Annotated in this window: 66 protein-coding genes, 1 tRNA gene, 5 pseudogenes and 1 riboswitch (2 of these 73 only partly in view); of the genes and pseudogenes, 31 read left to right on the top strand and 41 right to left on the bottom strand. The window is 43.5% G+C overall.

Annotation, left to right across the window (positions count from 1 at the left end; genetic code table 11):
* The 7 genes from GNE05_RS06630 to GNE05_RS06600 form a co-directional block, all read right to left on the bottom strand.
* Positions 1–31: the beginning of a tagaturonate reductase gene (locus GNE05_RS06630; RefSeq protein ID WP_160182595.1), read on the bottom strand. The gene continues 1,391 nt to the left of window position 1, outside the view; only the first 31 of its 1,422 coding nucleotides appear in the window; it begins with the start codon at positions 29–31; its stop codon lies beyond the left edge, outside the window.
* Positions 32–106: 75 nt separating this feature from the next.
* Positions 107–1,105 (bottom strand): LacI family DNA-binding transcriptional regulator, encoded by a 999-nt coding sequence (locus tag GNE05_RS06625; protein ID WP_160182594.1) that lies wholly within the window; start codon positions 1,103–1,105, stop codon positions 107–109.
* Positions 1,106–1,175: 70 nt separating this feature from the next.
* Positions 1,176–2,567, bottom strand: coding sequence for an MFS transporter (locus tag GNE05_RS06620; RefSeq protein ID WP_014417510.1), 1,392 nt, complete (start codon positions 2,565–2,567; stop codon positions 1,176–1,178).
* Positions 2,568–2,591: 24 nt separating this feature from the next.
* Entirely contained in the window at positions 2,592–3,989 is a 1,398-nt protein-coding gene (gene uxaC / locus GNE05_RS06615) for a glucuronate isomerase (RefSeq protein WP_160182593.1), read from the bottom strand.
* A 186-nt stretch (positions 3,990–4,175) separates the two neighbouring features.
* Positions 4,176–5,354 (bottom strand): NAD(P)/FAD-dependent oxidoreductase, encoded by a 1,179-nt coding sequence (locus GNE05_RS06610; RefSeq protein WP_014417508.1) that lies wholly within the window; start codon positions 5,352–5,354, stop codon positions 4,176–4,178.
* A gap of 39 nt (positions 5,355–5,393) precedes the next feature.
* Positions 5,394–5,810 carry a DUF1641 domain-containing protein gene (locus tag GNE05_RS06605; protein ID WP_003154908.1) on the bottom strand — a complete coding sequence of 139 codons (417 nt, stop codon included), beginning with the start codon at positions 5,808–5,810 and terminating at the stop codon, positions 5,394–5,396.
* Positions 5,811–6,196: 386 nt separating this feature from the next.
* Positions 6,197–6,694: a cupin domain-containing protein gene (locus GNE05_RS06600; protein WP_160182592.1), complete on the bottom strand. Its 498-nt coding sequence runs from the start codon at positions 6,692–6,694 to the stop codon at positions 6,197–6,199.
* 129 nt (positions 6,695–6,823) lie between these two features.
* On the opposite strand from GNE05_RS06600, the gene GNE05_RS06595 reads away from it, so the two are divergent.
* Genes GNE05_RS06595 through GNE05_RS06585 form a run of 3 tightly spaced genes read left to right on the top strand, consistent with a single transcriptional unit; the run spans position 6,824 to position 9,334 of the window.
* Positions 6,824–7,807, top strand: a complete 984-nt coding sequence (locus GNE05_RS06595; RefSeq protein WP_160182591.1) for a DMT family transporter — start codon at positions 6,824–6,826, stop codon at positions 7,805–7,807.
* A gap of 26 nt (positions 7,808–7,833) precedes the next feature.
* On the top strand, positions 7,834–8,571 hold the full coding sequence (locus GNE05_RS06590) for an ABC transporter ATP-binding protein (protein WP_063095538.1): 738 nt from the start codon (positions 7,834–7,836) through the stop codon (positions 8,569–8,571).
* Between the two features lies 1 nt (position 8,572).
* A complete protein-coding gene (locus GNE05_RS06585) occupies positions 8,573–9,334 on the top strand; it encodes an ABC transporter permease (RefSeq protein WP_060561821.1) in 762 nt (253 codons plus the stop codon).
* Positions 9,335–9,358: 24 nt separating this feature from the next.
* Here GNE05_RS06585 and GNE05_RS06580 read toward each other — a convergent pair whose 3' ends face one another.
* Entirely contained in the window at positions 9,359–10,177 is an 819-nt protein-coding gene (locus GNE05_RS06580; protein ID WP_160182590.1) for a uroporphyrinogen-III synthase, read from the bottom strand.
* 175 nt (positions 10,178–10,352) lie between these two features.
* Between GNE05_RS06580 and GNE05_RS06575 the strand changes: the two genes are divergently transcribed.
* Positions 10,353–10,538, top strand: a complete 186-nt coding sequence (locus GNE05_RS06575) for a DUF8096 family protein (RefSeq protein WP_003154919.1) — start codon at positions 10,353–10,355, stop codon at positions 10,536–10,538.
* Between the two features lie 42 nt (positions 10,539–10,580).
* Here the strand turns inward: GNE05_RS06575 and GNE05_RS06570 are convergent, their stop codons facing one another.
* The 4 genes from GNE05_RS06570 to fdhF form a co-directional block, all read right to left on the bottom strand.
* The gene (locus GNE05_RS06570; protein ID WP_160182589.1) at positions 10,581–11,765 is read right to left on the bottom strand and encodes a macrolide family glycosyltransferase; all 1,185 of its coding nucleotides are present in this window, start codon (positions 11,763–11,765) and stop codon (positions 10,581–10,583) included.
* Positions 11,762–12,982, bottom strand: coding sequence for a cytochrome P450 (locus tag GNE05_RS06565; RefSeq protein WP_160182588.1), 1,221 nt, complete (start codon positions 12,980–12,982; stop codon positions 11,762–11,764). The genes GNE05_RS06570 and GNE05_RS06565 overlap by 4 nt, the downstream gene beginning before the upstream one ends.
* 207 nt (positions 12,983–13,189) lie before the next feature.
* Complete coding sequence (locus tag GNE05_RS06560; protein WP_012117344.1) at positions 13,190–13,732, bottom strand: helical membrane plugin domain-containing protein; 543 nt, start codon at positions 13,730–13,732, stop codon at positions 13,190–13,192.
* Positions 13,725–16,682, bottom strand: a complete 2,958-nt coding sequence (gene fdhF / locus GNE05_RS06555) for a formate dehydrogenase subunit alpha (protein WP_160182587.1) — start codon at positions 16,680–16,682, stop codon at positions 13,725–13,727. Before fdhF ends, GNE05_RS06560 begins: the two co-directional genes overlap by 8 nt.
* A 124-nt stretch (positions 16,683–16,806) precedes the next feature.
* Between fdhF and GNE05_RS06550 the strand changes: the two genes are divergently transcribed.
* The 4 genes from GNE05_RS06550 to GNE05_RS06535 all read left to right on the top strand — a co-directional run bounded on the left by GNE05_RS06550 (position 16,807) and on the right by GNE05_RS06535 (position 18,387).
* The gene (locus GNE05_RS06550) at positions 16,807–17,376 is read left to right on the top strand and encodes a YjgB family protein (protein ID WP_160182586.1); all 570 of its coding nucleotides are present in this window, start codon (positions 16,807–16,809) and stop codon (positions 17,374–17,376) included.
* A gap of 97 nt (positions 17,377–17,473) precedes the next feature.
* Entirely contained in the window at positions 17,474–17,875 is a 402-nt protein-coding gene (locus GNE05_RS06545) for a ribosomal maturation YjgA family protein (RefSeq protein ID WP_020955665.1), read from the top strand.
* Between the two features lie 42 nt (positions 17,876–17,917).
* On the top strand, positions 17,918–18,091 hold the full coding sequence (locus tag GNE05_RS06540; protein ID WP_007407314.1) for a YjfB family protein: 174 nt from the start codon (positions 17,918–17,920) through the stop codon (positions 18,089–18,091).
* 113 nt (positions 18,092–18,204) lie between these two features.
* Positions 18,205–18,387: a hypothetical protein gene (locus GNE05_RS06535; RefSeq protein ID WP_072177299.1), complete on the top strand. Its 183-nt coding sequence runs from the start codon at positions 18,205–18,207 to the stop codon at positions 18,385–18,387.
* Positions 18,388–18,670: 283 nt separating this feature from the next.
* Here GNE05_RS06535 and GNE05_RS21520 read toward each other — a convergent pair.
* Positions 18,671–19,067 (bottom strand): annotated as a pseudogene (locus GNE05_RS21520) (MgtC/SapB family protein); the annotation flags it as partial.
* 101 nt (positions 19,068–19,168) lie between these two features.
* On the opposite strand from GNE05_RS21520, the gene GNE05_RS06525 reads away from it, so the two are divergent.
* On the top strand, positions 19,169–19,501 hold the full coding sequence (locus GNE05_RS06525) for a hypothetical protein (protein WP_160182585.1): 333 nt from the start codon (positions 19,169–19,171) through the stop codon (positions 19,499–19,501).
* A 521-nt stretch (positions 19,502–20,022) separates the two neighbouring features.
* On the opposite strand, the gene GNE05_RS06520 is transcribed toward GNE05_RS06525, so the two are convergent.
* The gene (locus GNE05_RS06520) at positions 20,023–20,706 is read right to left on the bottom strand and encodes an HAD family hydrolase (RefSeq protein WP_015417259.1); all 684 of its coding nucleotides are present in this window, start codon (positions 20,704–20,706) and stop codon (positions 20,023–20,025) included.
* A gap of 17 nt (positions 20,707–20,723) precedes the next feature.
* Positions 20,724–21,485, bottom strand: coding sequence for a DeoR/GlpR family DNA-binding transcription regulator (locus GNE05_RS06515; protein WP_007407321.1), 762 nt, complete (start codon positions 21,483–21,485; stop codon positions 20,724–20,726).
* A 252-nt stretch (positions 21,486–21,737) separates the two neighbouring features.
* Here GNE05_RS06515 and lacG point away from each other — a divergent pair, with 252 nt between their 5' ends.
* The 9 genes from lacG (at position 21,738) to GNE05_RS06470 (ending at position 32,385) form a co-directional block, all read left to right on the top strand.
* The gene (lacG, locus tag GNE05_RS06510; RefSeq protein WP_100261713.1) at positions 21,738–23,138 is read left to right on the top strand and encodes a 6-phospho-beta-galactosidase; all 1,401 of its coding nucleotides are present in this window, start codon (positions 21,738–21,740) and stop codon (positions 23,136–23,138) included.
* 63 nt (positions 23,139–23,201) lie between these two features.
* On the top strand, positions 23,202–23,516 hold the full coding sequence (locus GNE05_RS06505; protein ID WP_007407323.1) for a PTS sugar transporter subunit IIA: 315 nt from the start codon (positions 23,202–23,204) through the stop codon (positions 23,514–23,516).
* Positions 23,517–23,527: 11 nt separating this feature from the next.
* Complete coding sequence (locus GNE05_RS06500) at positions 23,528–25,225, top strand: PTS lactose transporter subunit IIBC (protein WP_015239654.1); 1,698 nt, start codon at positions 23,528–23,530, stop codon at positions 25,223–25,225.
* A 15-nt stretch (positions 25,226–25,240) separates the two neighbouring features.
* Entirely contained in the window at positions 25,241–26,410 is a 1,170-nt protein-coding gene (locus GNE05_RS06495; protein WP_060561830.1) for a galactokinase, read from the top strand.
* 3 nt (positions 26,411–26,413) lie between these two features.
* Positions 26,414–27,406, top strand: a complete 993-nt coding sequence (gene galE / locus GNE05_RS06490) for a UDP-glucose 4-epimerase GalE (protein ID WP_012117333.1) — start codon at positions 26,414–26,416, stop codon at positions 27,404–27,406.
* Position 27,407: 1 nt separating this feature from the next.
* A complete protein-coding gene (galT, locus tag GNE05_RS06485) occupies positions 27,408–28,907 on the top strand; it encodes a UDP-glucose--hexose-1-phosphate uridylyltransferase (RefSeq protein ID WP_160183196.1) in 1,500 nt (499 codons plus the stop codon).
* A 50-nt stretch (positions 28,908–28,957) separates the two neighbouring features.
* Positions 28,958–30,070, top strand: a complete 1,113-nt coding sequence (locus GNE05_RS06480; protein WP_160183195.1) for a glycoside hydrolase family 53 protein — start codon at positions 28,958–28,960, stop codon at positions 30,068–30,070.
* 286 nt (positions 30,071–30,356) lie between these two features.
* Positions 30,357–30,830, top strand: coding sequence for a MarR family transcriptional regulator (locus GNE05_RS06475; RefSeq protein ID WP_007407329.1), 474 nt, complete (start codon positions 30,357–30,359; stop codon positions 30,828–30,830).
* A gap of 142 nt (positions 30,831–30,972) precedes the next feature.
* A complete protein-coding gene (locus GNE05_RS06470) occupies positions 30,973–32,385 on the top strand; it encodes an MDR family MFS transporter (RefSeq protein ID WP_160182584.1) in 1,413 nt (470 codons plus the stop codon).
* A gap of 99 nt (positions 32,386–32,484) precedes the next feature.
* On the opposite strand, the gene GNE05_RS06465 is transcribed toward GNE05_RS06470, so the two are convergent.
* From GNE05_RS06465 to GNE05_RS06425, 11 genes and pseudogenes are all read right to left on the bottom strand, one after another.
* Positions 32,485–32,805: a putative quinol monooxygenase gene (locus GNE05_RS06465; RefSeq protein ID WP_098081975.1), complete on the bottom strand. Its 321-nt coding sequence runs from the start codon at positions 32,803–32,805 to the stop codon at positions 32,485–32,487.
* An 82-nt stretch (positions 32,806–32,887) separates the two neighbouring features.
* Complete coding sequence (gene bla, locus GNE05_RS06460) at positions 32,888–33,808, bottom strand: class A beta-lactamase (RefSeq protein ID WP_160182583.1); 921 nt, start codon at positions 33,806–33,808, stop codon at positions 32,888–32,890.
* A gap of 135 nt (positions 33,809–33,943) precedes the next feature.
* A pseudogene (locus tag GNE05_RS06455) lies at positions 33,944–34,224 on the bottom strand (phage terminase small subunit); the annotation flags it as partial.
* 675 nt (positions 34,225–34,899) lie between these two features.
* Positions 34,900–35,538 (bottom strand): hypothetical protein, encoded by a 639-nt coding sequence (locus GNE05_RS06450; protein ID WP_160182582.1) that lies wholly within the window; start codon positions 35,536–35,538, stop codon positions 34,900–34,902.
* 126 nt (positions 35,539–35,664) lie between these two features.
* Positions 35,665–36,120 (bottom strand): hypothetical protein, encoded by a 456-nt coding sequence (locus tag GNE05_RS06445; protein ID WP_029973113.1) that lies wholly within the window; start codon positions 36,118–36,120, stop codon positions 35,665–35,667.
* A gap of 116 nt (positions 36,121–36,236) precedes the next feature.
* Positions 36,237–36,806 carry a hypothetical protein gene (locus tag GNE05_RS06440; protein ID WP_029973115.1) on the bottom strand — a complete coding sequence of 190 codons (570 nt, stop codon included), beginning with the start codon at positions 36,804–36,806 and terminating at the stop codon, positions 36,237–36,239.
* A gap of 105 nt (positions 36,807–36,911) precedes the next feature.
* A complete protein-coding gene (locus tag GNE05_RS21215; protein WP_029973117.1) occupies positions 36,912–37,127 on the bottom strand; it encodes a transcriptional regulator in 216 nt (71 codons plus the stop codon).
* A 499-nt stretch (positions 37,128–37,626) separates the two neighbouring features.
* On the bottom strand, positions 37,627–37,755 hold the full coding sequence (locus tag GNE05_RS06435; RefSeq protein ID WP_003155870.1) for a hypothetical protein: 129 nt from the start codon (positions 37,753–37,755) through the stop codon (positions 37,627–37,629).
* A gap of 95 nt (positions 37,756–37,850) precedes the next feature.
* Positions 37,851–38,576, bottom strand: coding sequence for a TRADD-N-associated membrane domain-containing protein (locus GNE05_RS06430; RefSeq protein ID WP_160182581.1), 726 nt, complete (start codon positions 38,574–38,576; stop codon positions 37,851–37,853).
* 297 nt (positions 38,577–38,873) lie between these two features.
* Positions 38,874–39,174, bottom strand: a pseudogene (locus GNE05_RS21210) (hypothetical protein).
* Positions 39,171–39,533, bottom strand: a complete 363-nt coding sequence (locus tag GNE05_RS06425) for a hypothetical protein (RefSeq protein ID WP_025649610.1) — start codon at positions 39,531–39,533, stop codon at positions 39,171–39,173. Before GNE05_RS06425 ends, GNE05_RS21210 begins: the two are co-directional and overlap by 4 nt.
* Before the next feature lie 918 nt (positions 39,534–40,451).
* Here GNE05_RS06425 and GNE05_RS06420 point away from each other — a divergent pair.
* Positions 40,452–40,670, top strand: coding sequence for a hypothetical protein (locus GNE05_RS06420; RefSeq protein ID WP_160183194.1), 219 nt, complete (start codon positions 40,452–40,454; stop codon positions 40,668–40,670).
* A gap of 13 nt (positions 40,671–40,683) precedes the next feature.
* On the opposite strand, the pseudogene GNE05_RS06415 reads toward GNE05_RS06420, so the two are convergent.
* From GNE05_RS06415 to GNE05_RS06375, 9 genes and pseudogenes are all read right to left on the bottom strand, one after another.
* A pseudogene (locus GNE05_RS06415) lies at positions 40,684–41,051 on the bottom strand (UPF0715 family protein).
* 58 nt (positions 41,052–41,109) lie between these two features.
* Positions 41,110–41,331, bottom strand: coding sequence for a hypothetical protein (locus GNE05_RS06410; protein ID WP_160182580.1), 222 nt, complete (start codon positions 41,329–41,331; stop codon positions 41,110–41,112).
* Between the two features lie 41 nt (positions 41,332–41,372).
* Positions 41,373–42,608 (bottom strand): hypothetical protein, encoded by a 1,236-nt coding sequence (locus GNE05_RS06405; protein WP_160182579.1) that lies wholly within the window; start codon positions 42,606–42,608, stop codon positions 41,373–41,375.
* Between the two features lie 135 nt (positions 42,609–42,743).
* Positions 42,744–42,947 carry a helix-turn-helix domain-containing protein gene (locus tag GNE05_RS06400; RefSeq protein WP_095272808.1) on the bottom strand — a complete coding sequence of 68 codons (204 nt, stop codon included), beginning with the start codon at positions 42,945–42,947 and terminating at the stop codon, positions 42,744–42,746.
* Between the two features lie 94 nt (positions 42,948–43,041).
* Positions 43,042–43,185, bottom strand: coding sequence for a hypothetical protein (locus GNE05_RS06395; RefSeq protein ID WP_160182578.1), 144 nt, complete (start codon positions 43,183–43,185; stop codon positions 43,042–43,044).
* A gap of 810 nt (positions 43,186–43,995) precedes the next feature.
* Positions 43,996–44,166 (bottom strand): hypothetical protein, encoded by a 171-nt coding sequence (locus tag GNE05_RS20955; RefSeq protein WP_191389662.1) that lies wholly within the window; start codon positions 44,164–44,166, stop codon positions 43,996–43,998.
* Between the two features lie 40 nt (positions 44,167–44,206).
* Positions 44,207–45,034 (bottom strand): DUF3895 domain-containing protein, encoded by an 828-nt coding sequence (locus tag GNE05_RS06385; protein ID WP_160182577.1) that lies wholly within the window; start codon positions 45,032–45,034, stop codon positions 44,207–44,209.
* Positions 45,035–45,180: 146 nt separating this feature from the next.
* A complete protein-coding gene (locus GNE05_RS06380) occupies positions 45,181–45,399 on the bottom strand; it encodes a hypothetical protein (RefSeq protein WP_160182576.1) in 219 nt (72 codons plus the stop codon).
* A 64-nt stretch (positions 45,400–45,463) separates the two neighbouring features.
* Positions 45,464–45,670 (bottom strand): hypothetical protein, encoded by a 207-nt coding sequence (locus GNE05_RS06375; RefSeq protein ID WP_160182575.1) that lies wholly within the window; start codon positions 45,668–45,670, stop codon positions 45,464–45,466.
* Between the two features lie 147 nt (positions 45,671–45,817).
* On the opposite strand from GNE05_RS06375, the gene GNE05_RS06370 reads away from it, so the two are divergent.
* The 4 genes from GNE05_RS06370 (at position 45,818) to GNE05_RS06355 (ending at position 47,634) form a co-directional block, all read left to right on the top strand.
* On the top strand, positions 45,818–45,985 hold the full coding sequence (locus GNE05_RS06370; RefSeq protein WP_160182574.1) for a phage holin: 168 nt from the start codon (positions 45,818–45,820) through the stop codon (positions 45,983–45,985).
* 329 nt (positions 45,986–46,314) lie between these two features.
* Positions 46,315–46,515, top strand: coding sequence for a hypothetical protein (locus GNE05_RS06365; RefSeq protein ID WP_224759933.1), 201 nt, complete (start codon positions 46,315–46,317; stop codon positions 46,513–46,515).
* Positions 46,516–46,739: 224 nt separating this feature from the next.
* Positions 46,740–47,327, top strand: a complete 588-nt coding sequence (locus GNE05_RS06360) for a hypothetical protein (protein ID WP_160182573.1) — start codon at positions 46,740–46,742, stop codon at positions 47,325–47,327.
* Positions 47,328–47,367: 40 nt separating this feature from the next.
* The gene (locus GNE05_RS06355) at positions 47,368–47,634 is read left to right on the top strand and encodes a YgiT-type zinc finger protein (RefSeq protein WP_160182572.1); all 267 of its coding nucleotides are present in this window, start codon (positions 47,368–47,370) and stop codon (positions 47,632–47,634) included.
* Positions 47,635–47,710: 76 nt separating this feature from the next.
* On the opposite strand, the pseudogene GNE05_RS06350 reads toward GNE05_RS06355, so the two are convergent.
* Positions 47,711–47,995, bottom strand: a pseudogene (locus tag GNE05_RS06350) (DinB/UmuC family translesion DNA polymerase); the annotation flags it as partial.
* On the opposite strand from GNE05_RS06350, the gene GNE05_RS06345 reads away from it, so the two are divergent.
* Positions 47,988–48,248 carry a tyrosine-type recombinase/integrase gene (locus tag GNE05_RS06345; RefSeq protein ID WP_224759932.1) on the top strand — a complete coding sequence of 87 codons (261 nt, stop codon included), beginning with the start codon at positions 47,988–47,990 and terminating at the stop codon, positions 48,246–48,248. The pseudogene GNE05_RS06350 and the gene GNE05_RS06345 sit on opposite strands and share 8 nt — an antisense overlap.
* 45 nt (positions 48,249–48,293) lie before the next feature.
* On the opposite strand, the gene GNE05_RS06340 is transcribed toward GNE05_RS06345, so the two are convergent.
* From GNE05_RS06340 to GNE05_RS06330, 3 genes are all read right to left on the bottom strand, one after another.
* Positions 48,294–48,366, bottom strand: a tRNA-Val gene (locus GNE05_RS06340).
* A gap of 139 nt (positions 48,367–48,505) precedes the next feature.
* Complete coding sequence (gene metC, locus GNE05_RS06335) at positions 48,506–49,681, bottom strand: cystathionine beta-lyase (protein ID WP_007409073.1); 1,176 nt, start codon at positions 49,679–49,681, stop codon at positions 48,506–48,508.
* On the bottom strand, positions 49,674–50,795 hold the full coding sequence (locus GNE05_RS06330) for a methionine biosynthesis PLP-dependent protein (protein ID WP_012117314.1): 1,122 nt from the start codon (positions 50,793–50,795) through the stop codon (positions 49,674–49,676). Before GNE05_RS06330 ends, metC begins: the two co-directional genes overlap by 8 nt.
* Before the next feature lie 69 nt (positions 50,796–50,864).
* Positions 50,865–50,990: riboswitch (SAM riboswitch) on the bottom strand.
* 174 nt (positions 50,991–51,164) lie between these two features.
* Here GNE05_RS06330 and GNE05_RS06325 point away from each other — a divergent pair.
* From GNE05_RS06325 to GNE05_RS06300, 6 genes are all read left to right on the top strand, one after another.
* Entirely contained in the window at positions 51,165–51,887 is a 723-nt protein-coding gene (locus GNE05_RS06325; RefSeq protein ID WP_007409075.1) for an esterase family protein, read from the top strand.
* Between the two features lie 25 nt (positions 51,888–51,912).
* Positions 51,913–52,428 (top strand): YjcG family protein, encoded by a 516-nt coding sequence (locus GNE05_RS06320; RefSeq protein WP_003154969.1) that lies wholly within the window; start codon positions 51,913–51,915, stop codon positions 52,426–52,428.
* Positions 52,429–52,432: 4 nt separating this feature from the next.
* Entirely contained in the window at positions 52,433–52,864 is a 432-nt protein-coding gene (locus tag GNE05_RS06315; RefSeq protein WP_160182571.1) for a GNAT family N-acetyltransferase, read from the top strand.
* 160 nt (positions 52,865–53,024) lie between these two features.
* A complete protein-coding gene (locus tag GNE05_RS06310; protein ID WP_007409078.1) occupies positions 53,025–53,258 on the top strand; it encodes an AbrB/MazE/SpoVT family DNA-binding domain-containing protein in 234 nt (77 codons plus the stop codon).
* Positions 53,259–53,996 carry an ABC transporter ATP-binding protein gene (locus GNE05_RS06305; RefSeq protein WP_007409079.1) on the top strand — a complete coding sequence of 246 codons (738 nt, stop codon included), beginning with the start codon at positions 53,259–53,261 and terminating at the stop codon, positions 53,994–53,996.
* Positions 53,989–54,711, top strand: coding sequence for an ABC transporter permease (locus tag GNE05_RS06300; RefSeq protein ID WP_160182570.1), 723 nt, complete (start codon positions 53,989–53,991; stop codon positions 54,709–54,711). Before GNE05_RS06305 ends, GNE05_RS06300 begins: the two co-directional genes overlap by 8 nt.
* A gap of 41 nt (positions 54,712–54,752) precedes the next feature.
* On the opposite strand, the gene bla (GNE05_RS06295) is transcribed toward GNE05_RS06300, so the two are convergent.
* The gene (gene bla / locus GNE05_RS06295) at positions 54,753–55,502 is read right to left on the bottom strand and encodes a subclass B1 metallo-beta-lactamase (RefSeq protein WP_017417467.1); all 750 of its coding nucleotides are present in this window, start codon (positions 55,500–55,502) and stop codon (positions 54,753–54,755) included.
* Between the two features lie 68 nt (positions 55,503–55,570).
* Positions 55,571–55,825 (bottom strand): hypothetical protein, encoded by a 255-nt coding sequence (locus GNE05_RS06290; RefSeq protein WP_014417440.1) that lies wholly within the window; start codon positions 55,823–55,825, stop codon positions 55,571–55,573.
* A gap of 120 nt (positions 55,826–55,945) precedes the next feature.
* Here GNE05_RS06290 and GNE05_RS06285 point away from each other — a divergent pair, with 120 nt between their 5' ends.
* A protein-coding gene (locus GNE05_RS06285; RefSeq protein ID WP_160182569.1) for an ATP-dependent helicase crosses the window boundary here: on the top strand, positions 55,946–56,272 show its 5' end (the start). Its footprint extends 1,959 nt past the window's final position; the window shows 327 of its 2,286 coding nt (coding positions 1–327); its start codon is at positions 55,946–55,948; its stop codon lies off the right edge, out of view.

Genomic DNA, 56,272 nt, shown 5'->3' with positions numbered 1-56,272 from the left:
CACCGCACATCTTTTTATTCAGCTTCCGCAAGCTGTCCGCCTCCTTCTGTATTTATGCACACGTTAACATTTCTCCGCGTGAAAACCCGGATAATCAGACGGGCCGTTATGTGAGTTTTTTAATTGAATCTCTTATCATCACCTCGGTGTTTTCGTATATTTTTTCCGCCGCCGTATCCGGGTCGGCGATTAGTGCCAAAATCTTCTCTGCGCCGAGTATGCTGATGTTTTCTACCGGGCGTTTTACTGTCGAAAGCCTCGGTGTCATGTATTGGGAAATGCCGATGTCATCAAACCCGATAACGGATATATCTTCCGGAACGTTCAGGCCTTTGGCGAAAATGGCGTTCATCGCCCCGATCGCCATATCATCGTTTGAACAAAAAACAGCCGTAGGCGGTGATTGAAGCGCCAAGAGTTTTTCCATCGCCTGACTGCCGCTTTCCATATCATAGCGGCCTTTTACACTGTATTCATGCTTAATCGGGATAGAATGATCAATTAAAGATGTCAAATAGCCTTCTTTCCGCTGAGAAGTTGACCTGAATCCTTCCTTTCCCTCAATGATCGCGATATCTCTGTGTCCGTTTGCGATCAGGCAGTCGACCGCCTGTCTGGAGCCCTCTTTATCGTTTGACAGGATATTCGTGATGCTCCGGTCATCAATGTCCCGGTTCAGCACGACAAGCGGGATGTTTTTCTCGCGGATATGATAAATAAATGAATTATCACTGTCGCTTTGGCTCATTAAAATGATTCCGTCATATCTCATGGGCGTAATGGTTTCAAAGCTTTTCAGGTCGTCAATCGCGCGGACGAACAAATTGTATTCCTCACTGATCGTGCGGTTTACACCTTTGATGGTATCGGAAAAAAAGCTGTGTGAGGTTCCGTTTGTGATGCTTGTAAAAAACAGCCCGATCGTATGGGACTTTTGCATGGCAAGGCTTTTTGCATTTACATTCGGTGTGTAATTCAGCTGTGAAGCGAGCTCTAATATTTTCTTTTTTGTATGCTCTTTAATGTAGGGGCTGCCGTTAAGTGCCCGGGATACGGTTGTGTGGGATACGTTGGCGAGTTTTGCGATATCTTTTATGGTTACCATCGTTTTTCCTTTCTTTCTGTATGCTGTCATTTATTTCTATTGTACCATTAACGGACAGTCCATAAAATCACTAAAGTTGAGGTTTTGCATGATGTAAGTCCTGAACGAGCTCGGCATGCTGCCGGTCCGTCAGTTTATACATTAAACCGATAATCAGCATGGCGCACGCTAAAGCGAAAGCCGGGTACAGCAGCAGAAGCCCTTTAATCCCGATCAGCGTGCCTTTTGTCTGAGATGCATTCGGGATATAGCCGATAACGCTCAGCCCGATGCCTGAAAGAAAACCTGATAAAGATTGGGCGAGTTTTCTGGAGAAGTTGAAAAGCGAATATGTCGTCGCCTCCTTCCGTTCACCCGTCTTCCATTCTCCGTAATCAATAATGTCCGACACAAGCGCCCACGTAATGCCGTTTGGTATGCTGATCCCGATAAAAGCAATGCTCGCTAACGCCGTAAAGATATATACATTTGACGGCAGACAGAAATTCAGCGCATCAGCCGCGGCGCTGACGGCAAAACCGATCATCACCGTTTGCTTTTTTCCGAAACGTTTGACGAGTTTCGGCATAAACAAAACACCTAAAAATGAAGAACCGATGATGATAAAACTCATGTAGGACATCAGCTCCGCATTGTTGAGATTGTACTGGGCGAAGTAAACAAGCATAGCGGATTTAATGTTATATGCCGATATTGAGAAAATCGTCATGAAAACGACGGTCAGAAGCGGTTTGTTGCCGATAAAGCATTTGAAAACCGACATGACGGACAGCTTTTCTTTCGGCGCTTCACGGACGATAATTCTTTCTTTGCAGTTTCGGTAGCAGATCATAAATCCCGCGATTCCGATTACGGCCATCATTCCCATGACTGCCGGGTAGCCAATGTGGACGTTATCAAAATGAACAAGAATCGGGATGACGATGACACTTGTAATGAGCAGCGCGCCGAGGGAGCCGATCTGGCGGAATGCGGAAAGCGCCGTTCTGTCCTCCGCATCCTGTGTAATGGCCGCGCCGAGGGAGCCGTACGGAATATTGACGAAAGAATAAGCGACCCCCCACAGCATGTAAGAAGCATAGGCATACACAAGCTTCCAGGTGACGCTCACGTCCGGTGACACAAAAATCAATACGGTCATGACCGCAAGAATAATACTTCCGAATAATAAGTACGGCCTGAATTTCCCCCGGGGTCCGATCTTTTTTCTGTAGTCAATGGCCGAGCCGACAATCGGATCAGTCACAGCCGCAAACAGCTTGCTGACCAAAAAAATACTGCCGGCGAACGCTGCCGGAATGCCTGCGACATCTGTGAAAAACTTCAGCAAATAGATCTGCCCGAGATCAAACATAAATCCGTTCCCAAAATCTCCAAAACCATAGGATACTTTTTCTTTCAGACTCAGCTTATGCTCCTTCACTTTTGCGGCAGGTGCTGTCACGACAGGCACATTACTCATAGGCCACCTCTTTCATTCCATTTTTTAAAAGCGGAAATATTCCTCAGCATTCCGGTAACAAATCCCCTCGACAATCTTTCCTAAAAGCTCCATATCGTAAGGCGCTTCGCCTTGTTCCGCCCAGCCGCCGATCAGCGTGCAGACAAGCCGCCTGAAGTATTCATGGCGGGGATAGGACAGGAAACTTCTTGAATCCGTCAGCATCCCGATAAAACGGCTGAACAGGCCCATATTTGATAACGCTTTCATTTGCTGGAGCATTCCATCTTTCGTGTCATTGAACCACCAGGCTGTGCCGAATTGAATTTTCCCCGGTGTTTTCCCATCCTGAAAGCTGTTGATCATGCTGGCGATAATATAGTTGTCATTCGGATTCAAAGAATACAAAATCGTTTTAGGCAATTGCCGCTTTTTTTCGGCGGAATTTAACAGCCGGGCAAGCGGCTTTGCGATACGTTCATCATTAATTGAGTCATATCCCGTATCAGGGCCGAGGCTGCTGAACTTATTTGTATTGGTATTTCTTAACGCGTTAATATGGAACTGCATCGCCCAGTCCAGTTCGGCGTAAAGACCGCAAAGATATTGCAGCGTCCGTGTTTTGAATTTCTTTTCATCTTCAAAAGACACATGCTCTCCGCTTAATCCGGCTGCAAAAATCCGGGCCGCTTCCTCTTCGGTCGTCTCGGCATAAACCATTTGATCTAACGCATGATCCGACACTCTTCCCCCGGCATTGTGAAATAAGCGGACGCGGGATTCTAACGCATCTAAATACGATTGGTAGGTGGTGACAGCTATTCCGGAAGCGCTCTCCAGCGAACGGACCCAATCGGCAAAACCCGGGCTGCTGATGTCCAGTCCTTTGTCAGGCCGAAATCCGGGCAGCACTTGCACCGGAAAATCACTTTCTTTCAACAGTTCGTGGTATGTCAGCGCATCGGCAGGATCGTCGGTTGTGCAAATGACTTTAACATTTGATTTCAGAATGAGATCCCTTGCGCCAAACCCGTCTCCCTGCAGGAGCTCATTCGTTTTTTTCCAAGTTGCCGCAGCCGTTTTTTCATTCAATACGTCATAAATGCCGAACCAGCGCTGCAGCTCTAAATGCGTCCAGCTGTACAGCGGATTGCCTATCGCCATCGGCACCGTTTTTGCCCAGGCGAAAAACTTCTCTTCATCTGAAGCGTTTCCGGTAATGCAGCGCTCTTCAATGCCGTTGGCCCTCATGATCCGCCACTTGTAGTGGTCACCGTAAAGCCATGCCTCCGTAATCGTTGCGAAGGTTTTATTTTCATAGATTTCCTTTGGGCTTAAGTGACAGTGATAATCAATGATCGGCATGTTTTCAGCGTATTCCCGGTACAGCTTTACGGCCGTTTTACTATCCAGTAAAAAATCATCACCCATAAAAGCTTTCACACTTTCATCCTCCCTCTTAAAAATGTTAACGTTAACAAAATGGTTCTTTTTTATTTTAGCTTCCTCTTTCTCACATATCAATCATTTTTATTTTATTTTTCAGAAAATTGTATCCGTTTACATTTTCATACAAAAAAAAGACACTGCCGAGAAAGTCCGGCAATGTCTTCTGTGTGATCTTAAGGATTAGTAAGCGAGGCTGAATAATCCTTTGATATGTGTTAAATAACGTACGTTACTTGCTTCTTTCATTAAAGATGCCGGAAGACCTTTCAGCGGAGTAGAGTTCGCTCCGATGATGGCAACCGCGTCTTTACGTCCGAGGCTTGCAAGCGTACCTGAGTTTACAGGCTTGAATGTTTCAAGCGTTTTTCCTTCTAAGTAAGCGAACAGGTTGTAACCGACAAGCTCACCCATCTGCCAAGCGATTTGCGCTGTCGGCGGGTACGGACGGCCGTCCGGCGCAAAGTATACTGCGCTGTCTCCGACAACGAATACATCTTCATGAGAAGTAGATTGTAAGAAATCGTTAACCGTCGCACGGCCGCGGTTCACTTCAAGGCCGGATTCGCCGACTAACGGGTTGCCTTGTACGCCGCCTGTCCATACAAATGTGTTGGCAACGACTTTTGAACCGTCTTTCAGATCAATAACGTTTCCTTCAACATTTGTAACAGGAAGACCTGTTAAGAACTCAACGCCGCGTTTTTCAAGACTTTTTGTCGCGCGTTCGATAAGGTCATCAGGAAGAACAGGAAGAATTTTCGGACCTGCTTCTACTAATTTCAGTTTGATTTCTTTCGGATCTACGCCGTATTTTTTCGTAAGGTTCGGCATGATGTCAGCAAGCTCACCGACAAGCTCAACGCCTGTTAAGCCGCCGCCGCCGATAAGGATCGTTGCATCAGCTTCGTTTTTCGTTTTAGCGTATTCACGCACACGGTCTTCCACGTGTTTGTATACTTTGTTGGCATCAGCAGCAGATTTCAGCACCATGCTGTTTTCTTCGAGTCCAGGAATGCCGAAATAAGCCGTAACAGAACCAAGTCCGACAACAAGCGCGTCATAAGTCAGCTTAGAACCGTCAGAAAGGGCAACTTCTTTCTTATCAACTGAGAAAGAATTGACTTCTGCGATTTTAATGTCGACGTCTTTTCCTTTCAGAAGTTTTTCAAGCGGCATAGCAACAGCCTGTTCAGACACGTTGCCCGCTGCAAGGCGGTGCAGTTCCGTAATGATTTGGTGAGTCGGGTATTTGTTCACAACGGTTACGCGTGCTTCATCTTTACTGTAATGTTTGCGAACGGTTAAAGCAGAAAGAACTCCGCCGTAACCAGCGCCTAAAATGACAATATGTTTTGACATCGTATATCCTCCGTCCTTTATATCAATTTGAATCTGAGATTATTTTTGTTTTTCGTTCATGATTTCAAGATAGCTGTTAGCAAAACGGAACAGCTTTTGAGCTTGAGGATCTTTCAGCATGCGCAGCAGGCCGAAAAGTCCGATCGTTTCATTGCTTGCATCCGCGCGGTCTTTTGCTTCGATCGCAGTAGCCGCCACTTCTTTCGCTGTTTCTTTCACCGGCTCAAGAATTTCTGTAAGCGCACCCACTGTATCGCTCTTCAATACTTCGTCTGTCGCTACAGACTGTGCAAAATCATAAGACTTCGTTAAAATATTTACTAACTCAGTCAGTTTTGGAAGCTGATCCACTAAAACAGTCAGTGATTCTTGAACTTCAGGTTTTAGCAGCTGATCAATAAGATCGCGTTGGCCTTGGCTGACAGATGCATTTGTTTGATCGATTGTTTCTGGCATATCCGATTCTCCTTTACTATAAGCAGTATGCTGATTTTTTTGGAAAGGGTAGCCTTTCCCCCTTCATGCAGAAAAGCATGAAAAAGCAAGATTGTGAATTCATGCACAATCATTTACAAAAATAAATGTTTACTACCCAGTTTTTCACTTTGCCATATCCAGTATTATTTTTATATCAACAAAAACAATTGAATAAGTCAAAATTTCTTTTTCCTCTCTGAAAATAGCAAACATAAAAAACCCCAATTTGATTTACTCTTATATAATAACACTTTTTGAACAAAATTTGAACGTGAATTGTTTTGTTTATGAAATTATTTATATGGCGGGGGTGTAATAACGTTTCTTTTAGGCTATTTTTTTACAGACCATCCGCTTTTCCCCTGTCATTTTTCCCACAATTTTAATAGCGGGCCCGTTTTTCCCGTAAAGGGGTCGCATTCCGGGAGCGGGACACGGCTGATTTCTTCTGAAGTTCTATCATTTTTCTCCGTTTTTGTATCGTACTGCCGGCCGCCCGGATAAGCCCCGATCACGGTAAAATCAGAACTGCCCGACAGTTTTTTATGTCCGGTGCCGGCCGGAATGACCGCTGCGTCTCCCGGTTGAAGAACGGCGTCCGCTCCTTGTTCCCCGCCGAACCTCAAAACCGCGTTTCCTTTTACCGCGACAAGAACTTCGTGCGTGGTGCTGTGAAAATGGTGATACGGAAATACTCCGCCCGTCCAGCTGTTCGACCAATCGTGCCGGCGGAGGACGGACTCTGCTTTCTGTACCGTTTCTTCATTAAATACCGCTTTATAAATAACAAGCGGAAGATTCGGGTTATTCGGAATGCGGCCGTCATCTTCAAAATAAAGCACTTGAATATCCTCTTTCTGCATTGTTTTCACCTCCGTATATGTCTGTTTCCCATTCATCATTTGTTAAAACGCTATTTTCTCATATTCCATTGCGAAGCCTGCCGGTGAATAGTATAGTATAAAAAAATATGTGTCAAAATGAGGGATTTAATGAAAGCCATCGTGATCGGAATATTGGCATCTCTGTTTTTTGCAGTCACCTTTATTTTAAACAGGGCGATGGAGCTTTCCGGCGGAAGCTGGATGTGGAGCTCTTCCCTGCGTTTTCTTTTTATGGTTCCGTTTTTATTTTTGATCGTTTATGTGAAAGGAAAATGGGGGCCGCTCTGGCATGAAATCCGAAAAAAACCGTTTTTTTGGCTGAAGTGGAGTTTTACCGGGTTCGTGCTTTTTTATGCCCCGATTACGTTTGCGGCGGCATATGGGCCGGGCTGGCTGATCGCCGGCACGTGGCAGATTACAATTGTCGCGGGTGTGCTTCTGTCGCCGTTTTTCTACGAAACAAAACATTCACCGGCGGGCCCGGTTTCCGTCAGACAAAAGATCCCGCTGATTTCGCTGGTTACTTCCGTCATCATCCTGATCGGAGCCGGTCTGATTCAGCTTCAGCATGCGGGTTCTCTGTCCGGCCGCACGATACTATTCAGCGTGGTGCCGGTCGTCATCGCCGCTTTTGCCTATCCGCTCGGCAACCGCAAAATGCTGGAACAATACGGCGGAAAACTCGATACGTTTCAGCGGGTGCTCGGCATGACGCTCGCAAGCCTTCCGTTTTGGCTTTTGATCGCCGCTTTCGGCTGGCATAGAGACGGGCTTCCGTCAATGGGACAGACATTCCAATCCTTTATCGTCGCACTCAGCTCTGGCGTTATCGCAACAGTATTATTTTTCCGCGCCACCGATATGGTGAGGAATGAGCCGCAGAAGCTCGCTGCTGTTGAAGCGACGCAGTCCGGAGAGGTTCTTTTTGCACTGATCGGCGAAATCGTCTTTTTATCCGCGGCGTTTCCGTCACTTCTTTCATTTGCCGGACTGTTCATTATTATTGCCGGAATGGTCATGCATACATTCGCTTCCCGGCAGACAGACCAGAAAACGGCTGAGCAAACGTCAGCCAATCTCACCGGTTCCTGATTTTTTTACGAAAGGTGTCCTCCTGTATGAAAGAAGAAATTCCGGCAATATCTTTTCTGTCAGCCGGCAAACGCTTTGAACAAAACAATACGTCCTTTGATGTCCTAAGCCGTGTAACCGGACATATTCAAAAAGGTTCTATCACGGCGTTGATAGGCCCTTCCGGCGCGGGAAAAAGCACATTGCTGTCACTGTGCAATCTGATGAATACACCTGATGAAGGGGAAGTGCTTGTATTCGGAAAAGAAATAAGACACTGGGACATCAGAGAGCTCAGAAAAACCGCGGGCCTTGCATTTCAATCAGCTCCCGTCCTCGAGGGAACGGTGCGGGACAACCTTCTGCTCGCAGAAAAACTCCACGGGGCACAGCACTATACGCCTGAAGAGCTCGCAGATTTTACAGACCTTCCGCGCGGGCTTCTGGATCGAAATGCAAAAGAATTATCCGGAGGCCAGCGGCAGAAGCTCTCATTAGCGCGAACCCTCGCCGGACTGCCGTCCATCCTGCTGCTGGATGAAATCACATCGGCGCTGGACCCGTCATCCGTTCTCATCATTGAGAAACTGATTACGAAACTCCATCGGCAAAAACAGCTGACGGTCCTGTGGATCACCCATAACCTTGAACAAGCGGAACGATTATCCGATACGGTATGGTTTATGGCTGAGGGACGGCTTTTAGAGACCGCGGAAACGAAAACGTTCTTTAAGGAACCGAAACACGAAAAGGCCCGGGCGCTTTTACAAGGGAGCGGGTGCTGATATGAATGATCTTTCTCTATTATTGACAAGTATATTTGTCATTATCGCTTTATTCCTGTCTAAATCTTTTAAAGCCGGCGTCGAAAAGGATATGATCGTCGCAACCGTCAGGGCCGTCATTCAGCTGCTTATCATCGGCTATGTGCTGTCGCTGATTTTTCGCGGTGATCACCCGATATTTATCATATTAATGGTGCTTCTCATGCTCACGGCCGCTTCGCACAATGTCTCCAAACGGAAAAAAATGCGGATCGGCTCATTTTGGCGCGTTTTTCTGACACTGGCGATCGCGGAAACCGTGACGCAGGGACTTTTACTGACCCTGCATATCATTCCGTTCACTTCAAGATATGTCATTCCGATAAGCGGCATGGTCATCGGAAACTCCATGGTGCTCTCAAGCCTGTTTTTAAACAAGCTCAGTTCGGAAGCGGATCTGCGGAAAGAAGAAATCCAGCTGATTCTCTCTCTCGGAGGAACGCCTAAGCAGGCCGTCCGGCAGATATTGACGTCCAGTATGAAGCTCAGTATGATCCCGACGCTTGAAAGCCAGAAAACATTGGGTCTCGTTCAGCTTCCCGGCATGATGACGGGGCAGATTTTAGCGGGGGCTGATCCGGTACAGGCGGTGCGCTTTCAGCTGCTGATCGTTTTTACAACGATGGCCTCCGCTCTTCTTACATGTATCATACTCAGCGCCTTGACATATCCTTCCCTTTTCACGGAACACTGGCAATTAAAAAAATTCAGCAGGGAAGCGTAGGCTTTTTCCCTGCTGAATGATTATTTATGACAAGGTCAGAGATTCATAGTAACGGGATAATTCAATAATCATCGCTCCCATCCGCTCAATGTCCGGAGCAAGGACCCTCTTTACCCCTTCATCCCGGATCGCTTCAGCCGTCACTTTGCCGACTGCGGCGGCAAGCACTTGTTTTTCGAATGCCTGCTGCAATTCTTTTGTGATCCCTTTTTCTTTTGCATAATCAAAGAGAGAACGCACTTGAATGGCTGTCGTAAAACATACGGCATCGACCTCTTCGTTTAACAGCTCTCCCAGCAGTTTATCGACCGTCTCCCTTTCAGGCGGCATATGCTGATACGGCAGAACAGGGAATACCTCCGCTCCGTTTTTCTCAAGGAACTCCGTTAAGACCGGCGCTTTTTCGCCATGAAGCTGTATCATGACTTTTTTATCTTTAAAGTCAAATCGTTCCAAGGAGCGGATCAGCCCTCTTGTTGTACCGTCTTCATCTGAGGCATGCGGCGTGATGCCGAGCTTTTTTAAGGCCGCATATGTTTTATAGCCTCTGCAGCCGATTTTCGCTTCATGAACGGCCGCTAAAAATTCTTCTTTCAGACCGATTTTTTCCGATACCGACAATAACGTTTCCGTACCGATGCCTGTGGTGAATATCACCCAGTCGGCTTTTTGCCCGGCAAATGTTCTTACGTCGGGTTCAATTTGATCCTCCGCCAGGTATACGGTTCCTTGGAGGGAACGGACGACCGCCGTTCCGCCCTGCTTTTCTATTAATCTTGTGATCTCTTCTGTTTTCCGCGAACCGCCGATGGCAATCCGTTTCCCGTTCAATCCTTTTCCCATCGCTGTTTTCTTCTTCCCTTCAGATGCCGGGCGCCCTATGGCAGGCCGGCATTTATTTCTATTATTGTTACGCAATCAGCCGGGAAAATCAAGCTATGCTCCCGTTGAATCCCCCGTGCAGTTGCTGTATCATTAACCGGGCAGAACGATTTGATTCGCGGAGGGATTTTCAATCATGGAAACAAAAAAAGAGTTCGAGACAAAAGGATACGATACTTCGGTCATTTATGAGTTCAATGAATATCCTGATGTTCACAGCGGCCGATGTGACAATTGCGACTACACGCTGTTTAAAAGCTCAGTGAAGGGCGGAAAATTTTTGAGGGAATGCCGGAGATGCGGCATGAAGAAAAACATATAACAAAACAGGCAGCCGTCTTCCGGTGCGCTGCCTGTTTCTCAATCAATTTTCGACGGCCGCCTTTTTCAAAAATTCTTCAATGGCGCAAACAGCCTGTTTGGGGCCGCCGGTTTCTTCTATTTTCTGCTGCATGCTTTTCACGCGGCTGAGGATGTTTTTATCGCCGTATACGTTTTGAACGTCTTTTTGCAAACGGGCCACAGTGACTTCTTTCGGCGGCAGATGCACGCCAAGCCCCAATTCATCCACACGCTTTGCGGTAACCTCTTGTTCGTGCATTTGCGGAACGACAACGAGCGGGACACCCGCATTCATCGCCTCCATTGTACTGTTCATCCCGCCGTGAGATACGAACAGCTTTGCTTTCTCCAGCACATCAAGCTGAGGAACGTGCTGGCGGATGATAAAGTGATCGGGGACATCCGAAAAACTTTCCGGATCAATTGTTGTGCCGACTGACATAATAACCCGCCAGTCCGAGTCCCGAAACGCGTCAATACACATCTGGTAAAATTCAGGCCAGGCGTTAAACGCCGTTCCCAGTGAGATGAGCATAAGCGGACGGTCATCGGCTGCATCAATTTCCAGACTTCCCGTATTTGTGCGTTCTCCAAGAGACGGACCCGCAAAACAGAATCGTTCTTCAAAGGTTTCCTGTTTCGGCTGAAAGGCCCTTGGCATAAAGACAATATTCAGTTTTTCAGGCATAAAAAATTCTTCCATTGTCATCCGTTTCAATTGTTCATTTTCAATCTGCTCCTGGTATTCTTCTATCGCCTGTTTGGCCGCTTCCAGTGTTTCTTCGTCTCTTCCTAATTGAAAATACTCATTCATTGCATAGCTCGGGCAGAACTTTACGGCCGGGATGCCGCCATTATCCGCAAACAATTTTCCGGCAAGAGCTAAAAAATCAAACAGGACGATGTCAGGAAGGTCGTCTTTGTACAGCTCTTCCAGCTGCGGAAGCACTTCAACCGCTTCTTCCAGAAACATCACAAACGCATCATTTTTATTTACCCGTTCTTTTATCGTCTCCGGGTCCGCCTGTATGCTTGTGCGGTATAAAACGGGAATGGCGCCCGTTTTGGCAACGGAAGCTTCAAATTCCTCAGTCGTAGCGAATGTCACTTTATACCCGCGATTGACAAGTTCCTCGGCTACAGGCAGCGTGGGATTGACATGACCGTGAGCGGCCACATTAATAATGGCGATGTGTGTTTTTCTCATCTTTTTTCTTCTCCCTCATTTTCGTTTATCTCCGCTTCTAAAGACTCCAGCCCGTACATGACACTGTTTCGGATCGGCTCAATCCGGACCGGCTCAAGGTGTGAAAAGGCTTTTACAATTCCTTTCAGCGCGGCTTCCGCTTCAAGTCTGGCAAGCGGAGCGCCTAAGCAGAAGTGTACGCCGAATCCGAAGGAAAGGTGCGGATTCGATTGGCGATGAATATCAAATACACCCGCCTTCTCAAATTTGTTTTCATCACGGTTGGCAGATGCAACGTAGCAGAGAACGATCTCCCCGCTTTTCAAGCGGCGTCCGCGCAGTTCAGTGTCGTGCCGGACCGTCCTTCTGACAAACGGAGCGGGAGCGCGAAAACGCAGCGTCTCTTCCACCGTTTGCGCGATGAGAGAAGGGTCCTGTCTCAGCTCTTCATAAAGGCCGGGCGTCTCTAATATGCTGTAAACCGCATTTGAAATGAGATTAGTCGTTGTTTCATTTCCCGCCACTAAAAGCAGGTTGCAAAACGGGATCAGATCTTCTGCCGTGAGCTTCTCTCCCTCTTCTTCCTCTTTTATCAAAATAGAAATAATGTCTTGGCCGGGCTGTTTTCGTTTGCTTTCTATTATTTCCGCAAAAAACGCCGCCAGCTCCGCCTCACATTGGTCACGTTCCTGCTGATTTTTCTCCGCCGCTTCAGGACTCGCATCTTTCGGCATGCTGACGAGAATGTCCGACCATTTTTTAAACTGATCCATACGTTCGGACGGAACGCCTAATAATTCTGAAATCACCATGACCGGCAAAGGGTAAGAGAGATCTTTAACGATATCAATCCGCCCTTTGTTCTTTGCCTGTTTCAGGAGATGATCGGTAATGTCTTTAATTCTCGGCTCCCATTCCTTCAAGACGCGGGGAGTGAAAGCGCGATTGACGGCGGATCTGATTTGGGTATGCTTCGGCGGGTCCATATTCAGCATGGACTTTGCAATCGAGCTTTTCACATCAGTCATGAGGCTTGAGAACGTCTCTTTATCACTGATGACTTTTTTGACATCATCGTATAAAAACACACTCCAAACCTTCGTTTCTTCATCAAAGTGTATAGGGCTTTCCCGTCTCATTTTTTCGTACCAAGGAAAAGGGTTGTATACGTCCAGGCCGTTTTTTCCTTTCATCAGGGTTCTTTGGATGGCTTGTCTCGTGCTCCTCAGCTTACTCATGTTTCATCACTCCTGATTGTTTCATATTTGAATAGTTGACGTACCTTGAATTTTATCCTAGCACATATTTTCAATTTTTTTCTATTCATAACCTGAACTATTAACATAACACAACAAAAGTCATGAATCCGGAGGTGAAATTTCTCCCAAGAAAACAGCAGAAGCGCACAAAAAACCCGAGCCTTCGGCCAGGCTCGGGAGATATGTTCACTCATTCGTCTGCGGTTTCTGGTGCTGCTTTTGGTCTTCAGGAGGCTGCGTATTTCTTTCCATATCGTCCGTATCAGCGCCCATGCCTTTCAGGAAAGAAAACAGCAGAGTGACGGCCTTGTTGATTTCCGGGTCTTTTAAAGCGCGGACGATATCAAAATACCCGGTCTTCCTGCCGCTGTCTTTTTCCTCGACGGCCTTTGTGACCCCCGCATTGATTTTAACGATAAACGGCTCAAGCTGTTTTACATCGAGCATGCCGAGAACGCCGCTTAACAGCAGGAGATTTTTCAGCATATTGGCCGTTTCCGGAGTATTCGCCTTCTTCACGAGGATATCCATCACTTTGTCTCCCTGGCCGAAGAGCCCGCGCAGAAGCGCCAAAACGCCGCGCTCGTTCATGTGCTGAAGAATATGCAGAGATTCCAAAATCGCGTCTTTATTTCGTAAAAGAGCCGTCTCGATCTCTTCTAAGTCCTTTTTTCGTTTGTCTTCTTCTGTGACGGTCTGTTTTCGGATGCCGCTGATTGCTTTAGCCATTTTGCTGTTTCCCCCTTTTTACGGCGTCTCCCGGAAATACATAATCTTTACGCGCCCATTTCCGATCAACCCGGACACCGATCTGCGGCTGCGGGTTTCCGTAACGGAAATTGATTTTCGGAAGCGGATTAACGCCTTCTTTTTTCAAAATCTCCATCTTCGCTGATGTTTCTTTATAAGCCGGTGTATCGGTATCCTTATCGGCATAGCTGCTTGTCAAAAGGTTAATGGCGGCGTCTTTTGAATCGTTCATCGGGAGATAGACTTGTTTGCCTTTTACCCTGTCTGTGATGACGCATTTGACTTTCACATTTCCGTACGGTGATGTCAGACGGACAAGCGTTCCGTCTTCCAGCCCTCTTTCTTCGGCGAGTTCGGGCGAGACCTCAAGGAACACACTCGGTGTTTTTTCGGATATTCCTTTTGATCGGTAAGTCAGATTCCCTTCGTGAAAATGCTCGAGCAGCCGCCCATTATTCACATGGATATCATATTCTTCACCAAATTCTTTCGGCTCGGTCCACTGAACGGGATATAGAATCGCTTTGCCGTCTGAAAACGGGAACTTATCCGTAAATAAAAGCGGTGAATCTGTTCCGTCCGCTGCAACCGGCCATTGCAGTGAATTGTAGCCTTCGAGACGTTCGTAAGTGACGCCTGCGTAGAGCGGCGAAAGCATCGCCGCTTCTTCCATGATGTCTGCCGGATGTTCATAGTGCCAATCAGCGCCCAGACGGTTGGCGATGTCCGTAATGATCTGCCAATCAGGCTTTGAATCGCCCAGCGGTTCAAACACTTTGTAAAGGCGCTGCACCCTCCGTTCCGTATTCGTAAACGTCCCTTCTTTTTCAAGGCTCGGGCTTGCCGGAAGCACGACATCGGCGAACTCGGCCGTACGCGAAAGAAAGATATCCTGCACAACGAAGAAATCAAGCTTTTCAAATGCGGTATGAACATGGTTAATATTGGAGTCGACAAGCCCCATTTCTTCTCCTTTTAAGTACATGGACTTCAGTTTTCCTGAGTGGATGCCTTCGATCATTTCATGATTTGTCATTCCGATTTCTTTCGGCAGGTCTGTTCCCCATCCCTGTTCATACTTTTTGCGGGCTTTTTCATCCGTTACTTTTTCATAGCCGGGGAAGCTGTCAGGCATACTGCCGAAATCACTGGCTCCCTGCACGTTATTATGGCCCCTAAGCGGATATGAGCCTGCGCCGGGCTTGCCGTAATTTCCGGTCACAAGAAGCATGTTGGAAATGGCCGTGCTCGTATCACTTCCTCCGATATGCTGGGTGACCCCCATCGCCCACAGTGCGCACACGCTGCCGGCTTCATGAATCATCCGGGCTACTTTGATTAGGGTATCCTTGTCCACACCGGTATGTTTTTCCGCATATTCCATTGTATAAGGTTCAAGGCTTTTCACGAATTCATCTAATCCGTTCACTCTCTCCTTCAGAAATGCAGTATCCGCCAAATCGTGATCAAGCAGATATTTCGATACGGCATTCAGCCAGACAATATCTGATCCGGCACGCGGCTGGAAAAACACATCGGAGCGCTCGGCCATTTCATGTTTTCGCAAGTCAGCGACGACGAGCTTCTGTCCGTGCAGTTTATGAGAACGTTTAATGCGTGTGGACAGGACGGGGTGAGACTCAGACGTATTTGAGCCGATAATCAGCACGAGCTCAGCTTTTTCTATATCTGTAATCGACCCTGAATCACCGCCGTATCCGACCGTTCTGAACAATCCGGCCGTGGCGGGAGACTGGCAGTAGCGGGAGCAGTTGTCGACATTATTTGTGCCGATGACGGCTCTTGCAAGCTTCTGCATCACGTATGATTCTTCATTCGTGCATTTGGAAGATGTGATAAAGGCAAGTGCGTCCGGGCCGAAATGTTCTTTTATATCGGTAAATTTATCAGCGATCAGCTGCAGCGCTTCATCCCATTCCGCCTCCCGAAACGAGTCTCCTTCCCGGATAAGCGGTTTGGTAAGGCGCTTTTCACTATTGACGAAATCCCAGCCGAATTTCCCTTTCACACACGTCGAAATGCCATTTGCGGGCGCCTCGGCCTGAGGCTCGACCTTTAAAATGTCTCTTCCTTTCGTCCATATATCAAAACTGCATCCGACACCGCAGTAAGTGCATACGGTTTTCGTTTTTTTGATTCTTTCATCCCGCATGGCCGATTCCATGTCCGATATGGCCAAAATCGATCCGTATCCGGTTTCGACGCCTTTTGTGATGTCAATCATCGGCCGAAGCGTCTCTTGGTTAATGCCTGTTAAATAACCCGCTTCGCCTTCCATGCCTTTTTCCATCATGGCATTGCACGGACATACCGTCGAGCAATGTCCGCAGGAAACACATGATGATTCATTGATCGGCACATCCTGATCCCAAATGACCCGCGGGCGTTTCCGCTCCCAATCAATGCTTAACGTTTCGGTTACCTGTACGTCCTGACAGGCTTCGACGCAGCGTCCGCACAAAATGCACTGGTCGGGATCATATCGGTAAAACGGATTTGATTCATCTTTAGGATACGGTTTTTGATCGAACGGAATGCTTTGATGATTGATTTTCATTTCCTTTACGGTATTATGTACTTCGCAGCTCCCATTGTTGTAATCACAGACCGTGCAGTACAATTCATGGTTGTGCAAAATGTTGTCCATGCCGATAATCTGCGCTTTTTTCACATCGGACGAAAGCGTATCGATGACATCTCCGTCCTTTATTTGCGCGGAACACGAACGCACCAGTTCCCCGTTAATATTGACGATACAGGTATCGCACGTTTCAATCGGCCCGAGACTCGGATGATAACACACGTGCGGCACGTCAATTGAACTATTGTTCAAAAGCTGCAAAACGGTTTGACCGTCCGGCGCTTCCATTTCAACCCCATTGATTGTAACTTTCTTTGTACCAGCCATTTTCTTTTCCCCTTTCTGTACCCCTCTATACATCCTCTATGATTCCCAGCCGGCCTTTCACTAAAACATCTCGTTTATCTCAGGAAACATACGGGTATGAGCGGTAAAAAGGAGGCGTTCACATATGTTGAAGAAAAAAACACTCGCCACGGGATTATCGGCAATGATGCTCACGGGATGCGCATTCGGCGCAGAAGCATTTTCAGTTACACAGCCCGTCCATGCCGCAGCCGCTTCAAAAACGGAAAATCAACGTGCACAAGAACTGGTGAACAGCCTTTACCAATCGGCGTTTAAAGGGGAAATGCCGCAAAATGTGAAAGGCCTGAAAATCAACCAAAGCACAAGACAGGACGTTTACGATAAAATCGGCGAGCCGGAACAAAAAGCAGACAGCCGCAATCCATTTGATTTATACAGCTGGAACATGGGAAACCCCGGTTATGGATTTTCCTATCATAAAAACGGAAAAATCTCGGAAATACGCTATTTCGGAACAGGGGTCGAGCGGCGCTTAAACCTCGGCAGCGTCACACCTGACGTCTTAAGCAAACAAATCGGCAGCGCTGACAAAATCCTGACAGTGCCAAAAACGGGCGAAACAGATTACGTCTACCATACGGGGCAGTATGAGCTCCGCTTCGTCATCGGCAGTGACCAAAAAGCAGACCACGTCAACCTAAAAGCCAGATAACGCAAAAAAAGCGGCCTCCCGGGCCGTTTTTTCATAGACAGCTTTTCCGTCGTTCCTTACAATACATGGGAGTACAAAAAAAGGGGAACAGTGTGAAGTGAATAGACATCCATTGACATACGGAATATGTACCGTTTTTATCATCGCCCTCGGTTTGCTGTCCAGAACCGCATACATCACCGCCCTATTGCCCGGCATCATAAACGCTTATTTAGGAGATGCCTTGTGGGCGGCAATGATTTTTACAGGATTCGGGCTTCTGTTTCGGAACATCCGGACGGAAACAGCCGCATTTTTGAGCCTCTCGTTTTGCTGTCTGATTGAATGCAGCCAGCTGTATCACGCGCCTTGGATTGACGCAATCAGAAGCAGCACGCTCGGCGGGCTGATCCTCGGCTGGCAATTTGTCTGGAGTGACATTTTCGCCTATACCCTCGGGGTATGCGCTGCCGCATTTTTAGAATGGGCCGTAAAAAGAAACCGCCAGTCCCCTTCATAATCGGAGCATGCCGCCGATATGAAGGGATAAGGAGGTGGAGCTATGGATATCCCTGCGTTGTCAATCGCTATGCACCAAGCATCTCTAGCGCAGAATGTAAATATCGCTTTAACAAAAACGGTCATGCAGCAAGCACAGGCTGCGGCGGAAGAAACAGTGAAAATGCTGCCGTCCCAGCACCCGACTGCCGGACATTCAATTGATGTGAAAGTGTAAAAAAAGATGCCGGATGATAACCGGCGTCTTTTTTTTGCCCGTTGTACGTACACCATACCGGGCATACAGGAATAAGGTAAACGGAACCAACATTTGAAAAGGAGGTTTTCCTCTTGTACGATCCTTTCTATCATGAATACACAGCCGAGAGCCACGAACGGGTGCCATATCATTATCCGCGGCCGCCTTATTATTTCCCAAGACCATATCCATACTATCCGCGGCCGCCTTATTATTTCCCCAGACCGTATCCATACTATCCGCGGCCGTATATCCCGTTCTATCCCTGGTATTAATGTTTGAAAAGAAATGACTGCAGACAGGAGGCTTCCCCTGTCTGCTATTCAACTTTGACCGACAGAATATACGGGAGAGCTTGAACTTTTTCCATTACCGCCGCTTTCCCGCTTTTGCTTTTCACCCTTCCCTTCACTTCAAGCACCGCCTTATTCAATTCATAGGACGTAATAAGAATTCCTTTTTCCTCAAGAGAAGTTAAAATATCATGCATGACGGCTTTCTCCTCAATCCTGAAACTGACAGACAAAGAATGCGCCGCCGGTTTAAACAGAAAATTTAACAGTTCAAGCCCGATTAACGCCAAAATCGTGCCGCTGATGCCGATGACATACATACCTGCCCCGATCGTCAGCCCGATCCCCGACGTAGCCCAAATCCCCGCGGCCGTCGTAAGCCCCCGCACGACATGCCGCTGCAAAATAATCGTGCCGGCTCCTAAAAACCCGACGCCGCTGACGACCTGCGCCGCCACCCGGCTCGGATCAAAGGACGTATGGCTGTTGGATAACAAATCAAAAAAGCCGTATTTGGAAACGATCATCATCAAGGCGCTGCCGACGGCCACTAAAAAATGCGTCCTCAAACCGGCTTCCTTCGCCCTGAATTCTCTCTCCAATCCAATAAGAGCCCCAAGCAGACCCGCAACCGCCAGACGAATCACAAAATCAAGTTCCATCCGTCTCTCTCCTTTCCTTATCTTCTTACCCGCTTTTACAACCCAATCATGCGGTGTATCTTTTTTTAAAATGCACCGACTAATTGACATAAGGAGGTTTTATGAAATATATTCTGTGGTTTTTTATATTATTGTTATTTAGCTTATTTATTTTGGGAGGATATAAAGCATCTGTTTCTCACCCGGATTTCCCGGTTCCATTATTTGCTATACACAGCAAAACAAAGGAATATGAAAAAGGAAAATACGTTTCAAACTATACATACCGTTTCGCAAAAGAAGAAGAAGGTCCGAGCGGTTTATACCAATTGGAAATAGCCGAAAAAGACTGGAAACTTAAAGGGCAGGAAGGACTTATCAAAACCTATGAAAAGCAAGGAGAACGTGTTTCACTTTTTTTCGGTACGGGGGAAATAAGCGTCATTGAAGAATGATCCTTCCCAAAAGACAGGCTGGAATCCGCAAACGGCATATCTTTTACGACTTCCTTTATCTCTGCGAATCTATAAATTCAACCAATATCTCAATTAAGGCGAACACCTTTCTGATCCAAAAAATGCCGCCTTCAATGAGAAAATCATTATACAAAAACAAAAGCGCAACTGAAAAAGAATAAGCACCTCATAAAAAAAGCCCTCTTTTTAAAAAGAGGGCTGCAGAAGGAAACAGGTAATTATTTATCTAAAGTGTTCTCACTCACATTAAAAGTAAGAATGTTGCCAAAAACAATATGGTCCCTTCTATTTTGAAAAGGCCCTATATTATTATAGTGCTTCTCGATAACATATCTAGATAAGCCTATTCCAGAACTTTTTTGATCATACCATCTGATAAAATCTTTAATCTCTTCCATTGAAAGATCAAATTCTTTCTCAAGACCTGTGGTCATTGTAACAAGAGAATTGCCCGATTACTGGCGGGCTGTTTATTTGGTGGTTCCTCCCAACTGCATCTCTCAAACAGAATGTCCGGCAATCACCTCAAAAAACGAGGTGAAATCTGTCAGTATCCCGTCATCCGCCAGCTGTTTTTCTTCAAATAGCGCGCGGTTTTTTCCGAGCGGGTCAATGGCCATAATCTTGCCTGCACCTGCTTTTTTCGCCGCTGTGAGCCCCGAAAAGGCATCTTCAATGACTAAGCAATCTTCAGGCCTGAGGCCTAACTTTTCCGATGCGATGAGAAAAATATCCGGCGCCGGTTTTCCGGGGAAGCTCCCGTCATCAAACGTGACTTTGTCAAAATCAAACCACCGATCCAACTGAAAGACGTCAAAGTAAAACTCGACATTTTCCTTTACCGTAGCCGTGGCAATGGTCATTGGCGTTTCTGATTTTTTCAGATGGTTCAATACGCCGGTCAGTCCCTTCGTCAGCTTTAACTCATCTTTGTTTTCAAGGCATAATTCTCTGTAGTAGGCTTCTTTTTCAAAAGACAGCTTCTTGATTTCTTCATTTGTTAAATCGCCGGAAATAAAATACGTCAGGATTTCACTGTTTGTTCTCCCGTGAATGTTAACGAAAATGTCTTCATCAGAAATGGTTTTCGGCGCGTATTTTTTCACCATGAAAAACCATGCTTTTTCGTGCAGATGCGAATCTTGAAACATCGTGCCGTTAAAATCAAAAATAACCCCTTTCATTGAACCGCCCGCCTTTTTTATTTTTTTGCGATTTTGACATCTACATATTGCTCGTAATGAATTTGAACATCTTTCATCACTTTATCATCCGTAATCAGATAATCCATATCATGTAAGTTATAGAACACGTAAAAATCTTCCCGGTTGAATTTTTTATTATCCGCCAGCAAAAATTTCGTCCGCGAATTATTCAGCGCGATTTGATGAGCTTCCCCTTCTTCAATGCTGTAAGAAGAAATCTCATCATTATGTATGCCGTTGGCGCTGATGAAGGCTTTCGTAAAATTGAATTTCTGCAGATTGCCGTTCACGATGGGCCCGACGAAGGCACCGGTATTTTTTCGGAAATCGCCGCCAATCAGGATGGTATCCGCAGTGTCACCATGCTTTAAAATATCAAATACGGGATAGTTGTTTGTGATAATCCTGATTCGCTTATGCAGCAGGTGTTTGGCTAAAAGTTCAATCGTCGTGCCGGGCCCTAAAAAAACGGTATCGCCGTCATTTACATATGAAGCTGCGAGTTCCGCGATCTTCCCCTTCTCATCCATTTGAACACCCAGTTTTTCATTATGCGATAATTCGTGATCAATGGAATAAGATATGCTCTGTGCGCCTCCGTGAATACGTACTATTTTTCCGGCCTTATCCAGCTCGTCCAGATCTCTTCTCACTGTCATATCAGAAACATCCAGTTCATCGATAATATCACTCACCGTAATAAATCCCCGCGAGTTTACGATATCGATGATTTTTAAAAGACGCTCTTTTTTTAACATGTTCAATCATCCCCTCAACTTTACACACAATCTAACACACCGCGGCACTCCGGTCAACAAAAACAAACACTAACAAACAACATAATCAACATATAAAACAACGGAAAACTTATAAAACCCCTATGAAAACAGATGTTATTTCTTTATGAAGCTATTGACAACAAAAATGTATGCGTTTACTATTAAACAAAAGATAACAATTACAAACATTAACAAACTTCAATTCACACATTGGCGAAGGAGGATTCAGTAATGCTCAAATTACCTCATGACTTTATTTTCGGCGGGGCGACTGCGGCATATCAAGCGGAAGGCGCCACAAAAGAAGGCGGCAAAGGGCCTGTGGCCTGGGATGAATTTCTTGAAAAACAGGGAAGATTCAGCCCTGATCCGGCAAGTGATTTTTACCGCCAGTTTCCGGAAGATATTAAACTATGTGAAAAATTCGGAATAAACGGCATCCGCCTTTCTATAGCCTGGACGAGAATTTTCCCTGACGGCACGGGCAAAATCAATCAGGAAGGTGTTGATTACTATCATCGTATTTTCTCAGAGTGCCATAAACGCAACGTCACCCCTTTTGTCACGCTGCATCATTTCGATACACCGAAAGGATTATTTGACCAGGGAGATTTCCTCAACCGCGCTGCAATAGAAGCGTTCGTCAGCTATGCGGAGTTTTGCTTTAAAGAATTCAGCGAAATCAGATATTGGAGCACGTTTAACGAAATTTATCCCACAGCCACCAACCAGTATTTACTCGGGGTTTTCCCGCCATCAATTAAAAGTGATATCACAAAAGTCATTCAATGCCTCCATCACATGATGGTAGCGCATGCGATGACCGTCAATCTTTTTAAAGACGGCGGCTATCCGGGAGAAATCGGTGTCGTCCACTCATTGGAAACAAAATATCCCGCCAGCGACTCAGAAGAAGACCGCCACGCCTGTTTTCTGGATGACGCGTTATCAGTGAGATTTCTCCTCGACGCCACCTACCTCGGCTATTATTCTGAGGAAACCATGCGGGCTCTGGATGAAATCTGTGAGGCAAACGGCGCTTCATACGAGTTTTCAGACAGTGACTTTGACGTGATGAAAAAAGCTTCAACGCGCAATGATTATCTCGGCATCAATCATTATCAATGCCATTTCGTCAAAGCGTACGACGGAGAAACCGTTATTCACCATAACGGAACGGGCGATAAGGGCACTTCGGTCTATAAAGTAAAAGGAATCGGCGAAAGAATTTACAAAGAAGGCCTGAAGCGGACCGATTGGGACTGGCTCATTTATCCTGAAGGCATGTATGACATGCTGATGCGCATCAAACGTGACTATCCGCAATATAACAAAATATACATTACCGAAAACGGCATGGGCTATAAAGATGAGTTTGAAGACGGCATCATTATGGATAAGGCAAGAATCGACTATTTAAAAGTCTATTTAGAAGCCGTCAGTAAAGCGATTAGCGACGGGGTCAATGTAAAGGGGTACTTCTTATGGTCCTTAATGGATTTATTTTCATGGACCAACGGCTACAACAAACGTTACGGTCTTTTTTACGTCGACTTTGACACCCAAAAACGGTATCCGAAAGAATCGGCCTACTGGTACAAACTTGTAAGTGAAACAAAAACAATCATTTAACGATCATACATGATGAAAAGAGTCTCTTTTCATCATGTGTGCCGTCTTTAGGAGGTTTTTTTCATGACAAAGGAAGAATTGCAGATGCTCGGTTTTGAAATCGTCGCCTATGCCGGCGACGCCAGAAGCACTTTATTGAAAGTCCTGAAAGAAGTCCGTGCCGGAAACTTCGAAAACACGGAAGCAGCATTGAAAAGCGCCGATGAAAATTTAACCCTCGCCCACAATGCGCAAACGAAAATGTTAGCTGAAGAAGCTGACGGCAAGGACATGGAATTAGGGTTTATTTTCGTTCACGGTCAGGACCACTTGATGACAACCCTTTTGCTCCGTGATCTTATTCAGGATTTTATAGAACTCTACCGAAGCCGCCGATAAGGAGTGGAAAAATGAACGGTATCATCAAGCAAATCGAAAAGGGAAAACCGTTTTTTGAAAAAATCTCAAGAAACATTTATTTAGGCGCGATCCGCGACGGCTTCTTAACGGCCATGCCTGTTATTTTATTCGCCAGCATTTTCATCCTCACCGCCGCTGTGCCGGAAGTGTTGGGTTTCACTTGGCCTAAAAGTGTTTCTGAATGGCTTTGGAAAGTTTATAACTATTCAATGGGCGCCCTCGGTCTGATCGTTGCGGCAACAAGTGCGAAATGCCTGAGTGAATCAATGAACCGAAAAATGCCGAAAAACAAAGGGATCAACCCTGTTTCAGCGATGCTTGCTTCAGTCGTCGGGTTTCTCATTTTAAGCGTCACTCAAATCGACGGCGGGTTCTCAACGGAATACCTCGGCACAAAAGGTCTTTTAGCCGCTTTTGTATCCGCTTTCATAACAGTGAACGTTTACAGATTCTGCGTGCTGAAAAATATTACGATTAAAATGCCTAAAGAAGTACCGGGTACCATTTCACAAACATTTAAAGATGTTTTTCCGTTCGCTTTTTCCGTTTTGGCCATGGTGATCGTTGATTTATTGATCAGGAATACGCTGAACGTATCGTTTGCAGAGGCTCTCTCCTCTCTCTTATCGCCGTTTTTTACCGCCGCAGACGGTTATCTGGGGATTTGTGTCATTTGGGGAATGATGGCGCTGTTCTGGTTTGTCGGCGTTCACGGGCCTTCAATTGTGGAACCGGCCATCGCAGCTATTATTTACGCAAATGTGGAGGCGAACCTGCAGCTCCATAATGCCGGTGAGCAGGCGTCCAACGTGCTGACCGTCGGACTCGGGAACTTCGTCGGCACAATGGGAGGAACCGGCGCAACCCTTGTTGTTCCGTTTATCTTTCTTCTTTTCGCGAAATCCAAGCAATTGAAAGCAGTCGGAAAAGCATCCGCGGTTCCGGTGTCTTTCGCAGTAAACGAACCTCTTCTCTTTGCTGCGCCGATCATTTTAAATCCTTATTTTTTCATTCCGTTTGTTGTAACGCCGATGGTGAATGTCTGTCTGTTTAAATTTTTCGTGGATGTCATCGGAATGAACAGTTTTATGTATGTTCTTCCGTGGGCCACCCCGGCGCCCGCCGGCTTGATTCTCGGAACCGGCATGGGGCTCTCGGCTTTTGTGCTGACGGCTGTATTAATCATTGTCGATTTCCTGATATACCTGCCATTCTGTAAAGCTTATGACAAAGTATTAGCGGCGAAAGAAGCCCAACACACCGAGCCTGAAACCGCGCCGCAAACATTACAGCCCGCCATGGCCGGCGCCTCCGAAGACGCGTCCTCCGTCATCAGCACAAATCTTCAGGAATCCTCATCCGCCTTGGAACACAGCACCAATGTGTTAGTGCTGTGCGCCGGAGCGGGAACGAGCGCCATGCTTGCGAACGCACTGACAGAAGGAGCCGAAGAATATAACGTGCCGATTACCGCCTCAGCAGGCGCCTACGGATCCCATTACGACATCATGAAAGACTTCGATATGATCATTTTGGCTCCGCAGGTCGGCTCTTATTATGATGACATTAAAGAAGATGCGGACCGCCTGCAAGTGAAACTCATCGCAACGAAAGGAGCAGAATATATCAGCCTCACCAGAAATTCACAAAAAGCCATTCAGTTCATACTGGAGCATACCTCAAAATAGAATCGGGGGTTTATCATGGATGCAAAACTTTTAAAATCAAGATTCGAAGACATTTTCAAGAGAAGTAACGGAGAATTGTTTTTCGCACCCGGCCGGATCAACCTGATCGGGGAACATACGGATTATATAGGCGGCCACGTTCTTCCATGCGCGATCACGATCGGAACTTATGCCGTATGCGCAAAACGCGGAGATCACCAGATCCGGTTATACTCAGAAAACTTTCCTGACAGCGGCATTGTCTGCCTTGATCTTTCCGCCACAGCATACAAAAAAGAAGACGGCTGGGCCAATTATCCGAAGGGGATGATCCATTACCTTCTTAAAGCCGGCGGCCAAATAGACAGCGGAATGGATATTCTTTTTCACGGTACGATTCCAAACGGAGCCGGTTTAAGCTCCTCCGCTTCTATTGAAATGTTAACAGGTTCCATTTTAAGAAAGTTATTCAGCCTGGATGTTTCCGATACTGAACTGGCGCTTATCGGAAAAAGAGTCGAAAATGAATTTATCGGCGTGAATTCAGGCATTATGGATCAATTCGCAGTGCAAAAAGGCAAAAAGAACATGGCCATTCTGTTAAACTGCGATAAGCTTGAGCACGAAATGATTCCGGCTGCTTTTAACGGATATAAAATCGTCATTATGAATACGAACAAGCGCCGTGAGCTGGCCGCTTCAAAATATAATGAACGCCGCAGCGAATGCGACGCAGCTCTCTCGGAACTGCGGCAATATCGGAATATCGCATCACTTGCAGAATTGACGTCAGAAGAATTCAACGAACTCGAATCCCTTCTCTCCTGTGAAACTTTGCGTAAAAGAGCCCGGCACGCGGTCAATGAAAACGAGCGGACCCTCTCAGCCGCGGAAGCTCTCAAATCGAATGATTTGAAAACGTTCGGCGAGCTGATGAATGCGTCCCACCGTTCGTTACGCGATGATTATGAAGTGACCGGTGACGAATTAGACGCGCTCGCTGAAGCAGCCTGGAAAGAAGGAGCCCTCGGAGCGCGGATGACGGGCGCGGGGTTCGGCGGCTGCGCCATAGCCATTGTGGAAAGTGAAGAAACCGCCGGCTTTATCCGGGCCGTTTCATCTCACTACCGCAGCAGGACAGGTCTTGAAGCTTCTTTTTACATCGCGGATATAAGCGATGGCGCGGCTGAATGGAGGGAAAAATAAATCATGGCGATTCTCGTTCTCGGCGGAGCCGGCTATATCGGTTCTCATGCGGTTGATCAATTATTAAACAAAGGATTTAAAACGATAGCTGTGGATCATCTGCAGACAGGCCACCGGAAAGCTGTTCATGAAAAAGCAGTTTTTTACCATGGAGATATCCGTGACAAACCGTTTCTTCGCTCTGTGTTTGCGAAGGAGAACGTAACAGGCGTTCTCCATTTTGCCGCTCAATCCCTTGTCGGCGAATCAATGAAAGACCCTCTTTCATATTTCAATAATAATGTGTACGGTACGCAAATTACGCTGGAGGTCATGCAGGAATTCGGGGTGAAACACATTGTGTTTTCTTCATCCGCCGCTGTATACGGCGAACCTGAAAAAGTGCCCATCACAGAAGACATGCCGGAAAAGCCGGAAAGCGCATACGGCGAATCAAAACTCATGGCAGAAAAAATGCTGAAGTGGTGTGAAACCGCCTGCGGCATAAAATATGTCTCGCTTCGGTATTTTAACGTTGCCGGCGCGAAAACGGACGGTTCCATCGGAGAAGATCATCATCCGGAAACCCACCTTATCCCTATCCTTTTACAAACCGCGCTCGGTCAGCGCGAGGAGGTTTTGATATTCGGCACTGACTATGATACAAAAGACGGCACGTGCATCCGCGATTATGTCCATGTTTCCGATTTAATCGATGCCCATATTCTCGCTCTGGAATATTTGCAAAACGGCGGAGACAGCGGCATTTTCAATTTAGGATCAAGCAGCGGGTTTTCCGTATCAGAAATGGCGGAAGCGGCCCGGCAAGTGACCGAAAGAGACATAAAAGTAAGAGCGGCCGCAAGAAGACCCGGTGATCCAAGCACCCTCATCGCTTCCAGCGATAAAGCGCGGAACATTCTGGGCTGGAATCCGAAACAAACGGACATATCGGAAATCATTGCGTCAGCATGGAATTGGCATCGGCAACATCCAAACGGATACAAGGACAAATGAAATGGAGGCGGCGGTCATTGAAGTTTTTGAATCAGTGGCAGGGTTTCTGAAAGAAAGCACTGTCTTAGGCGACATAAATGAAACAGATGTGATTTACACAAGAAACAGACTTCTCGATCTGCTCGGACTGACGGATTATGCAGAACCGAAGCATATCAAGAAACAAAACAGGCTTCACTATTTGGACGAAATGGTGAAAGACGCGGTAAAACGGTCAATCATTAACGATACGCCGGCTGAAAGAGACATGCTGGGAAGCAGAATCATGGACGTGATCACGCCGGCCCCTTCTCTGATCAATGCCGCATTCAGCAAATTGTTATCAGATTGCCCGAAAAAAGCAACAGATTACTTTTACCGACTGAGCCAAAACAACGACTATATTAAGACGCGGGCCATTCGAAAAAATATCGTGTACCGCTCAATAACACCTTTTGGGGAATTGGACATCACCATTAATTTATCAAAGCCCGAAAAAGACCCTAAAGACATCGCCGCGGTAAAAAACAGTCCGGAAAACCGGTATCCGACATGCCTGCTCTGTATGGAAAACGAGGGGTATGCCGGAACACCGCATCACCCCGCCCGTTCAAATCACCGCATCATCAGGCTTGACTTAGCGGGAGAACAGTGGGGGTTTCAATACTCTCCTTATGCGTATTACAGCGAGCACGCTATCTTTCTTTCAAGCGTGCACAAGCCGATGAACATCAGCCGTGACAGCTTCAGAAGGCTTCTGGCCATAACGGAAATCTTCCCGCATTATTTCGCGGGATCAAACGCAGACTTGCCGATCGTAGGAGGCTCCATTCTTTCACACGATCATTATCAAGGCGGCGCCCATGAGTTTCCGATGGCAAAAGCGGGTTCCCTCTACCCTTTTCATATGCGTCATTTTCCAGACGTTCAGGCCGAAGCCGTGAAGTGGCCGGTATCAGTGATCCGCCTTCGCGCAAAAGATCCGGATTTGCTGACAGATGCCGCTGCGTATGTTTTTGAAAAGTGGCGGGAATATTCAGACGAAACCGTCAGCATCATCGCAAAGACAAATGAACCCCATAATACCGTCACTCCAATTGCCAGACGCAGGGGAACGGACTTCGAAATGGATCTCGCTCTCAGAAACAACCGCACCTCCGAAGATTATCCGGATGGCATTTTTCACCCGCATCAAGATGTCCATCACATCAAAAAAGAAAATATCGGTTTGATTGAAGTGATGGGACTCGCCGTTTTACCTCCCCGCCTGAAAGATGAGCTGGCAGAAGTGAAAAAGTATTTACTGAATGAACCTCATGACATCAAAGATATTCATCTTCCGTGGGCTGAAAACATCAAAGCGGATAAAGACGTGACATCGGAGAATGCAGCCGCTGTTTTACAAAAAGAAACCGCGAATGTATTTTTACGCGCGCTGACCGATGCAGGCGTTTTTAAAATGACACCCGAAGGAATTCAGGCGTTTCAGCGTTTCACGACGTTATTGGAGAATGGCAGCTGAAACATTCAGAGTGAAATCAATCAACAATCTTTTTATCAGGAGGTATTATGATGTTCAAAAACCGATTGAAACGTGTATTTGTAAACGCAATCTGTCTTTCTCTCATTTTCACTGCTTTTACATTCTTTGAGAAGTCTCCTAAAGCAAAAGCGGAAGCCCCGTTTGCCTATGGCGCTGATATAGGATGGCTGAAACAAATGGAGGACGAAGGTGTGCGCTGGCTGGATGACGGCGGAAAACAGAAAGATGCCTTGCAGATTCTTAAAGATCACGGAATAAATGCCGTGAGACTGAGAGTGTTTGTGAATCCGCCAAGCAGCTATTATTGGCTGAAAGACGGCACAACATGGACAATGCTCGGCTATAGTGACAAAACGGGCGTACTTGCGGCGGCCAAAAGGGCAAAAGCGTTAGGAATGAAGGTAATGGTTGACTTCCATTACAGTGATGTGTTCGCTGATCCCGGCCACCAGATCAAGCCGAACCAATGGAACGGCTATTCAAACAGCCAGCTGCAGGCAGCCGTTTATAACCATACGTACGATGTCATGAAAGAACTTAAAAATCACGGCATCTCCCCTGATTGGGTGCAAGTAGGAAATGAAATGAATTCAGGAATTTTACTGCCCGACGGCAGCACGAACGATTTCAGCAAATTGACCGGCTTACTGAACAAAGGCTATGACGCCGTGAAATCCGTCAGCCCGGCCACCAAGGTCATCAGCCATTTGGCACACGGCACGGACAACAGCCTATTCAGATGGTGGTTTGATCAATTCTTTAAAAACGGCGGGAAAACCGACATCATCGGCGTTTCGTTCTATCCCTATTGGGAAGGTAAGCCGTACTGGGAGCTCACCAGCCATTTATCATCTAATTTGAATGACATCGCCTCACGCTACAACAAGGAAGTCATGGTGGTTGAACTGGGCGGAGATGAAAATAATCCGAAAGATTCCTACTGGACCATAAAAGACACCATAAAACTGGTGAAAGCCATTCCGAACGGCAAAGGAACCGGCGTATTTTACTGGGAACCCGAAGCTCACTCCAGCGTTCTGTCAGACGCGTATCCATTAGGCGCAACCGCCAAAGTGTCTAAAAATGTCTTGAAATACACAACCGCAATTGACGCTTTTCATGATGCCGCAACAGGAAAATGATTGATGCGAATCTCAAGCAGGCTCATTGCGCAGCCTGCTTTTTTATAAGGCTGTAGTGTTGGCCTGTTATGAAACAGAGCAAGTAACGAATACGGAAAGAAAAATACCCGAAAACCCACGTTTCGGTTAAAAAGCCGCTTTTTAAATAGAATACTTCTTCTGTTCCCCCTCCTTCTTAATTTCTGCGCACTATCTCTCAGTTCCTAAATCATAACTTTACGATTGTTGAAAAAGAAACAAACATTTTATAATATTGTGTAAGCACCACCGAGCAGGAGGACGGGACATGGACAAAAAAGAACAGCTCCTCACGGATTTCAGGGACTTTTTTAACAAGATGGTGTGGCTGAATAGGCTGAAGATGGAAGAAAGCCTTAAGGGGCATAAACCTTCTGAAGTGCATTGCATCGAATTCATCGAAAAAATTGAAGACGCCAATGTGACAAAACTTGCGGAGTCCCTTTATATGACAAGAGGCGCCATAAGTAAATTAACGAAGAAGCTTATCAATAAAGGCCTTATCGAAAGCTATCAGAAGCCGCTTAACAAGAAAGAAATCTATTTCAGGCTTACTGAGCAAGGAAAAGTCATTTATAAAATTCACGAGGAATTGCACAAAGAGTTTCAAGAACGGGACAAAATCGTGTTTGAACAAGTAACTGATGAACAATTTGACACGATGCTGAACTTCGTGGAAACATACAGCAGGCATTTGGATTCAGAAATAAAGAAACTTGGTGCAGACATGAAATCGGAATAAATATGAATAAAACCATAGGCAGCCCTTCTCCATGAAAACGGGCTGCCTTTTTATATCCCTCTTATTGTTGACAAAGAAACAAAATCACTCTATTATTTTGTTGACAAGGAAACAAAGACAGCAATTTTGAGAGGAGAGTAATATGTCAACACATAAAAGAAAGGAACTTCGGGTGCCAAAAGAAGTTCTCACAGCCGCCTGGGCTATTGCACTGGGAGCAATCGCTCCAATGCTTGACTCTACGATGGTAAACATCGCCATCGACAAACTGACCAAAGACTTCAACACGACATTGGATACCATTCAGTGGTCCGTTACAGGCTATGTCTTAGCACTTGCGATTGCAGTACCCGTATCCGGCTGGCTTATGAATAAATATAACGGTAAGAAAATCTTCATCGGCTCAGTCATCGCCTTTGGTGTCATTTCTGTTTTTGCGGGAATGAGCCGTGACGTTTCCAGCTTCATCTTCTTCCGTTTGCTTCAAGGATTCAGCGCCGGCATTATGACTCCGCTTATGTCAACACTCTTGGTTAAAACGGCAGGTCCGGAAAACCTGGGAAAAGTGATGGCAATCGTCAGCACCCCTATGATCTTCGGCCCGATCTTAGGACCTGTCATTGGAGGCTTCATCGTCCAAGGCGCTTCATGGCATTGGATTTTTTACATCAACGTGTTCATCGTTTTGATTGCTGCACCGCTTATGATGAAAACCATTCCAGACTTTGAACCATTCAACAAAGATCGTAAACTTGATATTTTCGGGATTATCAATTTGTCATTAATGAGCGCGGCATTGATGTACGGTATTACGAAAGCGGCGGATCATGCATCATTTAACAATAGCGACACCATTTTATGGGCGGGCATCGGTCTTGTTTCAGCAGCCATTTATCTTGTATATAATCTGATCAAGAAAAACCAAACCGTGCTGCCTATGAATTTGTTTGCAAACAAGAGCTTCTTAGCATCTTCGATCGGGTTGTTCTTAGCGAATGTTGCCATCATGGGGCCGATGTTAATACTTCCGCTGTTTTTTCAAAACATTCGTCAGTTCACGGCAGTCGGAGCAGCACTCGCTTTAATCCCTCAAGGAGTCGGAATGCTCGTGACTCGTCCGCTGATCGGAAAAATGATTGATAAGATCGGTGCGAAATACGTGGTTACGGTCAGTCTTGTTCTTTCGCTGCTCGGATCTATCCCGCTTATTTTTATCACCGATAACACAAGTATGATTTGGATTTCCGTCGTATTATTTATCCGCGGCACCAGTTTTGGAGGAATTATGCTCCCATTGATGAGTGACGCTTATACAGGTCTTGACAGCAAACAGCTTCCGGAAGCAGGTGTCGGTATTCATATGATTGAAAACCTCGGTTCCAGCTTTGGGTCAGCTGTGATCGCAACCGTTACCGCAACTGTCATACAAGGATTGCAGCCGACGATTCCGAACAGTTTAAAAGGCTACCATGCCGGATTCTTAGTATCCGTCATCATCCTTGCGGCCATCTTCATTCCAAGTCTTTTCCTTACCCATAAAAAGACTGCGATATAAAGAACTTTTTAAAGTAAAAAACCCTTGCACAGCAAGGGTTTTAGTGAATGAAACTGATGATGGTTGCCGGCAAAGTCAGCCAACAATAGACAAAGCCTTTTACTCATTCACATTGCTTTTCATTAACCATTCTACTTCCGTTAATTCTTGTTTTTGAACGTCTTTTGTATGTTTTTTCGTGAAATGGACTTTAACAGCTTCTTCGTTTTCCCAAATCTCCCAAAGCATGATTTTGCGTTCTGATGGTTCGAGCGGATAAGCATGGAACTGAATACAGCCTTCTTCTTTGTTCGTTTCTTCCTCAAGTTTTTTGAATTCCTTCATTATTTCATTAAGGTCTTTATCACTGATGATTTTTAAGCATGCCGTTATGTAATGCATCGAAATTCCCCCTCTTCCCATCTTTTTATGGCTTTTCATTATAACATTTATCGAAAAACGAAACCGGCATACCGCATTCTCAACATATAAAAAACCGTCCATAAAAAATGAACGGCAATGTTTATTTAAGATCATTTAGAGCGACTTTTGCAGCCTCAGCGATAAGAGCATTATTATAATTGGCATCTTCCGTAAACCGGTTTGACAGGATTGCCAAAACAATTGGGGCTCTGTCAGGCGGCCAAACGATCGCAATGTCGTTTCGTGTGCCGTAGCTTCCGGCTCCGGATTTATCGCCGACTTCCCATCCTGCAGGAGCGCCTGCCCGAATCAGTTCGTCGCCGGTAGCGTTGCCCCGCATCCAATCCGTTAAGATCGTGCGCTTGTCAGTCGTTAGAGTGTTACCCAAAGCGAAAGTCTTAAGATCAGTTGCCAGTGCTTTTGCGGTGCTTGTGTCACGACGATCCCCGGGAATCGCCGAGTTTAGATCCGTCTCGAACCGATCAGCTTTCGTTACATGATCCCCGATCTGTTTCAATGACTTTTCAAAACCTTTAGGGCCGCCAAGCTGCTGCAGCAATAGGTTCCCGGCGGTATTATCGCTGTAACGGACAGCGGCTTCTGAGATTTCTTTCAGGCTCATGCCTGTATCCAGATGTTTTTCTGTGATTGGAGAATATGTAACTAAATCGTCTTTGCTGTAGCGGATGATGGCATTAAGTTTTTCATTTGAGCTTTTCTTCAGAACAGCAGCCGCGGCCAGAACTTTATAGGTTGATGCGTAAGCAAACCGTTCATTCGGCCGATAGGCGATTGTCTTGTTTGAACCTGTATCAATCGCATAAACCCCAAGCCTGGCATCAAATTTTTTCTCAAGCTGAACAAATTTCTGATTCGTTATACAGCTTGTCATTTTTGTGTCTTCTATAGACTTCGCTTCAGCATGCGCTGAGCCGAATAAAGGATTGAAACCGGTAAAGCTTAAACATAAAAGTCCAATGCATATTCCAAATTGTATTCCCGCTTTATTTTTCACGTTCATCAGGCCTCCTCATTAAAATGATTTTGTATACATCTTCTAATTAACATTACAAACAGGATGAAAGTCAATATATTTCCTGTGAGATGTTGTCCATGACAGTTAGGAAATCAGCTGAAAATTTAATTGAAAACACCCCTGAATCTCTTCAATGGATAGTATTTCTTCCGGCAGATATTTCGAGAAAAACCCGTGTGATACAGCGTTTGGTTTCTTGCCGGAGCCCCCTCCGCTGTTTCCTAATGCGTTTTTGCTGCCGGGTTGCCCGCCTATTTTTGTGTGCATCTTTTCCTTTCCCAACCATGCCGCTGTTTTTACGATTTAATGGTGTTCACTGACACCCCATATTTCTCGGCAAGGCCTTTGTATTTCATGCCTTTGACGTAATCCTTATACGCTTGAATATGCTTTTCGGCCATCTTCATTCACCGCCGCGCCCCCTTCTGATTCGTGTTTGTTTTTGAAAAGATATTCCCTCTAAACCGCCGCCGCACTCAGACCGTTAACCGCCAATTGTTTTTCTGAGATTTACCGGAATCAGTTTACAGAGAATATAAAAAAGACACCTCTAAGGTGTTTTTAGAGGTGCTATGTGATTTTGTGATACTTTCTATATAACTTCAGATAAGTTTTGGAGGTACTATCTAAGAAAACCAAAAAATGTTTGTATTTTAGGTAATACGCCTCTTCGAAATAAATTTCTGCTCCCTCACCTTCCAAAAACAGCCCCCAAATATGTAAATCATCCGCCTCTAAAAGATGAATATTCTCTTCAATTAGAGGCTTAACCAAATCAATGGCAGTCCCAAGCGCTGAAATTAGGTTCCCGTAATGGTTCATTATTTTTACGAAAAATATCAGCTAAATCTAAGCTATCATAAACTTTTAATTTAATAATATACAGTTTATTATATAATAATTTCAACTTATCCTTTTCTAATAGCTGAACATGACTTCTTTCTCTTGCCAAACTTCCTTAATTAAGGTTATGCCGGTAGTAAAAAGTATGGTAAAGGCGGAGGCGAGAATCGGAATACCTACTAATTTAAAAACATCTATCAAATTTACACCTTCTTGAATTTTATTAAATCACTTTAATTCTTGAGAACAAAAATTTGATTATCTATTTTTCCAGTTCTCCGTTCTGACTCATTAAAATCCATTTTGCAAAATTTCAGTTTCTCATTCATTTCCATTACAATTTTTATAACAATCTTATAAATATAATCCAACTCCGTTTTTTGGAACACTTCTAATTGAATCTCATCAAGATCTTTTTTTGTATAATATTCATGACAGTACCTGTATCCTACTGCTAGTTTTAATAATTCTTGTGATGCATATTGTTTATTTCTCATGATTAGCGCAATTATATTTTTTTTGTCAAACCTAGTTATCGCGGTCTCTACATCTTCTCCTATTACTTTTTCTTCTCCTGTAACCAAATTGGTTTGTATTTTTTTAATTCTTTTAGCCAATTCTATAAAGGGAACCTCCTTCATAGAATTCAGCTCATCAATGTGATGAAACTTCCTTAAAAACTCCGATTGACATACTATCGCATAAAGTTCCTTATATAACTCATTAAGCTGCTTATAGTAATGATCTCTTTTGAATTGTTTTATACTTACCATGAAATCAGTTTTATTTTGAACCAATTTAAATAAAATGTTAACTATAAGCGTTAATATAGCGGTAGCTATCGCAAGGCCTAAACTATCTGCTAAATCCATTATTTCACCCCTCTCCCTCTCTATTATCTGCAAAAGAGAGTGACAATGGAACCACTTGCGAAATTTGTCGAACGATTTAATCAGTTTACAGAAAACATAAAAAGCACCCCGAAGGATGCTATAGACTCAAGAAATTAGACTTATTAATAATTCTTGGAAGTTGTCCTTTTCTAGAACTGTCTCTTTTCTATCACTTTTTGACCTATTATCAACAAGTAACCATGTCCCCTGTCGAATTTCTAAATAGAGATCACTTACAGGTACAGTCGTTCCTCCTAATACGAAGCGGACTTTAATTTCATCTTTCTTCTCAAAGTCTTTCATAGGCGAAACTATCAGTATCTTTTTTTTCTCAAAATGAAGGACAAGACCGATTACATCTTCATACAATCCAAATTGATGGTTTGAATCATCGAATTTGACGAAACCATTATTTTTTGTCTCTTCAAGCCACAGCTTCATGGAACTTATGACACTTCGAAATTTTTCTAAGTTGTTATCCTGTGTTAGCTGGATAATATTTTGCGCATTTTCTTCTTCTCTTTTTTTATCTGCTAAGAAATCAGTTAACTTATCACTCATCTTTTCACCTCCCACCTTATTATCGGTTAAGGATATGATAAAGGAATTATTCGCAAAATTTGTCGAACGAAAGTGTCTTTCATAAATAGGTGGTAACCGTAAGACAAAAAGGCAACCTATTGAGTGCTTGAGGATTCGTCCTGTTTATTTTGTTTTTTTAATTCTTCATATTCATCTTTACATTCTTCGAGTATATCTTTTAGATAGTTCCTTTTATCAATTTTTCCAGCCATTCTGTACAAATATAAACCATATCCGATTGCAATAATTAGAAAACATAAAAAAACATAGAACACTGCCACTTGAAAAACAGGTGAGTAATCTATTGATTTTGTGAGACTTAAAAATTTTTCTTTACTTAATTTTTCTTCACCTAAATAACTTCTTAATAGAGTATTGTAGAAGGTAAGAGTTACAGTTATTAATGCTATCGCCATTGTTGCTACAATAGATAACAATACTGCGAAAAAAGTAAAAGGAATGTTATAAATAGGTTGACTATCTTTGGCACCTTCAATTGACGACTTCGTCCTACGCAACATTCTCTCTATATCGGTTAAATCGTGATCCATTACTATTGACTTTCTTAAGTCTGCTTGTTCATCAAATGTTAAATTGTAAATTTCCCCATACCTGTTTTCCAAATATTTTTTTACATATTTTGATTTCCCAAACTCTCTAGTCATTTTTTTCGCCTCCCAAATTATTATCGGTAGCCAGGGAGCGTATTAGAAGCTATTGCAAAATTTGTCGAGAATTCCCCAGTATAAAACACCCTTATGACAGGGAGCTCATTTACGCCTATGTTTTTGAAAATCCAAAATATCCTCTTTCAGAAAAAGCCTGTCCCGAGGCATTTCTTTCATCGGCTCGAATTCCCCGTTTTTAACTAACTGGTTTATGTATTGACGAGTGAAGCACAATATTTCAGCTTCGCTTGTATTAACGATTTCCTCATTTAAGAACCGTTTGATTGCATCACGTTCTTTAAGATTGTACGTTAACATCATCCTCTTTGAATTCCCTAAATTGTAATGGTAAACAACACCATTATACCTATAACAATAGAATTCTTTAAAGATTTTTTGAAAACCTTTCTTATGTTTCAATAAATAAACAACCTATTCATGCTAAACAGAATAGGCTTTGATCTGCTCTATTTTTCATTTTCATGCGGGAACGCTCAATATTCTTCTGCATAGTTCCTTTTTTAACCCCTAATAACTGCGCTATCTCTTCGAATGACATGTTCGTCTTTTCACTTTCTGTGAGGACGGAAAGGGCGTCAGCGATTCTTTCCTTATCCCAATCACTTACCTCTCCCTCAGCTTCTTGAACGATTGCGTATTCTTCCGGCAGCGCATCAATTAAGCGCGGATTAGCAAGAATCTTCCTTTGGTCTCTTCTGTCAGCGCCTCGGCATGCGCCGAGCTGTCTTCCGTTCTGCAGTTTCTCTTAAAGCTCGTTTGTATTCAATGATTAAACCTTGCATTCTAATTCCTCCCCTTATTTGCGCTTAAATGCGCCGCCCTTGCCTCGTTTAAGTGTTTGCATGTTCGTGTTCATCATTTGTTGCCAGAAACGATCTGAGCGCTCCTGCGTGTTTTTATTGGGCTTTTTCTTTTTCTGCTTCATGTCATCTCTCCGCTCAAATAAAAAACGGACACCAATCAGAGCACAGTAATTCTGTGCAATGATCAGTGCCCGCAGGCTTTCCGTCTTGGACTTATTTAATTTGGAACTTTTTTTGATGGCGAATGATTTTTCTCTGATATATTTGAAATATTTAATTTCCCAGGATCAATTTCCATCAAATTAAAGGCTAATTGAGCCTGTACTAATGAACGCAATTTTTCATCTTGAATTTTACCAGCTAAGGCTATGGATTTATTACGATTAGAGTTTTCCATTAGATTATCGTGGTATTCTTTAACCCGTATACGTAACTTTTGTGACTCCTTTAAGAACATAAGTGAAATCCCCTCAAAAATTAAACTTCCTATGACGCTAATTGCACTATTGATAGTGTTATCAGAGCCAATAGAAAAAATGATAATACCTATTAAAAGGATAAAACCCACTATTGACATTGTTAGACCAGCATAGAACTGCAAATTCGAATGAGTAGTTGCTTGTTGTTCATATATATCCAGTGTCTTTTCATCAGATTTTACTTCATGTTCTTCTTTCACTACATTTTTTTGTTTTTCCGGCTCTGGATAGCCTAGTTTAGAATCTTTAACGACTGTTGAATTGCTTAGTAAATCTTTTTTGTCGTTCTTAGCTTTTTGAATTTCCTTCAAATACATCAATTGCTGTATATATCTTTCTTCACGTCTGTTCTTTATTGATGTCACATATGAAAGTAAAACTGCAGTAATTGTGATAAATAAAGTCATAACAGAAAGAAGTATTACTGATGAATTTTCACCGAATACAGACAAAACATCCTTCAAACCATTTTCCTCCCGAAACCGATTATTTACAGTAAATCCTATTTTATCATATCGGCTATATTAGGATTTAAATCAAGTGAAGAATGAAGAATTTATATCAGCTTTAATTATGATCGCCTATCTCTTTTTCTCTCTATACTTATCAATATCTTGAAAAAACGCCGCGGCCGTGAATGCGATGATTGCTCCTATAAACGTGATGTTCGCTTTCATGTCCGGTCTGTATTCGTACTGGAAATAAAACCAGAATCCTACCCCCTCAGCCCCAAAACTATTCTCAGCGCCATCGAATTCCCCTTATTTGATTTGACAATTGACTGATTCAAATGTTCCGATATAGTTCCCCTTGCCGGAGTCCAGCCGAATGGCATAGGTCCCCTTTCCGGTCTTATTCCAGATTGTTTTCACGTTGAATAATTTCAGAGGCGTTGCCGTTTTATAACTGCCCCGCTGTGCTTCTAGTATATGTCGGAGAATCCGTGAACACCCGGCCGCTCTACACGGATTCATTTTGCCAGCCGGACCAAGCCGCGGAAGCAGACAGCTCAACGGCCGCCGCTCCCGTTAGTAATACCGCTGATAGAATTTTCCTTGTTATTGCTTCCCCTGTTTTTTGTATTCTGCGATTTCCTTAGGGGTAGCCTTCCGCACTCCGTCTGCGTCTGTCCTGTTTGCCACTTGAACGCCTTCCATGTTTTTTATCTCGCTGACTATTCCCAAATGCTCTAAATACACATGATCACCAATCTTGAAACGATTCTGTTTGGCCCGCTCCTCGGTCATGCTCCTGTATTCAGTCGCGGCTTTCATTTTTAATTCAGCCAGACACATTTGACAAAGTGTTACTGTTACAGAATTGCCGTTAAAATCAGTAAACGAAACCGATCTGACAGATTCCTTTTCCGGGTGCATCGTGCATGTTTTCTTCATAGGTGATAGCCGTGTAAATTCAATCATTCCGCTTCCTCCTCAAAAAAAGTCTTTTCGTCCCTCTCACATAACTCCGGATGAACGGGAAGTTCCATACACTCGCATTCGAACTGTCACGACACCGCCATCTGACGGATTTTCATACATCCTTCATAGCTGCAAGCCTATATTCCTTTATATTCCCAATGCTTGCCGCACTTCCCTGTTAGGATGAAATTTCTAAAGCTGTTGACCAGTTTCCACATGTTGGTTCCATGCGAAAAGCCGTATCCCAATTCATACGGGTGAATTTCAGCCCTCTCATATGTGTGTATGCTTTTTAAAGGAGGTGCATCACATGATGTTCTAACAACCGATTCAACCTGAACAAAGTGATTTAGTCGACAAAAAGATTGCCGAGAACAAAAAGAACTGTGAATCTAAAAACAATTGACCTTTCTGAATATGAATTGCTAGTCAATGCATATTCCAAATTAATAAGATAAATAAAAAAGACCCCTTCACAGTTAATGGTGAGGGGGTTATTTAGTAAGTAGCCGATATTTTTATTGAACTCCAAATGTCTGCATCTCAATAGTGTCTGCAGATATACTTTTTCTAGTTTGAAATATTTAAGCACGGATAAGGTAACAACTGAATTAGAGATGCAAAGATGGATTGAAGAGGTGATGATTTTGCCGCCATGTTAATATACAAATATTTAATTAAAAAGGAAAAGAATTAAACTAGGGGTTAGATGTTTCAAATTAACGTACTTCAGAGCTATGGAGAAGAATCATAAAGTACTTGCTTAATTCAGATTCTTCGATTTTGTAAGTACCCTGCAAGAACCATTTTCTTTTGTTCTCCGCACCTTTTTATTCACACCCAGCAACTCGAGCAAGGTCGTCTTCTTCCTAAGTTATTAAAAAAGAGATGTGTTTTTTGGAATAACTACAAAACGCACTGGCCAAAAAGGCCTTGTATGATGACACGCCAATACGCGCATATTCACTGTTTAATCAAAATGAATTATTGTTGATTGTTGCGCGATTATTTGTTGCAGCCCTTTTATCATTAGTCGGAGTTAAAGCGATATTAAGCAAACAAAAACTGTCTGGATATTTACTGTTTGGAACAGCAGCTTTCTTACTCGTTGTAAACGGGGTGAAAATCATGATTTAATTTAATGTTTTAATTATAGGAATATTGAATCCCAGAACCAAAAAATTAACGCGGCTACAATACTCATAATGTAGTACTCAAGGCTTCTGAATACGGTAAGAACGTTTGGGGGATAATCAAAAAATCAGAACAAAAACACAGCTAAAAAGGCTACTGCAATATAAATTAAAAAATTGTTCAAATTGAATTTTCTAGGCCTTCTTCTTAGCCACACCAAAGAGACAGCAAACACCAAGTAAGTGATTAAAGCATAAAATCCTATGATGCCAATAGTGACTAATGCGATTGCCATAAAGCCAGAGTAAACAACATATACAGACCAAAGATTAGGCCATATGACAAACTAGAGATTATCAGAGTATAAACATAACTGTTTACCATTTTATTAGATAGCAAGTTTATCCTCCCGTCTTAGAAAAACCTATAACTTTGAAGAACTTTACTTAAGCCAAATAGCTTTAGCAGCATCTATTACTCTAGATTTTTCATCAAGATATACATATTTTCTATCCCACTCGCTCTTTCTCCAAGCCTCTTGGTTTGCAAATGATGATTTAATTGGTTGTGGGTACTCGTCCTTTGACCAGCCGTCTTCAATATGATTCAACTTAGGGTCATTATCATCGTAATATTTATACCAACCAGTAATCATTTTTAACATTATTGTCCCACCTACTGTCCTTTAAGATCGTAGTTTGTCATTCATCTTTTTTTAAAAAGGCTGAGAATTTTTTTAAATATGTTGTCTTGTTTCCCTTTCAATTCACTTTTGGATTCTTTGCTTAACGGTTGTTCCTTTTGCTCTTTTTCATAGCTTTCAAATAAAATGCCTTCTTGATCCTTCCATCCCCCTGTTTTCTTTGGTTGCAAATCGACAGGAGTATTTGAGATTTCATATGTTTCATTTTTCATATTATCTTTATTATCATTTTCTTTATTTTCAACCACAAACGTTGCCTTACTCTTTTTATTGTCAAATGTCTTATTATCATTTCTTACAATTATTTTTGATGGATCATTTTTTATGTTACTTGTTTTCGGTTCATAAATTCTATATTTAATGTCTATATCTTTCACTAATACTCTAATAATGTTACTGTCTTTATAATTACCTAAGAAAGAACCCTTTACAATAGCCATTTTTCGACTTTCTTTATTTCTATCCTTAATCCAATTTAAAAGAAACTTTAATGTCCTCTCGAAGCCAGATTTCCCATTACCTCGTTGAACTAGCATTATACGCTTAGTATCTTTTTGTTTATTTGCAGTTGGATACAAATAAACATATCCCTTATTTTCTAGGGTACCAATATCTCGAATATCAAGGAACCCTTCAACTAAAAAAGTATTCCCAGAAGCCATATCAGTCCAAGCTTTGTTATAGTCATCAATAGAGTAATATTGATTATTTGCTTTCAATTGACTCTTTACATAATTGATTACTTCACGGTTACTGCAGTTTAAAAATTCAACGAAATCAGTCACAAACCTTATGTACTCTACATTTATTCCTACAGTAGGTTTCCTAAGAGTATTTTTCAGACCACTTCGGTAATTGTGATTCTTTTTCTCATCACTACCGAAATTCGATACTCCTTGTTTTATAGGTGAAAAGATATCGCTGTTATCAATTTTTATGACAGTTTTCTCTTCTCTAGATTTCCCTTTTATTCTTTCTCTTAAGGGTATATATGGTGTGCTATATCCGCAATCCAAAGCATGTTCTTCTCCTGGTAATAGAGAGAAAAATCCCTCTTTACGATTGACTACCTTTAGCTTTGCATAGCATTTAGATTTGAAATAGTTTTTGCAATAAAGTGTATAACCTATCTCTTTCTTAATATCTCTTTTGATTAATGCTTCCTTTGGATCTATCGGCTTTGCTTTTCCATTTTTCATATAAATTGCATCATACATAGAGTCACTACTTTGCCCCATATCCACCCTCCGTTTCCCTAAACAACATGGATTCTATATAAAAGAATGATTTTATGTACACCTAGAAAATTTGTAGTAGTTTACTTTTGTTGTAAATTTAGTATATAACGATCACTTTAAGTGTTCGATATCTTTTTAATCTTTTTTGTAAATCAACAGCTCATGCAGCTCAATGTCTAAATATGTACAGACTTTATCAAGTAGATCCCTTGGATACCGCTCCATTTCATCATGATAAAGCTTCCTAACTGTGTTAAAACCATGGTCAATATCATTGGACAGCTTTCGAATACTGATATTCCTTTCGTCTATTATCGGCTTTAAATTTGATTTAATCAATTTAACTACCCCACATTCATTATGTATGATCACTTTAAATTATCATCATATACATAAAAAAGGTCAAGGATATACCTTGACTATGTTTTAAAGCTTACCAATCTTCATCCGGCTCATCATGTTCGAATCCATAAAAGCCTTTAATCCGGACGTCACCGTAGCCGGCTCCTTTAGTGATACTTAAGTAATGGTTTCTGTTTGCGTCTCCATCCACCTTATCTGTTGAGCTCAGGTTCAATTGATTACCCGTGAAATTCTTTTCACTCTGCCAGTGTTATTCTCTGCAGTTTAAAATTCAATGTGCACCCTTCAGCATTGTAGATGGTGAACCTGTATCCCAATTTAGTTGGCCAATATTCGAGATAGGTGTCATCAGCCATAAAAAAGCCCGTTTCATTCTCTGTCATTTTAAAGTTGACCCTATGTTCATCTTTGGTAATTTTGGCCGAAACAGCTCCGCCTGCTCAAACACCAGGTTAAAAAGACTGTTGCAATACTCAAACCCAACTTTTTCTTATTCATTCCCCCTTCTTCCAAATTATACAACATTAAAAATGAAGAGGAGAGAAATAGTTAATATGAAATGGTGTTTTTATTATAAAGCCCGTCTTATTTGTTGTCTGCGTCAGTCATTATAAAAGTCTCTCATACTCTATATCAAAAGCATCTACAAACGCTTTTTTAGCTATGGCACTTGTGATAACTAAATCGTCTTCACTCGTTTTGTCTACTCTTCTAAAAACATTCTTTTGGCTAACTCCCCTATTCCATTTTCACTAACATCAATCATAAAATCCCTAAGTTCTTTTGTGTTCACTTTATAACCTCCTCAGCTTTCAATTTCTTTATGTAACCAAACAATCTATCCCCAACCTCTGTATCATGCCAACCCCAATCTTCAGCAAGAGATTTAATTTCTTCAGACAAAATCTTAGCAAATAGTTTGTATTTCAGAATTACTTGGCACTCTTCTATAAGCATCTACAAAACAGTCGTTTATTTGATCTTCCATGGCATTCAATTGATTAAACCTCCCTAAAATAATGTTTTATTTAATCTCAGCTTCAATTTGTACAAACTCTCCCAGTGGCTCAACACATGCTACTTCGTACATACAGTCGTCATATGTATTGAGTAGCACAGTTGTATCCTCCTTTATTCCACCTTTCTCCAACATGGTTTGCAATGAATCAATTAATTGCTTTACGCTCATAGACATAAAATCATCCTCCATTTTTTAAATTTGAGTGTTTTCTTGATTAGTTGCCTTCGATAGTTTCAAGAAACATACAAACACATGGGAATATTTTCAGTTTCCCTGTAGAATACCGATACGCTGGGGCCACCTTGTTTTTAATTAAAAAATCACAGATAGTCTCTGGATTTTTAACACCACTATTATATAACTTTCGTATCATTTCTTTTTGAAAATCATTTAGAGAGGAAACTGTTGAAGTTATTTTTGACTGCTCATTATTTAACAAGATATTGTTTGATACTTCACGTGTATTTAAATTAACTGTCTTGTTTGCCGAGATGATCTTTTGATTAACTTCTTTTCTTAAAAAATTAACCTGTCTAGCCGATAAGGCTAGACCCATATCTAATTGTTTCTTAATATTGTCTGTTGTATTGAATTCAAAATCATTAGGAATATTAATCTCATATTCAATTGACCACTTCATTTTTGTTCTTTCTAATATTTCTGTTATTTCTTTTTCTATTAGATCAAATTCATCTTTTATTTGTTTGAAAACATGTTTCTTTAAAGAGATATGTTCTTCAAAATGACTTATTCCCAACCTTTTGATTTCTCCACCATTTTTGTTTTTTACGATGTATTGATATCTTAGGGGTCTTCCACACTCACATGGTGTGTTTTTGTTTACATAACCGTTGTCGATGTAGTCAATTAAGACCCATTCCTCTTTCAATTGCATATTCTCACTTGAAGCATTTTCAAGTCCTGCGGATACATAAGTTTTTTCCTTCTGAACCCTATTAAATGCTTCAACCTTTTTTGTTTTAACAAAGTCCACTAAATACTGTTTCTGCTCATCATTAAGAAATGAAGTTTCTTTAAACAAGTTCTCTCATCCCTCCATATAATTTTCGATTGATATGTACAAAAGTTGCTGAAAGCAGTATGTCCTAATCTGTTATAGTCATTTATCGTCTGTTCCCTTTATTATACAGTTTGATCATGTTAGATTAAACTGCGTTTTATTTTATGTCAGAACACTTGTATATATCCATCGATGCACCTGAATACACCCCACACCAATAATAAATTTCCTATTACATTCCTAGATTCTTCTTCATTGACTCCGATTACATATAAAAAGTTTTGCTTTATTTCCAACATCTTATAGTGAGTAGCACTATTATCAAAATCACAGTGTCCAGCAGTCTTGTTAATTGACTTTACTTTGTCATCAACTTTAAAATTCATTGAGCTCTCTCCCCTCTTCGCTTTAGTATCGGCTAACAAGTCCCTGTGAAATTGTTGGTTTTATCTAATTTAAAGGTATTAAGTTGTGAAGATCAACGCCCCAACGAGTTTCCCCTTCAAAACTTTTACCATCACTTCTTGAGATTATAGGTCGGTCTCCAAAAAAATTAGCACAGGCAACCACATAATATTCAGCAGTGATATCTATTATAGGAAGACCGCCACTTAAGATGAGATACCCATTTAATCTATTAACTTTGTATTCATCCATTGGCGATTCTCTCCATTCTGTTTAAAATTTTTAACCTTTAGCTTTCCAAACTTGCCAACCATTCGACTCAGCAAAGGAAGATTTTACTTTCTCCCAATCCCATTCAATATCTGCATAATCTTTGCAGGTTTCTGACCTATTTTATGATTGAGACACCAGAGCTTTGGATACGATATTTCTGTGTTTAGTGATGATCTCACTGAGAAATTTAATGCACTGTTGGCATTTCTAACTGCCATGGGAATTGTAGTGGATTCAACCACTACAGGTATCTCAGATAGTGATCAAGCAATGGAATACACAGAACCAAAATAGCTTGGGGAGTTTATCTCCCCTTTTTTTCATTTTTAATTAATGATTATTGATCATGCAAATAGGATCTGGATATATCGGGAGCCCAATGCTTGAGAAGTCAGAATCTAACCATGAAGTAATCCCTTCTCCACATGAGACATGGACGATTAAATATTCTTTCTATAAGTTCAGCTTTACAAATGATCAGGAATGCCACGTATCAATCAATGGTGGCGATCCTATCTATTTAAGAGCTGGACAAAGCTTTCAAATGGACGCTGACGATTCACCTATCACAAGCTTCAAGATTTCTGAGTCAGGAATAACATATAACTTTTTGGGGCGCATAAATGAGCTTCTTCAATCCAATGGTTAATGTCTCAATTGTCACTGGGAAGTCTGCTTATGATATTGCTGTGGACAATGGTTTTTCAGGAACTGTAGAGGAGTGGTTAGCTTCACTAAAAGGTAAAAAAGGTAATACTGGTGCAAACGGAGCTAAAGGTGCTACCGCTCTACTGGTAAAGATGGAAAATCAGCATATGAATTAGCTGTTCAACAAGGTTTTCGGGAACATTAGATGAGTGGCTTGCCCACTAAAAGCAACGCCTAATTGATCACGTACCCTTCTCCAACGAGGAGGGTATTTTATATTGTCATACGTTTGCCATCTATTTGTGCGAATTCAAAATGACTACAAAACTTGTTTTTATTGTAATTTAATAAGGAATAATGTAGAATTATAGGCAATTAATGTCCTGTAGGGGGGAGTTTCTTGCCAACTGAAAAAACAGATGAGTTTGATTTTGCATACATTGAAGACGTGTTCGTGCCCCAAATAGTTCAAACTAAAGATGGGGTTAGCTATGTTATTGAAACAGAAGACATAATCAATCTTACTGAAGAACAATTCAAGCAAGTGGAGAGTGAAGTGTTAAAAAGAACATCTTCCTCTGTTGAAGAAAAAGGCGTGGATATTAAAACATTAACTCATGAACAAATAGAGGCTATCTTAGGCGAGATTTTGAATATAGTAGGAGAGTCTGAAAACCCTTTTGCTGAAGGTTTAATAGATCTTAGTGCTCATGTAGAATTTGATCACATGAACAACCCAAGGTTATTAAAACATAGAGGTTGGTACCATGAGGACAATGATGAAATTAGAAAAGAAATAGAAAGTGCTGTGAAAGAAGCATTTGATGTAGAGAAAGCTAAATTAAAATTTAATCCAAAAACTAAAAAGACCAAGCCAACGTTTACTTTTACAATTCTAGGGTATAAACGAAATAAGGATAAAGGTAAATTATCGGTTGTTGTAATCAAGGATTCTGAGGACTCTGTTCTTGTAGTAACCATTTTATGATGGTATCATTGTGTAAAGACCCGAATGGGGAGGGGAAAATATGGCGACACTGACTGTATCAGCAAGTAAAGTTGGTGGTAGTATTAGACCTGCTGAAAAATTATGTGAATGTGGTGAAAGAGCACCTCTTGGTTACTTTAATAAAGTTGGGCGTTTTGGTGAGACCTTCGTGACGGTGAAGAATGTGCCAGTCTATAAGTGCTCAGAATGTGATGAAGAAATCGTCAGAGGCGCAGATTCATTAAAGTTTTTTGAAAAAACTAAAGAAGCAGTAAAAAAAGGATTAACTGAGATTGAATTTGAATAAATTTTCCCTACATAATTGCGTAATTTTTGAGCGCTACTCCCTATAGGAGTAGCTTTTTCATTTAATAACTACCTTTTTATGACTTATGTCCTCCTGTCAAACCTGCTCTGTATAACGCCGTACCCCCAGGTGTATATGAAACAGCTCGTAAGATCGTTTTAGATCCGTATTTATTTTTTATCCTGTCCATAACAAATCCAAGCTTTCTTCTCTTCTCATTATCCTTTTCAAACAGACTTAATTGTTGATTCACATCGTCTTCAATATTGGATAAAGTCACTGAAACACTTCGTACCTTTTTGCCTATATAGAATTTCTCAAAAAGCATCAAGCAATATCGATAAATATCCATTTTGATATTTTTAAAGCAGCTTGATTTACCTGATATCCCACTCCACAACCTTAGACACTCTCACGCATCCCTACTGTTAACAAAGTTTCATCCTAAAGTCGTTCAAGAAAGGTTAGGGCATAAGGATATCCAAGTTACACTTAACACCTACTCGCATTTAATGCCAAACATGCAAAAGGACGCTTCCACATTTATCAGTGGCATCTTACAAGGCAAACAAAAAAGAGGAATCACATTAAATTGTGACTCCTCTTTTTTGTGACCCCAGTGTGACACGAGTAAGTGTCCAACACGTTGAAACCCTTGATGATTCCGACTGGGCTCGAACCAGCGACCTCTACCCTGTCAAGGTAGCGCTCTCCCAGCTGAGCTACGGAATCATGATATGTATGTGTTGCTGGGTATGTTGTTGTCTCTCTGACATTTATAATTATATATCCTGATTTCTCATTCGTCAACACTTTTTTTATCTAAAATAAAAAAAAGGGCGCGTCGCAAAATTGACGGCGCCCTTTTCGTTTATGATCTCACTTGGGCGGGGGTTATTTTTTTCAATGCCTGTTCGAAGTCCCGTTCTAAATCTTCGGCGTTTTCGACTCCGACGCTCAGGCGCAGAAGGCCGTCTGTGATGCCGCGTTTCTCCCTCTCTGCTTTCGGCATGGCGGCATGCGACATGGCTGCAGGGTATGAGAGAATGGACTCGACGGCGCCGAGGCTGACGGCAAATACCGGAAGCGATACGTTTTCGACCAGCTTTTTGACGGCTTCTTTGCTTTCCAATTCAAAGGACAGGACGGCGCCCGCTCCGCTCGCTTGCCGTTTATGGGTATCGGCTCCCGGGTGTCCGGCAAGGCCGGGATAGTAAACGTTTTTGATGGCGGGATGTCCGTCAAAATAGGCAGCCAGCCGCTCAGCCGTCCGGCTCGCTTTTTCCAGTCTGACCTGCAATGTTTTTAAGCCTCTCAATACGAGCCAGCAGTCCTGAACGCCGAGCACCGCTCCAAATGAGTTTTGCAGCTTATACAGCTGATTGCCGAGCTCTTCATCTTTTACGGCGGCAAGGCCTGACAGCACGTCGCTGTGGCCGCTTAAAAATTTCGTCGCACTGTGAAGCACGATATCTACGCCGAGATCAAGCGGCCGCTGCAGAGCAGGCGTCATAAAAGTATTGTCAAGGTATGTCAGACAGCCGTGATCCTTTGCCAGTTTGACGACGCCCTTAATATCCGTGATGCCGAGCGTCGGGTTTGACGGTGTTTCCATATAGATGGCTTTCGTATTCGGCCGGATGGCGCGGGCGACCGCTTCTGTGTCCGTCATATCGACAAAGGTATGTTCGATCCCGAAACGGGACAGAACCTCAGTCACCATGCGGAATGTTCCGCCGTACACATCCTCCGTGACAAGGACATGGTCGCCTTGGGATAAGAGCAGAAATGCCGTCGAAATCGCCGCCATTCCCGAGCTGAAAGCAAAGCCTCTCGTTCCGCCTTCAAGACCTGCGATCGTTTCTTCAAGCGCTGTTCTTGTCGGTGTGCCTGAGCGGCTGTAGTCATATGTCCCGAATTCTTCAAATGAAGACTGATGGAATGTGGAAGCATGCTGGATCGGGACGCTGACGGCTCCGGTGGCTCCGTCTGTTTTAAATGGATTGTGCACGAGCTGGGTTTCCAGCGTCCAATTGTGATTACTCATATGACACGGCCCCCTCTTTTACTTGCTGTAATGCCTGCTTTACATCCCGCTTCAAATCTTCTGCATGTTCAATGCCCACTGAAAATCTCAGCAGACGGTTGCAGACGCCGTTTGCGATACGGATGTCTTCAGGAATATCCATGTGCGTCTGTGTCGCGGGGTATGTAATAAAGCTTTCCACCCCGCCGAGACTTTCTGCGAAACAGATCGTTTTCAGCGCCTTTAAAAACGGATTGACCCATTCCTCTTTTTGCAGCCGGAAAGACAGCATCCCGCCTTTTCCGGGATATAACACATCGGCGATTTCTTCTTCCTGTTCTAAAAATTCCGCAAGTTCACGGGCGTTTTCTTCATGACGGCGCATTCTGAGTCCGAGTGTTTTCATCCCTCTCATTAAAAGCCACGAATCAAACGGCGGGAGAACCGCACCGATCGCATTTTGGTGATTAAACATGATCTCGCCGAGCTCTTCATCCTTTACGACAGCAAGACCGGCAAGGAGATCATTGTGCCCGCCTAAATATTTTGTGGCGCTGTGAATGACGATGTCCGCTCCCAGTTCAAGCGGACGCTGGAGCACCGGGGTATAAAACGTATTATCCACAATCAAAAGCAGGCCGGCTTCTTTCGTAATCCGGGCGATTTTTTCAATGTCCGCCTCCTGCATTAACGGGTTTGTCGGCGTTTCAACAAATACCGCTTTCGTGTTTTCCGTTATTTTGGAGCGTAAACAGTCTTCATCGCTGAAATCATCGTAAATAAAGCTTAAGCCGTATTTTCTCCATTCGTTTTCAAACAAACGGTACGTGCCTCCGTATAAATCGGAGGATACAATCAATTCATCCCCGCTTTTAAATAAAGCCATAATCGTTTGAATGGCTGCCATTCCCGAGCTGAAAGCAAAGCCTCTCGCACCGTTTTCCAACACGGCGATAGCGTCTTCAACGAGCTGGCGTGTCGGGTTTTTCGTACGCACATAATCAAAGCCTGTAGATTCTCCAATTCCTCTATGTCGGTAAGCGGTGGACAGATAAATCGGCGGACTGACCGTTCCCGTTGCTTCTTCGCTTCTATTTCCGATTTGGGCTAATTTTGTATCAACATGCTGCGTCATCAGTAAGCACCATCCTTTTTCAAAAATAAAAAAGCCCCCTCTTCATAAGAAGAAGGAGCTTTTCTCTTCCTCTTATCTTCCAAGCATGTGAATCGCTTGCTGGATTTAGCACCTTGGCACTTTGCCTTCCCGCGGCAAAGCAAACCGGTTGCTGAGGTTTCAAAGGGCCAGTCCCTCCACCTCTCGTGATAAGAATATTGTTTTGTATTTTCTGATTGTTCTATATTAACGCACAATAAAATGGATTTCAACAACTTTTTATTTATCTGAACTCTCGCAAGAAGTGCATCTGAAGAAAGAAATTTCTAATAATTCATGGTACAATAGGAAAAAACCATCAAGACAAGAAGCGGCCTGGAGGAATGCGAAGTGGCATCAAAAAACGGAATCATTCATGAGAAAAAACTTTTCTCCCATGAGCTTGAAGAGGAAATGACCGTTTTGGTCTACCTGCCCGCCACCTTCTCCCCCCTGTATAAATATCATACGGTCATCGCTCAGGACGGCCATGATTATTTCAGATTAGGGAGAATCGGGCGGCAGGCGGAAGAGCTTATGTCAAAAGGGGAAATTGACCGCTGCATCATTATCGGCGTCCCTTATAAAAATGTGCGGGAGCGAAGAAACACATACCATCCAGAAGGCTCTAAGTTCGCCTCATATAAGCGGTTTATCGCCAATGAGCTCGTTCCTTTTATCGACAAAGAATACCCGACTTATCAAGTCGGATACGGCCGCACCATGATCGGGGATTCCCTCGGCGGAACCGTTTCGCTCATGACGGCGATTGACTATCCGAACATGTTTGGAAACGTCATCATGCAGTCTCCGTATGTTGACGGGCACGTGCTGGATGCCGTCCGGCAGTCGGAGGATCTCAAACAGATTTCCGTTTATCATCAAATCGGAGAAAAAGAAACCGGCGTTCACACGACGGACGGCCAGGTTCTTGATTTCACCGCGCCGAACGAAGAGCTCAAACAGCTGCTGGAAAGCAAACAGTCCGAATACACGTATGAAACCTTCGACGGGGATCATAAATGGACCTACTGGCAGCCGCTCATCACGCCGGCGCTGAAAAAAATGCTGTAACCATTCATTTAAGGAGGGAACTTTCATGAAATACGGTATTGTTTTATTTCCATCAAAAAAATTACAGGATCTCGCAAATTCGTACCGGAAACGCTACGACCCGAGCTATGCGCTCATTCCGCCGCATCTGACGGTAAGAGATCCGTTTGAAGCGACAGAACAGGAAATCGAGCAGGTCGTATCACAGCTGAGACAGACGGCGAAAGAGTCGCATCCGCTCGTTCTGAAAATCACAAAATACAGCTCGTTTTCTCCTGTGAATAATGTGATATATATGAAAGCAGAGCCGACGGAGGAATTAAAATCCCTGAGTGAGAAATGCTACTCAGGAGCATTATCCGGCGAGCCGGAATACAGCTTCGTTCCGCATGTCACGGTCGGCCAGAAGCTGTCGTCAGATGAACATTCCGACGTACTCGGACAGCTGAAAATGCAGGACATTTCCCACGAAGAAGTCATCGACCGTTTTCACCTGCTCTATCAGCTGGATAACGGCTCATGGACTGTGTACGAAACATTTTTATTAGGCGGAGGAGAATAACTGCTTGGAATCCATCATCGCAAAAACTGAAAAACAGCTGAACGACGCTTTTTTCATCAGAAAAGAGGTCTTTGTTAAAGAACAGCACGTTCCGGAAGAAGAAGAGATTGATCAATTCGAAGACACGTCAGAGCATATAGTCATATATGACGGCGGCCAGCCGGTCGGAGCCGGCAGATGGCGCTTGAAAGACGGGCATGGAAAATTAGAGCGCATCTGCGTGATGAAAAGCCATCGTTCTTTAGGCGTCGGAGCCGTCATTATGCAGGCGCTTGAAAAAGCGGCGGCAGCCAAGGGCGCCGACAGCTTTATCTTACATGCGCAGACGCAGGCGGTTCCGTTTTACGAAAAGCAAGGATACCGCGTCACATCCGGCGAAGAATTTCTCGATGCGGGCATCCCCCATCTGGAAATGATAAAGGAACACAAACGATAAAATCAAAAGCACTCCTGTTGATATGGCAGGAGTGCTTTTTTTATGAAAATAATACTATTTCATGAATTTTATTGCATTTTATGGAAGGTTAATGTATGTTTAGTATACGAAGTATTACAATTCATACAAAAAATACAATTCATATTTCGGAGGGATAAACATGACGGCACCAAAAGGAAAACACATATTCGGGACTGTTAAAGTGGGCACAAAAGGACAGATTGTCATTCCTAAAGAAGCAAGAGATGTTTTCGATATAAATCCGGGGGATTCACTGCTTATGCTTGGGGATGACCAGCAAGGTATCGCACTTGTTAAACAAGAACTCTTTTTCGAGTTTGCAAAAGATATTTTAAACGCTAAGCAAATCGATGAAGATAGCGAGGATGAGTAAATGCACGCGATTGAGCTGAAGCAATTAACGAAACATTATAAAGAAACCGCCGCCGTTGACCGTCTTGAGTTCTCAGTTGAGAAAGGGGAATTTTTCGCTTTACTCGGTGAGAACGGAGCCGGAAAAACGACATTAATCAGTATGCTTTGCGGACTCCTTTCTCCGGATGACGGTGATGCATCAGTGCTTGGACACAGTATTTTGACTGATTTGGATAAAATAAAACCGAAATTGAATATGTCCCCGCAGGAAACAGCCATCGCTCCTCATCTAACCGTACGGGAAAACTTAGAGTTTATAGCCGGAGTCTACGGAATTCCGAAAAAAGAAGCAAAAAAAAGAACGGATGAGATGCTCGAATTGTTTCAATTAAAAGAGAAAGAAAGAGCAAAAACAAAAACATTATCAGGAGGAATGCAGCGCCGCCTCAGCATCGCAATGGGAATGATCACCAAGCCGGATATTTATTTCTTAGATGAACCGACATTAGGGCTGGACGTCCGTTCACGCCGCGAGTTGTGGAAAAATCTTGAGGCATTAAAGGGAGACATGACGATTATATTAACGACACACTATTTAGAAGAGGCTGAAGCCCTGGCAGATCGTATTTGCATTTTAGAAAATGGGACTTTAAAAGCACTGGGCACGGCGGAGGCTCTGAAAAAGCAAACTCATTCAGCCACATTTGAAGATGCCTTTTTAGCGATTTGTGACGGGGAGGCGGGTCTTTATGCTTAATTTCGCCATTCGCAACCGCAAAGAAATTTTTCGTGACCCCCTGTCTATTATCCTTGGAATCGCACTGCCTGTTATTCTATTGTTTCTGTTTACGGCGATTGAAAAAAATGCGCCGCTTGATACCTTTAAAATTCAGCACTTAGCACCCGGACTCATTGTTTTCGGTTTCGCTTTCCTTACAATGTTCTCTGCATTGCTGATCGCAAAAGACAAACAGACCGCCCTTTTGACCCGTTTGTTTGCTTCCCCTTTAAAAACAGCCGATTATGTCATCGGTTATGCAATGCCGATGCTGCCGTTAGCCATTTTACAAATCGTCATTTGTTTTATCGCAGCAGCGGCTGCCGGTTTATCCGCCGAGTGGATGAATCTTCTCGCAGGTATCGCTGTCTTGCTGCCGATTGCGATGATGTCCGTTTTCTTCGGTTTATGTTTAGGGGCTGTGTTTACGGACAAACAAATTTCAGGTATCGGAACGATTTATATTACACTCGTGCAATTTCTGGGCGGGGCTTGGATGGAGGTGAGCCTGCTCGGTGACACATTCAAACATATCGCTTATGCCTTACCGTTTATTCACTCGATCGAGCTGGCCCAGGAAGTCATATCCGGAGATTATTCTTCCTTTCATCAGCATATTTGGCCGATAGCGGGATATACCGTTTTGGCGCTTGCACTTGCTTTCCTCAGTTTTATGAAAATCAGGAAGAAATAAAAAAAGCCGGCACTCTGTAATGGGAGCGCCGGTCTTCTTTATTACGTTTCTTTCAGAAGGCTTATCGTATGCGGCAGCAGACGGTCATCCCCCGGACTGCCATGGCCCGGAACGACAATGCTGATGTCCTGATATCTTTTCATGACTTTGCGGACGGCGCGCGGCCACTGATCCGGATAAAAGCCCGGAGTAGGCACGATTTCCTTTGTTTCTAAAGCCTTGATTAAGCATCCGCCGAATAAGAGCTTATCCTCAGGCAGCCAGACGGTCATATTGTCTTCCGTATGCCCTTTTCCCGGATAAAACGTTTCAATTTTCATATCGCCAAACTGCAGCTTTGTCACGTTTTTCAAATCTCCGAGCGGCCGGTCATATCCCTGCTGTCGGGCGAAGTCGGCGGTCAGCTTCGTGCTGTGCACCTTTACACCGTATTTGTACAGGGTGTTCAGCCCGCCGATACGATCGTCATGAGCGTGTGTCACAATGGCATCGGTCATCCTTTTTCCTGGAAACCGCTTTTTTATTTGTGTCATTAATTGCTCTGTGAGACTGTCATTCCACGGAGTATCAATCAGTACGATTCCTTTGGAAGTCTCAAGAAGCAATCCGTTCGCAGGGACGGGACTTCCGTCTGCCGTACCGGTGCTTGTATGCATCCAAACATGCGGCGCCAGCTGTGTGAGAGTGACATCTTTTGCTGCGGAGCCATCCGCCGCGTGTGCCGGTTTCATTCCGGCAGTAAAGAGGCCGAATAGAAATAACCCCGCAATTAATAATGAAAGCTTTCTCAAATTGAATCATTCCTTTCCGCATCTTTCATATATACGACTCAAAAAAACCCGGATATATCCGGGCTTTTTCACACGTATTGATTTATTAACCGGCCTTTTCCCATGATTTGCGGCAGACGGGAAAGAGAGCGCTTACGTTTTTCCTCAAGTACTTTCTTTTCTGCGGCTGCGGTGTTTTCCTGGCGGCGTTCCACCTCTCTGTACACCCTGTCATTGGCGAGGGCGGCTGCTTTCGTAATGCCGGCGTAATCAGGCTTATAACCCGCTGCCCGGTTTGCGTATTGAGAATACTGCTGGTTTTGAATCCGTCCTGCATAAATCATATGTACCCCTCCCCTTCGCTTTTCATTTCCCTTAATCTTACTTTTTGAAACGCGGTTCTTTTGTTATGATATTCTTTGTCTATCAAATGGATGAACACCTTTTAATGGGAGGACCCCTTTTTGAAATGCGCCCGACTGAATAACCGAACGATACATTTACATAAATATTCTAGAGAACATTACCAATTCCTTTTTGAAGAAGCTCAGAAAGGAAATATTTTTTGCGCACATTGTGACCAGCCCGTCTTGATGCGGCTTTCGATTTTAGAGCAGCCGGCATTTTATCACCGGCAAAAGGGAGACTTCACCGCCTGTGAAAAAGCATGCGCGGCCGAGGAACCGCAAGCGGAGAAAGAAAAAGAAGAGTATAAGGAAGCAGGTATGTTCCGTCTGCCGAAAGGAAAAGCGATTTCAGAGAATCAGAAACCGATCGTCTCAGAATGGAAA

It is taken from the genome of Bacillus sp. AM1(2019), from assembly GCF_009906915.1.
GTDB classification, from domain to species: Bacteria; Bacillota; Bacilli; order Bacillales; family Bacillaceae; genus Bacillus; species Bacillus velezensis.
This window is presented reverse-complemented; position numbering and strand designations above follow the sequence as displayed.

Coding starts and splice junctions, on each gene's coding strand:
- GNE05_RS06625 (WP_160182594.1), bottom strand. CDS start 1,105: ATGGTAACCATAAAAGATATCGCAAAACTCGCCAACGTATCCCACACA.
- GNE05_RS06620 (WP_014417510.1), bottom strand. CDS start 2,567: ATGAGTAATGTGCCTGTCGTGACAGCACCTGCCGCAAAAGTGAAGGAG.
- GNE05_RS06610 (WP_014417508.1), bottom strand. CDS start 5,354: ATGTCAAAACATATTGTCATTTTAGGCGCTGGTTACGGCGGAGTTCTT.
- GNE05_RS06605 (WP_003154908.1), bottom strand. CDS start 5,810: ATGCCAGAAACAATCGATCAAACAAATGCATCTGTCAGCCAAGGCCAA.
- GNE05_RS06600 (WP_160182592.1), bottom strand. CDS start 6,694: ATGCAGAAAGAGGATATTCAAGTGCTTTATTTTGAAGATGACGGCCGC.
- GNE05_RS06595 (WP_160182591.1), top strand. CDS start 6,824: ATGAAAGCCATCGTGATCGGAATATTGGCATCTCTGTTTTTTGCAGTC.
- GNE05_RS06590 (WP_063095538.1), top strand. CDS start 7,834: ATGAAAGAAGAAATTCCGGCAATATCTTTTCTGTCAGCCGGCAAACGC.
- GNE05_RS06585 (WP_060561821.1), top strand. CDS start 8,573: ATGAATGATCTTTCTCTATTATTGACAAGTATATTTGTCATTATCGCT.
- GNE05_RS06580 (WP_160182590.1), bottom strand. CDS start 10,177: ATGGGAAAAGGATTGAACGGGAAACGGATTGCCATCGGCGGTTCGCGG.
- GNE05_RS06575 (WP_003154919.1), top strand. CDS start 10,353: ATGGAAACAAAAAAAGAGTTCGAGACAAAAGGATACGATACTTCGGTC.
- GNE05_RS06570 (WP_160182589.1), bottom strand. CDS start 11,765: ATGAGAAAAACACACATCGCCATTATTAATGTGGCCGCTCACGGTCAT.
- GNE05_RS06565 (WP_160182588.1), bottom strand. CDS start 12,982: ATGAGTAAGCTGAGGAGCACGAGACAAGCCATCCAAAGAACCCTGATG.
- GNE05_RS06560 (WP_012117344.1), bottom strand. CDS start 13,732: ATGGCTAAAGCAATCAGCGGCATCCGAAAACAGACCGTCACAGAAGAA.
- fdhF (WP_160182587.1), bottom strand. CDS start 16,682: ATGGCTGGTACAAAGAAAGTTACAATCAATGGGGTTGAAATGGAAGCG.
- GNE05_RS06550 (WP_160182586.1), top strand. CDS start 16,807: ATGTTGAAGAAAAAAACACTCGCCACGGGATTATCGGCAATGATGCTC.
- GNE05_RS06540 (WP_007407314.1), top strand. CDS start 17,918: ATGGATATCCCTGCGTTGTCAATCGCTATGCACCAAGCATCTCTAGCG.
- GNE05_RS06525 (WP_160182585.1), top strand. CDS start 19,169: ATGAAATATATTCTGTGGTTTTTTATATTATTGTTATTTAGCTTATTT.
- GNE05_RS06520 (WP_015417259.1), bottom strand. CDS start 20,706: ATGAAAGGGGTTATTTTTGATTTTAACGGCACGATGTTTCAAGATTCG.
- GNE05_RS06515 (WP_007407321.1), bottom strand. CDS start 21,485: ATGTTAAAAAAAGAGCGTCTTTTAAAAATCATCGATATCGTAAACTCG.
- lacG (WP_100261713.1), top strand. CDS start 21,738: ATGCTCAAATTACCTCATGACTTTATTTTCGGCGGGGCGACTGCGGCA.
- GNE05_RS06505 (WP_007407323.1), top strand. CDS start 23,202: ATGACAAAGGAAGAATTGCAGATGCTCGGTTTTGAAATCGTCGCCTAT.
- GNE05_RS06500 (WP_015239654.1), top strand. CDS start 23,528: ATGAACGGTATCATCAAGCAAATCGAAAAGGGAAAACCGTTTTTTGAA.
- GNE05_RS06495 (WP_060561830.1), top strand. CDS start 25,241: ATGGATGCAAAACTTTTAAAATCAAGATTCGAAGACATTTTCAAGAGA.
- galE (WP_012117333.1), top strand. CDS start 26,414: ATGGCGATTCTCGTTCTCGGCGGAGCCGGCTATATCGGTTCTCATGCG.
- galT (WP_160183196.1), top strand. CDS start 27,408: ATGGAGGCGGCGGTCATTGAAGTTTTTGAATCAGTGGCAGGGTTTCTG.
- GNE05_RS06480 (WP_160183195.1), top strand. CDS start 28,958: ATGTTCAAAAACCGATTGAAACGTGTATTTGTAAACGCAATCTGTCTT.
- GNE05_RS06475 (WP_007407329.1), top strand. CDS start 30,357: ATGGACAAAAAAGAACAGCTCCTCACGGATTTCAGGGACTTTTTTAAC.
- GNE05_RS06470 (WP_160182584.1), top strand. CDS start 30,973: ATGTCAACACATAAAAGAAAGGAACTTCGGGTGCCAAAAGAAGTTCTC.
- GNE05_RS06465 (WP_098081975.1), bottom strand. CDS start 32,805: ATGAAAAGCCATAAAAAGATGGGAAGAGGGGGAATTTCGATGCATTAC.
- bla (WP_160182583.1), bottom strand. CDS start 33,808: ATGAACGTGAAAAATAAAGCGGGAATACAATTTGGAATATGCATTGGA.
- GNE05_RS06450 (WP_160182582.1), bottom strand. CDS start 35,538: ATGGATTTAGCAGATAGTTTAGGCCTTGCGATAGCTACCGCTATATTA.
- GNE05_RS06445 (WP_029973113.1), bottom strand. CDS start 36,120: ATGAGTGATAAGTTAACTGATTTCTTAGCAGATAAAAAAAGAGAAGAA.
- GNE05_RS06440 (WP_029973115.1), bottom strand. CDS start 36,806: ATGACTAGAGAGTTTGGGAAATCAAAATATGTAAAAAAATATTTGGAA.
- GNE05_RS21215 (WP_029973117.1), bottom strand. CDS start 37,127: ATGTTAACGTACAATCTTAAAGAACGTGATGCAATCAAACGGTTCTTA.
- GNE05_RS06435 (WP_003155870.1), bottom strand. CDS start 37,755: ATGAAGCAGAAAAAGAAAAAGCCCAATAAAAACACGCAGGAGCGCTCA.
- GNE05_RS06425 (WP_025649610.1), bottom strand. CDS start 39,533: ATGATTGAATTTACACGGCTATCACCTATGAAGAAAACATGCACGATG.
- GNE05_RS06410 (WP_160182580.1), bottom strand. CDS start 41,331: ATGTTAAAAATGATTACTGGTTGGTATAAATATTACGATGATAATGAC.
- GNE05_RS06405 (WP_160182579.1), bottom strand. CDS start 42,608: ATGGGGCAAAGTAGTGACTCTATGTATGATGCAATTTATATGAAAAAT.
- GNE05_RS20955 (WP_191389662.1), bottom strand. CDS start 44,166: ATGTCTATGAGCGTAAAGCAATTAATTGATTCATTGCAAACCATGTTG.
- GNE05_RS06380 (WP_160182576.1), bottom strand. CDS start 45,399: ATGAATTTTAAAGTTGATGACAAAGTAAAGTCAATTAACAAGACTGCT.
- GNE05_RS06375 (WP_160182575.1), bottom strand. CDS start 45,670: ATGGATGAATACAAAGTTAATAGATTAAATGGGTATCTCATCTTAAGT.
- GNE05_RS06365 (WP_224759933.1), top strand. CDS start 46,315: ATGAGCTTCTTCAATCCAATGGTTAATGTCTCAATTGTCACTGGGAAG.
- GNE05_RS06355 (WP_160182572.1), top strand. CDS start 47,368: ATGGCGACACTGACTGTATCAGCAAGTAAAGTTGGTGGTAGTATTAGA.
- metC (WP_007409073.1), bottom strand. CDS start 49,681: ATGAGTAATCACAATTGGACGCTGGAAACCCAGCTCGTGCACAATCCA.
- GNE05_RS06330 (WP_012117314.1), bottom strand. CDS start 50,795: ATGACGCAGCATGTTGATACAAAATTAGCCCAAATCGGAAATAGAAGC.
- GNE05_RS06320 (WP_003154969.1), top strand. CDS start 51,913: ATGAAATACGGTATTGTTTTATTTCCATCAAAAAAATTACAGGATCTC.
- GNE05_RS06310 (WP_007409078.1), top strand. CDS start 53,025: ATGACGGCACCAAAAGGAAAACACATATTCGGGACTGTTAAAGTGGGC.
- GNE05_RS06305 (WP_007409079.1), top strand. CDS start 53,259: ATGCACGCGATTGAGCTGAAGCAATTAACGAAACATTATAAAGAAACC.
- GNE05_RS06300 (WP_160182570.1), top strand. CDS start 53,989: ATGCTTAATTTCGCCATTCGCAACCGCAAAGAAATTTTTCGTGACCCC.
- GNE05_RS06290 (WP_014417440.1), bottom strand. CDS start 55,825: ATGATTTATGCAGGACGGATTCAAAACCAGCAGTATTCTCAATACGCA.